The following is a 57,671-nucleotide window of genomic DNA, read 5'->3' on the forward strand; positions in this document are numbered from 1 at the left end:
TCGCGCGCTCCAGGGACGCTCAACGTCCCTGCTTCCACACACACCCACCCGCCGGGAGGCGGTAGCAAAGGTCCCTTGCTCTCTCTTGGGGTGGGGCGCGCAGGGCGACCCTCCTTTAGTCGTTCACGTATATGAACTTCAATCATGTCCTTGACGCACGTTCGTAAAGAGGCTTAACGTCTAGCCCGTCGCCGCCACGACCGAGCTTCGATCCCTCGACGAGGAGGACCACGGATGCGTGTTCGTGAGCGGGTTCTGGCCATTGCGACCGGTGTCGCCCTGCTGTCGACGCTGGCGGCGTACCCCGCACAGGCCGCGACGGTCCGCGTAGGGACTTCGGAGCAGCTCACGGCGGCGCTCGCTTCGGTCACTCCAGGCACCGTCATCGAACTCGCGGCCGACACGACCTTCACGGGCAACTTCAAGGCGGCGAAGAGCGGCACGTCCGGCAGCCGCATCACGCTGAAGGGTCCGCGAAGCGCGGTCATCAAAGCCTCGGCCGGGCGCACGCTCGAACTGACCGGCAGCTACTGGAACCTGACCGGCTTCACCCTCACCGGTGGCCAGAAGGGCCTGATGGCGACGGGCGTCAAGAACACCGTCGTCGACGGCATCAAGGTCACCGGTGTCGGCCATGAGGGCATCCACTTCCAGTACACGAGCACCGACAACGTCGTGAAGAACTCAGAGGTGACCGACACCGGCCGCGAGTACGCGGGCTACGGCGAAGGCATCTACTTCGGTTCCGCGAAGGGCAACTGGCCCGGCGGCACGCCCGACCGGAGCGACCGGAACAAGGCGCTGAACAACAAAATCGGCCCGAACGTGCGAGCCGAGTCGATCGACATTAAGGAAGGCACCACCGGCGGCGAACTGCGCGGCAACGTCTTCGACGGGACCGGGCAGAGCGGCGAGCACTTCGCCGACAGCTGGGTGGACATGAAGGGCAACAACTACGTGGTCGCGGACAACCGAGGCAGCAAGGTCTTCGTGCACGACGCGACCTACGGCGGCTTCGAGGTCCATGTCCAGCTTGACGGCTGGGGCCGCGGCAACACCTTCTCCGGCAACACCGCGGACGTGCAGTCCTCCTACGCGTACGGCTTCTATCTCGTGAAGGCGGCGACCGGGAACAAGGTCTGCGCGAGCAACAAGGTGACCGGTGCCGGGAAGGGATTCGCGAACGTGGCCGCCACGGCGGGCTGCTGACGCGACCGAAGACCGGGGGCCCGCTCAGCCCGGCGGCGGGGGCGGGCCCCCACCCTTCGGACACTCGCCGATTCGGGCAGAGTGTCCTTATGGACGACCTGTACCCGCCGATCCACGTGCGCGCCGAGGGCATGCTCGACGTCGGCGACGGGCACCGGATCTACTGCCAGGAAGCCGGGAACCCGGACGGCAAACCCGTGGTCGTCCTGCACGGAGGCCCTGGTAGCGGCATCTCCTCCATGGCGCGGCGGCATTTCGATCCCGAGGCCTACCGGATCATCCTGTTCGACCAGCGCGGCGCCGGCCGCAGCACTCCGCACATCGGCACGCCGGACGTCGACCTGTCGGTCAACACCCTCTGGCACCTCGTCTCGGACATGGAAAAACTGCGCGAACGGCTGAATCTCGACCAGTGGCAGCTCTTCGGCGGCTCGTGGGGCGTGACCCTCGCCCTCGCCTACGCCGAAACCCACCCGAGCCGCGTCAGCGAGATCATCCTGCGCGGCGTCTTCACCGTCCGCCGCAGCGAACTCGACTGGATCTACAACGGCGGCGCCGCGAACCTCTTCCCCCGGGAGTGGGAAGCGTTCCTCGCCCCGATCCCCGAAGACCGCCGCGACGACCCGCTGTCTGCGTACCGCGAGCTCGTCTATCACCCCGATCGGGCGATCCGGGAGCGCGCCGCCATCGCGTGGAGCACCTGGGAAGGCGCGATCGTCTGCCTGCGCCCGGACCCGGCCTTCCGCAACCAGTACGCCTCCCCGGACTTCGCGGTCACCTTCGCGCGGCTCGCGCTGCACTACTTCTGCCATGGAGCGTGGCTGAAGGAAGGACAGTTGATCCGGGAGGCCGGGAAGCTCACCGGGATCCCTGGCGTGATCGTGCAGGGGCGTTACGACGCGGTGTGTCCTCCAGTGACGGCTTACGAGCTACACCGGGCTTGGCCGGACTCGAAGCTGGAACTGGTGGAGGCGGCGGGGCACGCGGTGACGGATCCGGGAATGCTGGCGGCACTTCGGGAAGCGACGGATTCTTTCCGGTCGACGTGATCAAGTCTCTTGAGCCGGAATCGCCCGCGCCGCATAATCGAGGACTTCGCCCCTCTCCTGAGGCCCTGGGGACTCGAACCCTCCTTCGAGGCATCGCGGATCTCGTCTTCCAGACACCCCTGATCGCTCTGACAAACCAAGTTGCCCTCTCTAATACCCACTGGCGCCACTGCCAGCAATCTTCCGCCAGCTTCTTATCCGAGGAAGGTTGCCGACGCGCGAGCGTCTATCGCAGCAGCAGCGGAATCGCGCTCGAGGAACTACAAAGGCCGCGTGCTCATACGCATCACTAGCCCCGACCGCCTTGAGCACATCCCCTTGCCTAAACCAGCTTCAAGATCCTTCAACGCTTCTGCCACCCGGCATCACTACCACGAATACTCAAACAAACAACGTTGCTCCAAACCGGGTTGCCAACCGACAGGCGCAGGTACTGTCGACGACGCCAGAAACCCCTCCCAGACATGTCAGCGGCCTTCACTGGCCAAGCGGACACCCACCGACATTCGAAGCGGAATCGTAGCCATCAAGGCGTGATATCTCAGCAACCGTTCGCCGGGCTCGACAGGCGCCGTCAGGCTATGCCGGGGGGAATATTCGACGAAAAGAGGTAGGTTTTATCCCAATCATTGGCAATGAGTGCGCGCATGGCAGCTTCGAATCCGTTCGCAACTCTCTGAGTGCCGGCATCGCCGGCGATCAGTATCTCTCCATCTTCAGCAAGAAGTATTCGATCTTCCGTTTCGCTTGCCAATCCTACCGGCAGGACCGTCTTCCCAATGCGCCGGATGTCATTCCTGACATTCCGACGCGACACCGACAGCGCACAATCGACCACCGTGGTAAGTCCAGTTGTGGCAATTCCCGAGTCATTCCGATAACTCCATTCGACAGTAAGTTCAGAGTAATTTTCAAGGAACTCCCGCAGCCACGGTGTCACACCGTAGTCTTCTTCTCTATATCGAACGCAGGCAGCATCGACGTCGACCGATCCCACCTCGACGGAGATCGCATTCCTCAACGCATCTTGCAGGCCAGCCGCACGAGGCCTTCCACTTATCTCGGTCATCCCGTCAAAACCTTTCCCACCGCCTGCGGCACCCAGACCTGGCAGTTCGGGCACATCTTGAACTTCTTGCCCTTCTGATTCAAAGTCACAATATCAAGGTTCCTCAACTCTGCTCCATCGCCGAGCGCATTGCTACACATACGCGCCTCCGCACATACCCCCGCTGGGCGGCCTCCCGGGTGCTGCGACACCGACGGCAGCCATGCCTCGACTCCTGGAGAAAGCCCCTCGCTGGATCCACTGTGCCCCTTATAGATGCGCCCCGTTTCACGATCACGCCCGATAGCGAATGCTCCCGGCAGATCCTGCCCCTCGGTCAACCCGGCTTCGACCTCTGCGATGTACTCCCTGCCTATAGCCATCAACTGGCTCTTGAGCGCCGTGTCGCACAAGTCGTCGTTATGAGTGAGGACCGGTGTCTGACCTGCGACAACGAAGTATGTGTGGTCGGTGTCGACGGTCAGGTTGTAGACTCGCCGCACCTCCGACCACGACCGCGTCCCCGTGACGGTGGCATCCCGATGGTCACCGGTCTCCAGCCGATGACCGGCCTTCAAATCAACGGCGTGAGACCATCGCTTCTCCGACTCCACCCAGAACGGATGCTCATCCGTCGCCACCACAGACCCACGACCGGCCTCACCCGCGACACCGACCTCCACCAACGTCCGCTTACTCGCATACGAACGGGCATCGGTCACCACCCGAACCGCGGAACGCCCCGTCGTCGGATCCTTCGCCAGGACCTTGTCCCCGACCTTCACGTCCTTGATCGGCTTACGGGAACCGTCACCCATCACGACCAGGGTGTTCGGATCAAAGCTGTTCTTCGACACACAGCTCGTATCCGGACCGCTCGACGACTCGTCGTGATGCTTACCCCGCCCCTTGTTCCGCCCGGCCAGACCACCCAGAGCGGACAGAAGATCGTCAGGAGAAGCCCCCGACTGAGCGACCTCGGACACCGCCGTCACGGTCTCCGCGACGTTCTGGACGACGTTCCCGTCCCCTACCACCTGCTTCTTGAAGAAGTCGAAGACCCGGCCGGCATCCTGCACATCCGCCTTGAACGCCTGCACCACCCGAGCAGGCATCAACGGAGACGACGACACCAAATCCGTCCCCTTGAACACCGGCTTCAACGCCGCCTTCAACGTCGGAATCGGATTCCGCTTCGCCGTCCGCTCCGCGGCACCCCGCGCGGCAGCCGCAGCCGCCTTCTTCTTCGCCAGGATCGCCGCGGCCCGCCGAGCCGCGGCAGCGGCGGCCGCGGCAGCCGCCTTGCGAGCGGCCGCTACCGCGGAAGCCTTCCGAGCGGCGGCCGACGCGGCGTCATCGACGCCCCGGCGAGCGGCACCGGCGACATCATCGCCATAGCGACGGCCGAGACCGATCGCGTCGTCGGCGTGGCGGCCCGCTCGCCGGCCGTTGCCGATGAAGTCGCCCGCCTTTCGAGCCCACTTCGCCGCGGTCGCGGCGTTGCCACCGAACGGGATCGCGCCCGCCGCCGACCAGGCGGCGTTCTCCCAGTCACCCTCGGCCGCGTAGATCGCGGCGTTCGCGAGGTCGGCGATCTCGCCGATACCGGGGATCATGCCCGCCACGTCCAGGGCGGTGTGCACGATGGTGCCCGCCTTGTCCCACAGGTCACTGAACCAGCCGTGGCCATCCGGGTCGAAGTAGTTCAGCGGCGAACCCAGCACATACGAGTACCGGTTGGAACTGATCGACGGCGAGAACGGAAGATCGATGCTGTCGCGCGAAGCGAAGGTGCCGGAACCCGGCTGGTACCACCGCGCCCCCATGTTGACGTTCCCGTTGTCGGGATCCGTCCAGTCGCCCTGGAAACCGACCGTCCGCGAAGCACCGGTCGACGCGATCCGCTTGCCGTACGGGTCATACGCCGTAGAGTCGACGACGCCACCCGACGCGGGCGCCAGCGCGCCGACGACGTCACCGTGCCGGTCGGAAAGCGTGAGCCGGGAATCGGCTCCCTGCGAGAGCGACACCAATGAGCCGTCAGGACTGCGGCCGAAGCGCGAAACACCATCGCTAACCGTGTCTCGTTCCATACCCGCGTACGAGAACTTCTGTCCGCCTCGGGTGGCGAGCCGGTCGAAGTCGTCGTAGGTGTATTCGGTCGTACCGAACTTGACCAGCCTGTCGAAGGCGTCGAAGGAGTACTTCTCCTCCATGCCAGACGACGTGCGTGAGCTCAGCGAACCGCGCGGCGAGTAGGCGTACGTGTAGTCGCCGTCGGCGAGGACCCGGTTCCGCTCATCGTAGGTCGCGTTCTTGTCACCCGCCTTGACCCGGTTGCCCGAGTCGTCCCAGCCGTACTCGGTCGACTTACCCGACGGGTCCGTCCAGGAGAGCATGCGCCCCTGGAAGTCGTACGAGTAGCTGTTCTGACCGGAGCCGGCCAGCCCCGCGGTCGTCTTTGTCTTGACCCGGTCGTTCGGGTCGTAGGTGTAGGCGATCGACGACAGGACGGTGCCGTTCGCTTCCTTCAGGACATCGGACTTCGGCCGTGCGAGGTTGTCGTAGTCGTAAGTGCGGACGCGACCGGCGCCGTAGTCGACCGTCTTGACCTTGCCGGCTTCGTTGTAGCCGTAGGTCAGCTTGCCGCCGGTCGCGCCGTCGGTCACGGAGTCCAGACGGCCCTTGAGGTAGCCGTAACCGGTAGTACCGGCGGCATCCTTCCGGGTGATGACGCGCCCGGCGTTGTCGTACTCGAAGGACGACGCACCGGAAGTGCCGGTCGCGGTCAGCAGACCACCGCGGTCGTTGTAGGTGTACGCGTCGCTTCCCGCCACCCGCACACGACCGTCTGCGTCGTAGGTCCGCGTCTTGCCGGTGGTCTGCGTCTCGGCGCCCGAGCCGGTCTCCGTGAGCATCCGGTTCAGCGCGTCGAAGGTCCGGTCGCGGTTCACGTTTCCGGGCGCGGTCAGCCGGGTCGCGTTGCCCGTGGCGTCATAGGACTGCGTCCAGGTCCGATCCGCCGCCGCGGGGTGTGCCGCGGTGGACGGCTCGACCACCGACTCCGGCAGGTTCAGGCTGTTGTAGGTGAAGACGGTCTTGTTCGATCGGCCGTCGGTGAACCTGGTGCGGTTTCCGGCCGCGTCGTAGCCGAACGACGTCGTGATCGTCTTCCCGTCCGCGACGGGCTCGATCTGGCTCGACAGCCGGTTCGCCGCGTCGTAGCTGAACGTGGTGACCCGCTTCTCCCAGTCCTCCGACGTCCGCATGTTGCCAGCGGGGTCGTAGGTGAACTTGCGCTCCCGCAACACCGGCTGCGAGCCGGTCCACTGGCCGTCGACGTCGAACTCGGAGATCACGCGGCCGGCCAGGTCGTAGTTGAGCCGTTTCGTGACGCCCGCGCCGTCGCTCGCCCGGACCAGCCTGCCCTGCCGGTCATAGCCCCGCTTGGTGGTGACCCCGGCCGGGTCGACCGCGGTGATCAGCTGGTTCAGCTTGTCGTAGGTGTTCAGGCTCTTCTCGCCCGCCGGATTCTCGACCGCCACCACGTTGCCCGCGTCGTCGTGCCGGTACTTCGTGGTGTACGCGGCAGGCGTCGGGAATCGCTCCACCGCGGTCGACGTGGCCTTGCGGCCCAGTTCGTCATAGGTCGCTTCGACCCGGGCGCCCGTCGGCGAAGTCGCGGACAGGGGCAGGCCGGTCATCGTGTACGAGTACTTCCAGACCCCGGCGGCCGTGCCACCGTCCTGTGGGTCGTGCCGTTCCAGCAGCCTGCCGAGCTGGTCGTACCGCAGGTCGGTGGCGTGCTGCCGGGCGTCGATCTGCTTGATCACACGCCCCACGGCGTCGTAGCGGATCTCCTTGGTCGGCGTGATCGGCGCCGTGGCACCGGGCGGTGTGTACGACGGCAGGCTCGCCTTCACCAGCTGCCCTAGCTTGTCGTACTCCGCCGTGGTGACGCGGCCGAGCGGGTCCTTCGTATGCGTGACCGAACCGAAGGTGTCGTAGCCGGTGACCATGGTCGCTTGCGCGTCCACCGGCGCGCCGCCGTTCGACTCCGTACGGACTCGCGGACCGGTGGCCCGGATGGGCCTGGCCAGCTGGTCGTACGCCATCGTCGTCGTGTACTGGGACGACGACTGGTTCCCACGAGGATCGGTGACGGACACCGGCATGCCGCGTTCGTCGTAGTCCCAGGTGGTGGTCAATCGTTCCAGACCATTGTGGACGGTCTGCTTGATTCGCTGGCCGGAGGCGTTGTATTCGAATTCGGTGATCTCCGCGGTGTTCACCTGTCCGCCGCCGGTGTTCGAGGGACTACCGGACTTCTCGGTGCGGATCACATTGCCGCTGCGGTCGTAGGTGAACCTCGTGCTGCGATCGAGTCCGCCAGGGTCTTCGATCGACTGTGTGAGCCTGTTGACCGTGTCGTAGTCGTAGGTCGTGGTCCGGTTTCCGGCCGTGGTCTGCTTGGTCAGGTTCCCGGCGCCGTCGTAGCTGTTGTTCTCCAGCACGAGGTCTCGAACGTATCCGGTGACCGGATCCTTATAGCCCTCCGCGACGACCTGAGCGACCAGATCGTTGGCGTAGTAATTGTTCCGTGTCGTACGGCCCATCGCGTCGACGTGCAGGATCTGCCGTCCGGACTCGTCGTACCGGAAGGACTCGAGCACCGTCGGCTTCGAGTTCGCCGGGTCGGTGTCCCCTTCCCCGTCACCGGGCCGGCCGTCCCCGTCGGCCGGGTCGACCACGCCACCGTGCCAGCCGTGCAGGCGCACCTCGGCGACTTCATTGCGAGCCGTGTAGGCATAGGACTTCTTCACGCCGCTCGCGTCGATTTCGAACATCCGGTTGCCGAAGACGTCGAAGCCGTACCGCGTCCCCTTGCCCCCGGGGTTGACGAGGTGCACGAGACGGCCACGATCGTCGTACTCCCGAGTGGTGACGCGGGCCGGGTCGCCGCCGGCGAGGTCTGAAACCTCCTCGCGCTCGATGTTCCCGTCCTTGTCATAGGACGTGACCGTCCGGGCACGATGCTTGACACCGGTGACGGCGTTCGTGGTCTCGGGCCCTGTCTCGGCCTTCACTCGCGAAAGCGCGTCGTATTCATAAGTGGTCGTGATGCCGTCGGGATACGCGTCCACGTAGATCGTGGAAGAGATCCGCCGTCCGGCGGCGTCGTAGACGAACCGTGTCCGCATTCCGGACGCTTGCTGGATCTCGCCCAGATCACCGGTGCTGTAGTACCGGAAGTTCGTGCTCTCACCCGTCGCGCTCACCGTCGACAGCAACAGGTCGGCCGGCACCGGGACACCCACGTTGTCGAGCGGTTGCTCGGTACCCGTGGTGTAGGTGTGCACGACCTCGCCGCCGTCGGGCATCTTCTGGTTGAGGAGGTCACCCTTGGCGTTGTAGAGGTACGTGGTCAGGTACCGGTTGTCCTCGGCGTTCGTGGACCTTCCGTCCCGGCTCCAGACGACCTTGTCGTTACGCGGATCGAGCGGGTTGTCCTGGCTGAAGTGGTAGCCGAAGTATTCGGTCTGGCAGCGGCCGGGCAGCAGGCACGTCCGCTTGCTGATGACGTTGCCCCGCTGGTCGAATCCGAGCGTGACCTCGTTGAGGTTCTCGGAGACGATGGTGTTCTGGTTGCCGTCGTCGTCGTAGTCGTAGGTTCGGATGCCGTAGCCGACTTCCCCCGCGGGCTGCCCGGCCTGGTCTTCCGGACGGACACCGAGCCCCAGCGGAGTGACCGTCCGCAGAATGCGGCCCCGGACCGGGTCGTAGTCGAAGGTGTGGTTGCGGTTCCCCGGATCGGTGAACTGAACCGTGCGGATCAGATTGTTCTCTTCACCGGTGATCACCGGGACGCCGAGCCGCCAGTTCCCGCCGTTGCGGTCGGTGTAGCTCTTCACCCGCTCGCTGACCGTGTCGTATTCGACCTCGGCGGCGATCTTGCCGCTGGGCAGGGTGATCTTGCTGAGCCCCTCGGACGGCTGGGCAGCCTGGAACTGCTCGCGGACCGCGTTGTCTCCCAAGGGTTTGGTGTAGACGGCCACCTCGTCGATCGCTCCGGCGAAGTACCCGTGGTCGTTGCCGGGCTTGGCGGGCCAGTTACCGGAGACGAAGCCGGCGCCCACGTACGTCTTGGTCTGGTTACCGTGATCGATCACGCCCTGCTTGGTCGCGACCTGGACACCGTCGAGGTAGAGCCGTTGTGTCGCCAGCGATCCGGAAAGCACCACGTGGTGCCACTTGTTGTCGTTGACCACACCGGAAGTGCTCATCGGCGCGGTCGTGCCGTCCGAGAACTGCCCGTAGAGCTTTCCGTTCGTCCCGACGTACAACGCCGGGGTGTAGGCGTTCTGCAGCGAACCCGAGATCTCGTTCTGCTGGTAGCCCAGCAGGACACCGGCACCACTGGTCTTGAACCACAGCCCGACCGAGAGATCCCTGCTCTTCTTGATCGCCCCGTCCGGGAGTTGCAGTACCGAGGTCGACCCGTTGAAGGTCGCCGCGGTGTCGGCCGAACCCGGCACCGCTCCCGCCGTCCCGAGCACGACGTTCTTGTACTTGCCGTTGTCCTTGCCCCGGTTGAGCGCCACCTGGCTGACGGCGGTGTCGCCGTTCTGATCACCCAGTCGCCAGTAGCCGTCCGGTGCCGTGTCGTTGACGACCGTGCGGAACCTGGACTGATCGGCGTAGTCGTACCGGGTGACGTTCGCCAGGGGGTCTTCGACCTCTCGCAACCGGTTGCCCTCGTAGACGTACTTCCAGTTCCGGATCTGGCCGTTGACCTCGGTCGCGAACACCTCGGCGACCTTGCGGTCCTGGATCCGGAAGACGAGTTGCCGCCCGCTGGCCAGGTCGAGGGCACGGGTGAGAGCGTCACCCTCCCAGTAGATCCTGACCCCGCGCCCGACGCCGTCGGCGTAACCGGTCAGCTTGCCCTCGGAGTCGAAGCGATACGTGGTCGCCGACTTGTCGGTCAGCGACCAGCCGCCGTCCGGCTCGGCTTTGAAGCCGGCGAACCGGCCCTGCGGCGGCGCGTAGGTGCCGTCCGGGTTCAGCCCGAACCGCAACTGCTGGCCGTCGGGATAGGTGACCAGGGCGTTCCCCACGTAGTCCCGGACCACGCGCATGTCGTACTTCGTCGCCCATCCCGTGCCGAACCAGTGGTCGCGGCGGGGATCCAGGGTGTTGTAGGTCCGGATGACACTCAGGCCGGGGCCGGCCGTCGGCATCTGGACATCGACCGCACTGGAGTGATAGTTGCCGACCATCGGGTCGAAGTCACGATCGGTCCCGCTGTGCGGGGTCATGGCCATATGCGACGTGATCGCCGGCTGCGGGACCGCGCTCAAGATGGCGCTGAACGGCAGCGCCTCGCTCTCGCTGGTGCCGTCGAACGCGAACGAGCGCCAGAGATAGATCTTGTTCCAGAACAACTTCTTGTCCGGAACCGTCCAGGTCGGACTCGTCTGGTGCGCCGAGCTGAAGCAGTTGACCGGGTTGTCGTCCGCGCCCTTTTCGCAAACCTCGAACCGGTACTTCAGAGTGCTGCCCGCGGGCGGGTCGACGTCGATACCGCTCGCCCACAACTGCGGGGTCAGCGTCTGGACGGAGGCGCCGTTGAGCGGGTACTGCTGCTTGATGAACGGCGGCACGTCGTACACGTCGAGACCGATCCGAGCGGGCGCGACCTGGTGATCGGTGAAGTAGTCACCGGGCTTGCGGAGCATGCTGAAGTCGAGGAGATAGCTGCCCACCCCGATCGGCTTGATCTCCGCGTCGAGTGTGACGGAAGCGCCGCGCGCCACGTCACCGGGAAGCTCGGCCGCGATCTGGGATCCGAGCGGGTTACCACTCCGGTCGTAGACGCGGTAACCCAGCGCGAAGTCGTTGCGCGACCAGGCCTGCGCACCGCGGTTCGTCACGGTGATCTTGACCTTGCCCGAGGCCGCGCGGGTGACCGGCGGTTCCGGTGTGGCTCGGTCGATGCGGTAGTCGGCGTTGTAAGGCGAGTGCGTCACGTAGAGGCGCGGGGGGTTGGCCGTGCCGAAGCCGGTGAAGCGCTTCCACGCCGCCGGGTCCGTCGGCGCCTGAAGGGAGAGACCGTGGTTCGGAGCACCGCCCGCCCACTGCTGGACGAGCTCCCGGCCGCCGACGCCCAGATCGATCAGTTCGTGGGCGGTCGGGCAGTTCGACCTGGTCGCCAAGGGGGCCATGTACCCGTGCGAGAAGACCCCGCCACCCAGCGCACCGCCGATCGGGGGCGTTCCGGAGGAACCCCAGTCCGCGGTGACCGGGTGCACGCTCATCGGACGGGGTGTACAGGAGCCGGACCAGAAGTTGGTCAGCTGCAGCTGGGCACCGAAGATCCTGTTGTCCTTCAGATCTCCGCCGATGCCGCCGAAGCGCAGGTAGCTCGAAGCGGTCTTGCCGCCGCTGCGGCCGATGCGCAACTCGCTGGCGTTGATGTGCCGAGTGCCGTTCTCCACCATGAGGTTGCCGGTGCTGACCGACTCCTTGACCACGGTGGGATCGACCCGCACGGGGTAGACCCTGGCCGGGTCCCGCAGCCACGCGGAGTCGAGTTCCACCCGGAGGATCTGCTTGCCATCACGGCTTCCGAGCCGGTAGGTGACGCCATAGGAGGTCGCGGGGTCACCGCTTTCCTGACGGCTGGAGTCGAGCATGTAACCCGCCGGGACACGCAGGACGACCGCACCCGCCTGGTCGACGAAGACCACCTGGCCATCGGCGATCCTCGCCTCGAGTCCCTTCAGATCCAGCGCGAACTCCCAGGCATGGGGAGCGTCGGGGTTCTTGAGGACGAACCACTCCTTGGCCGCGCCCGCGGTGAATTCGACCCGCATGTCGGCGTTCGGCAGAACGTCGGCGTACCCGACGGCGTTGCCTTCCGCGCGGCCGGCTGTCGCCCGCGCACCCAGCAGGGTGAAGGCGGCCTCGTGCCCGGCGCCGTCGCTCACCCGCATCGAGCCGCTCGTCTGTCCCATGTGGACCTGGAGCTCGTCGCCCGCCTTGCGCCATCCGCCTGCCTGGTCGGGGACAGCGCGGGTGTCGACAGGGCCGAACCCGCCCTCCGGCAGCGGGAAGTTCAGCGGATCCTGGCCGTAGACGGTGGTCTGCGTACCGTCGGGGTTGTCGTAAACACTGCTGTGCGTCGTGCGCTGCTGCGGCAGTTCCTTGCTGGCCTGCGCGTCGAAACCACGTACCTGGGCGGCGGGCGGCGGCACGACTTCGGCGCTGCTGCGCTTGTCTGAGGCGGGTTCCGGAAAGGAGATCGGCGGGTACTTCGACTGAAGCGAAGCGGCCGTCGCCCGATTGACCGCGGGCGTGGCGGCGTTGTCGGGGGTCGGCCGGTCCGCGACGCCTTCGGCGGATCCCGACTCCTGCTTCGGGGCGTCCGCCACAGCCGCCGCACCCGCCTCGTCCGACGACGGAAACCGCTGCGAAGCCGCCGGCCCCAATGTCGCGACGAGTGCGACGATCAGCAGCAACGCGAGCGTCACCCGGAGTCTTGCGCGCAGGACAGGTCCACGACGGATCCGCTTCATGACTTCCCCCCTTGGGATGCCCACCCAGGACAGCCCTCGGCTCCTTCAGAGCAGGTCGGCGAGTTGATATTGCTGGGCGGCGAGACGTCCGGCAAGGTCTTTTACCGATTTTGGGCCGAATGGCCGTGGCCGAATGAACACTTGTGGATGGCCGAACGATCATCGATCATGTGTTCGATGAGTTAATTTGCGCGTTAGCCGAAGATGAGCTAGATCACAAATCTTCGCGAGGGAAGCTCGAATCACACTTTCGGCCGAATGACGGCACTCTGACCAGCCGCTAGCGTCCGGCGTGCTCATAGCCAGAAACGAGGGCGCTGGGGGCGGAAGGTCGCGTCGCGTTACAGAATGGGCAACTCTGTCGCGTCGTCGCGATTTTTTGTGCGTTCGTGAGCACTTTCCGCGCATGGCACTCTCCGTATTCGGAGAAGGAAGGTCCAATGCGGACTCGAAGATCCCTGGTCGTCTCCGCGGCCGCCACGGTGCTGCTCGGCACCGTGGTCACCACGGCACCCCCGGCACAAGCCGCACCGGCACTCCCCACGGGGTTCGCCCTGATCGACACACCCACCGGCCAGCAGGCCGGAGACCTCACCGACGCCACCTACCTTCCGGACGGAAGTGCGCTGACCACCGGCCGCCTGGGGTCGGTACAACTGGTACCGCGAGGCGGCCAGCCGGTACGGATCGCCTCCCTTCCGGTGCACACCACCGGTTCGCTCGGCCTCACGGGCATCGCGGTGGCACCGGACTTCACCACCAGTCGAACGGTCTATACCACTCGGGCACTCACGACCGGTACGTCCACTCAGGTGTTCCGCCTCAGCAAATGGCGGGCGGAGGGGGTGGGCGCACCGACGGGACTCGCGGACGAGATCCCCGTCCTGGAGTTCCCGGTCAACGCCGACAGCAAGGGAATCCAGGACGTCGTCGTGGATCCCGGCGGCGACGTCCTCTGGGTCGCTGTCGGGGACAACGCGACCGTTCAGGCTCCGGCCGGTGCGACCAAGGACAACGTGGACAAGTTCGCCCTGCGAGCACTGGACCCGGCTCAGCCAACGGGCAAGGTGCTCCGCGTGGGCACGGACGGCAAAGGGCGGGTGGACAACCCGTTCTACGACCCGGGAGCTCCGACGTCCTGGCGTAGCCGCAACTACACGAGCGGACTGCGCGATCCTCGAATCGCGGTGGATCCGCGAGGCGGCGTCGTCGTCACCGACATCGGCTGGGCGGCCCGCAGCGAAGCGAACCTCGCCTTCCCCGGTCAGAACTTGAAATGGCCGTGCTGGGAAGGGACCACGCGTGCGCCTGGCTATCGCGACCTCCCGGAATGCGCCAACGTCGCGAACTCCGCACCAGTCAGTGAGGCGACACAGGGAGCGACGGATACCCTCGTCGGCGGAGTTCCCTACACTGGGACTTCGTATCCTGAGGTTTACCGGGGACTTCATTTCGTAGCCAACAAGAGCGGGCACACGCTTTCGACTTTCGCGTTCGACGCCGGGGGCAAGGTCACCCAGGCGATCAACGCGATCGCCTCCGACATCGGCGATCCGGTCTCTGTGCTGACGGCACCGAACGGCGACATCGTGCTGGCCGACTCCGCGTCTTCCAAACTGCGCAGGTTGAGCTACAAGCCTGCGAACAAGGCTCCCGTCGCGGCGTTCACCGGAACCGTGACTCCGGACACGAAGAAGATCTCACTCGACGCGGGAGGGTCGAGCGACCCGGACCTGGACACCCTCGACTACAAATGGACCTTCGGGGACGGCACCACCGGTAGCGGACAGGTCGTGGAACACACGTACTCGACCGGTGACACGGTGACGGTCGGTCTCACGGTGAGCGACGCGCACGGTGCGGTGACGAACACCAGCCAGACCTTCGTTCCCGGTGAAGCCACCCCTGTGCTCTCGCTCGCGGCTCCTGCCCCGAACACCGTCTTTTCCGGCGGCGAAACAGTCTCCGTGGGTGTTTCCTCGGCCGAGGACCCCACCGATGGACCGCTTGCCGTGAAGTGGCGGGCCGAGCGGATGCGCTGTCCCCAGAGCAACACCTGCGAATACACCACACTGCGTACCGGCACGGGCCCCACCTTCTCGTTCGCTTTCCCGAACGAGACCGATACCCGTGTCGTGGTCATCGGGACGGCGGAGAACGGCCGGGGCGTCATCACGAGTCAGCGGTATACCGTCAACCCCCGGACGGCTCGGTTGGCCGTCGCCGGCAACCGTCCGGCGCAGGTCAAGATCGGGGTGAACGAGAGCGCCAACCGGCTGGTGACCGTGAACTCCCCCGTCCAGATCTCCGCTCCTTCCAAATCCCTGGACGCGGCGAACTTCGTCAAGTGGCCGGACAACCAGAGCACCGAGCCGGTCCGTCAGATCCAGATGCCCGTCGCGGGACTCACCCTCCGTGCGGAGTACCAGACCCCCATCCAGAAGCGCTATGCGGACGAAGCTCCCCTCCGGACGCTCGTAGGCACTCCGGTGGGACTGGAGCTCATAGAAGGTGATGGGCACTGGCAGCTTTACACCACAGGCCGTCTGTATTGGACAGAGCAGTACGGCGTCAAAACCGTCTCCGGAGAGATCCTGACGAAATACGTCACGCTCGGGGCACACGCGTTCCTCGGTTCTCCGTCCACGGACGAACTGGTGGCACGGGCGAACAACGGCCGCTACAACGATTTCACCGGCGGTCCGACCACCGGCGTCGGCTCCATCTACTGGACCTCGAGCATCGGGGCCATGGCGATCCACGGCGAGATCCGGGCGAAGTGGCAGGCGACCAACGGCGAGGCCGGGCCGCTCGGCTTCCCGACCACCGACCAGCTGACCACACCGGACGGCATCGGCCGCGTCAATCACTTCAACAACAACAACGCCTCGATCTACTGGACCGCGGCGACCGGCGCGCATTACGTGATGGGCCGGATCTGGCAGAAGTGGCGTTCACTGGGATGGGAAAGGTTCTTTGGTTACCCGACGACCGACGAAGTGGCCACGCCGGACAACGTCGGTCGATACACCCACTTCAGCGGCAACGGCTCGATCTACTGGTCACCGTCGACGGACGCCTTCGAAGTGCACGGATCGATCCGTGACCGTTTCGCGGCGACCGGCTGGCAAACCGGTGTCGGCTACCCCATCACCGACGAGACGTGGACGCCCGGGAGCACCGGGAAGTACAACCACTTCCGCCAGGGTGGCTTCGAGCATTCGATCTACTGGCGTTCGGGAACGAACGTCGCCTGGGAGGTCAAGGGAATGATCCGGCTGCGTTGGCGGGATCTCGGCTGGGAGACGTCGTATCTCGGCTTCCCGATCAGCGGTGAATACAAGACGCCGACCGGTTACCGCAGCGACTTCCAGTACGGCTACATCACTTACAACAGTACGACGGGTGCGCTCGAAGACCGCCGGTACTGAGTGAAACGCCGGTGCGGCCCGCGAGGGTCGCACCGGCGTTTTGCTGCCTACAGCCGTCCGCCCGACGTCGTGTCGCCAGAAAGCCGTTGCGCCAGATAGACCGGCACGGTCGAAGCCAGGATCAGCACCGCCGCCACGACATTGACGATCGGTGCCTGGTTCGGCCGGAACAGGTTGTTCAGGATCCAGATCGGCAAGGTCTCCAGCCCGGTCCCGAGGGTGAACGTCGTGACGATGATTTCGTCGAACGACAAGGCGAAGGCGAGCAGTCCGCCGGCCAGCAGGGCCGAACGCAGCATCGGGAAGGTCACCAGCCGGAACGTCGTGAGCCCGTCGGCGCCGAGGTCCATCGACGCCTCTTCGAGGTTGCCGCCCATCCGCCGCAGGCGGGCGACGACGTTGTTGAACACCACCACGATGCAGAATGTCGCGTGCGCGACGATCGCGGTGAACAGGCCGAGATCGATGCCGAGGATGGTGCGGAATGCGTTGTTCAGCGCGATACCGGTGACGATGCCGGGCAGCGCGATCGGCAGGATGATCAGCAGCGACACCTGGTTGCGGCCGAAGAAGCGGTACTTCTGCAGCGCGAAGGCCGCCATAGTGCCGAGTACCAAGGCGATCGCGGTCGCGGCGAGTCCTGCTTGGACACTCGTGCCGAGCGCGTTCAGCGCGCCTTCGTTCTCCGCGGCCCGGCCCCACCATTCGAGGGTGAAACTGGACGGCGGCCAGCCGAAGGTGGTGTCGGCGTTGAACGAATTGAGCAGGACCACCAGCAGCGGGAAGTAGATCACCGCGAGGCCGAGCACCAGCGCCGCGAGCAGCAGGTATTTGGTCGTCCAGGAAAGCCGCATCGCGCGCTCCTACAGGTTGTCCAGCGCGCCCGTGCGGCGCACGGCGGCGAGGTAGGCGAGCATGATCACCACGGGTACGGTCGCGACGGTCGCCGCGAACGGCAGGTTGTTGGCCGCGCCGATGTTGTCGTAGACGACGTTGCCGAGCATCTGCGACGTGCCGCCGACGATCTTCACCGCGATGTAGTCGCCCAGCGACAACGAGAACGTGAAGATCGAGCCGGCGACGACGGCCGGGAAGGTCACCGGCAGCACCACCGAGCGGAACGTCCTGAACGGCCGGGCGCCGAGGTCGCCCGAGGCGTCCACCAGCGAGTTCGGCAGCCGTTCCAGGCCCGCGTAAATCGGCAGGATCATGTACGGCAGCCAGAGATACGACAGGGTGATCACGGTCGCGAGAACGCCGTAACCGGGGGTGTCGAGGCCGAACGGGTTCAGCAGCCAGTGCAGGACCCCGTTGCCGGACAACATGGTCCGCCAGGCGTAGGCCTTCACCAGGTAGCTGGCCCACAGCGGCGTCATGACGGCGATGACCAGGAGGCGCCGTGCCCTCGGCGAGGCGAATTTGGCCATGTAGAACGCCATCGGGAAGGCGATGATCGCGGTGACCACCGTGACGAGTGCGGCGATCCCGACCGTCCGGAGGGTGATCGTGCGATACACCGCGTCGCTGAACAGGGTGACGAAGTTGTTCAGTGACCACTCGGTGACGACCTGGCCGGTGAAGACGTCGGTGCTCCAGAACGCGGTCACGAACAGCGCGGCCAGCGCGCCGAGGTAGGCGAGGCCGAGCCACAGCATCGGCGCGGAGAGCAGAATTCCCAGTCGCAGCCTGGGTTTGCGGTACAGGAAGGCGGAGGCTTTCCGCCTTGGCGAATCGAGGGTGGTCGTCATCTTTTTCCACCTAGGAATGGGACCGGGAGCGGCCGGCGTGGGGGCTCACCGGCCGCTCCCGGGGTTCGGGAGGTCAGCCCTTGATCTCGGTCCAGGCGCGGGTCCACTCGCCGTAGTCCTTGCACTTGACGTCGGTGCGGCCGTCGAGGCACTGCGCGATCGGCGTCGTCCAGTACTGGATCTTCGAGGCGTATGCGGCGTCACCGGCGTGGAAGGTCTCGCAGTGCGCCTTGTTCTTGGTTTCGGCGCACGCCTTGGGGTTCGAGGGCGATTCACCGAAGTACTCGGCCACCTGCGCGTTCGCCTTCGGGCTGACGATGTGGTTCAGCCACTTGTAGGAGCACGTCTTGTGCGGCGACTTCGCGCCCACCATCCAGGTGTCCGACCAGCCGGTCGCGCCCTCGGACGGCAGCACGGACTCGACCGGTGCGCCCTCGCTCTTGGTCAGGTTCACCGTCACCTGCCAGGCGGTGCCGACGACGGCGTCGCCGCTCTTGAGCGCCTGGCTCTCCTTCAGGTAGTCCGACCAGTACTCCGCCACCATCGGGCGCTGCTGCTTGAGCAGGTCGACGGCGGCCTGGAACTGCTTGTCGTCCAAGGCGTACGGGTTTTTGATGCCGAGTTCGGGTTTGTGCGTCTGCAGGTACAGCGCGGCGTCGGCGATGTAGATCGGCGAGTCGTAGGCGGTGATCTTGCCCTTGTACGGGCTGTTCGCGTCGAACATGACGGACCACGACGTCGGCGCCGGGGTCACCTTGTCGGTGCGCCAGGTGAGCAGGTTCGCGCCCCAGCCGTGCGGCACGCCGTAGGACACGTTGTTCACGCTGTTCCACGGGCGGTTCTTGAGGAAGTCGAAGACGTCTGCGTAGTTCGGCACTAGCGCGGTGTTCACCGGTTCGACGTCGCCGGACGCGATGAGCCGCAGCGAAGCGTCACCGGAGGCGGAGATGACGTCGTACTGTCCGGTCTTCATCAGACTCACGGCTTCGTCGGAGGTGCCGAACGCCTTGACGTTGACCTTGCAGCCGGTCTCCTTCTCGAAGCCGGTGACCCAGTCGACGGCCGGGTCGTTCGAACCGTTCTCGGCGTAGCCGGGCCAGGCCAGCACATTGACCTGCCCTTCCGGCTGGCCGAGTTGCGCGAGCGCGTCGAGCTTCGGCGGAGTGAAGCCCTGCCCGCCGGGCGCGGCGGCGGTCGAACTCGACCCGGACGTTCCGCAGGCGGCCACGAGCAGGCCGGCGCCGAGCAGGCCGGCGAGCGCGAGTTTCCTGTTCTTCATTGAACAAACCTTTCGGTGCTGGGGAGGGCTAACCGGCTTCGGGGACGCGGAAGCTGTGTTCATGACGCCAGCTCAGACGGACACGGCCGCCCTCGAAGTCCGCGGATTCGGCGGTGTTCTGCCGGACCACGGAGAGCTGGCCGCCGGCGTCAAGGGTCACCTCGTAGCGCACGGTCGCGCCGGCGTAGACGGTGTTGGTGACGGTGCCGGTGGCGCTGGTCTCGCCGACCTCCGCGGATTTCGAGAGATCGGCGTCGATGCGGATCTTTTCGGGGCGGATGCTGAACACACCGGGTTTGCCGATGATGTTCTCGGCGCCGCCGCCGCTGAGCAGGTTCGAGGTGCCGACGAAGCCGGCGACGAACGCCGACGCGGGCCGTTCGTAGACCTCGACCGGTGAGCCGACCTGTTCGATGCGGCCGGCGTTGAACACCGCGATGCGGTCGCTCATCGTCAACGCCTCGTCCTGGTCGTGGGTGACGAAGATGAACGTGATGCCGACGTCGCGCTGGATCTGCTTCAGCTCGGTCTGCATGGTGTGGCGCAGTTTCAGGTCGAGCGCGCCGAGCGGTTCGTCGAGCAGGAGCACCTTCGGCCGGTTGACCAGTGCCCTGGCGAGCGCGACGCGCTGACGCTGGCCGCCGGAGAGCTGGTCGGGTTTGCGCTCGCCGAACTCGCCGAGCCGGACGGTGTCGAGAGCCTCTTTCGCGCGCTGACGTCGCTCCGCGCGGGGGACGCGCTTCACCCGGAGGCCGTACTCGACGTTCTGCTGGACTGTCATGTGCGGGAAGAGCGCGTAGTCCTGGAAGACGGTGTTGACGTCACGGTCGAAGGGCGCGAGACGGCTGACGTCGCGGCCGTGCAGTTCGATCGTGCCCGCCGTCGGGAGCTCGAAGCCGGCGATCATGCGGAGGACCGTCGTCTTGCCCGAGCCGGAGGGGCCGAGCATCGAGAAGAACTCACCGGGCGGGATGTCGAGGTCGACGCCGTCGACCGCGTGGACCTGACCGAACTCCTTGCGCAACCCGCGCAGCCGGATGGCCGGAATCGCGCCTCCACCTGCGGAAGTGATAGCAAAGGTCCCTTGCTCCCCCTCGGCGGAAGTGGGCGCTTGATGAGGCATGGCGTGCCTTTCGGTGGTCGTCACAGCGCGCTCATCACGTGCTTGACGCGGGTGTAGTCCTCGAGGCCGTAGAGCGAGAGGTCCTTGCCGTAGCCGGACTTCTTGAAGCCGCCGTGCGGCATTTCGGCGACCAGCGGGATATGCGTGTTGATCCACACGCAGCCGAAGTCGAGCTTCCGGGCCAGCCGCATCGCCCGCTGGTGGTCGGTGGTCCACACCGACGACGCGAGCGCGTACTCGACGCCGTTGGACGCGGCGAGTGCCTCGGCTTCGGTCTCGAAGCGCTGCACGGTGATGACCGGGCCAAAGATCTCCGTCTGGCTGATTTCGTCGTCCTGGCGAACGCCGGAAATCACTGTCGGCTCATAGAAGTAGCCCTCGTCGCCCTGTCGCTTACCTCCACAGTGGACCACCGCGTGCTCGGGCAGCCGATCGACGAACCCGGCGACCCGTTCGAGTTGCGCGGCGTTGTTAAGAGGGCCGTAGGTGACCGACGTGTCGTCGGGTTTGCCGGTGGTGGTCGCCCGCGCCTGCCGGGTGAGTGCGGCGACGAACGTGTCGTGGACTTCGCCGGCGACCAGGACCCGCGTCGCCGCCGTACAGTCCTGACCCGCGTTGAAGTACCCGGCGGAGGCGATACCTTCAGCGGCCGCTTCGATGTCAGCGTCGGCGAAGACCACTACGGGCGCTTTACCGCCGAGCTCGAGGTGTAAGCGCTTCACGTCCTTCGCGGCCGAAGCGGCGACCTCGATCCCAGCCCGCACGGAGCCCGTGATGGACACCATCGCGGGGATTTCGTGCTCGACGAGCGCGCGCCCGGTGTCGCGGTCGCCGCAGATCACGTTGAGCACGCCGGGCGGCAGGAATTCGGCGCAGATCTCGGCGAAGAGCAGGGTCGACGCGGGCGTCGTGTCGGCCGGTTTGAGCACGACGGTGTTCCCGGCGGCGAGCGCGGGGGCGATCTTCCAGACCGCCATGAGGAGCGGATAGTTCCACGGCGTAACCTGCGCGCACACGCCGATCGGCTCTCGGCGGACGAAAGAGGTATGCCCTTCCATGTATTCGCCCGCCGACCGTCCTTCGAGGACTCGCGCGGCCCCAGCGAAGAACCGCAACTGGTCGACGATCATCGGCAGTTCTTCGGCCGCGGTGAGCGCGATCGGCTTGCCGGTGTTCGCCGATTCGACGAGCACGATCTCTTCCGCGCGTGCTTCGACGGCGTCCGCGATCTTCAGCAGCGCGAGCTGGCGCTGCGCGGGTGTGGTCTCGCGCCAGGTTTCGAAAGCGGCGGCCGCGACCTTGAGCGCGCGGTCGACGTCTTCGGGGCCGGCGACGGCGGCGGTGCGATACGGGCGGCCGGTGACGGGATCGACGACGCCGGCGACCTGGCCCGACGCGGATCCGATGTACTCACCGCCGATGAAGTGCTTCAACTGCTGCACGAGAGCTCCTGGCTACTGGGCCTGGGGGCGTGAGGCGATAGCAAAGGTCCCTTGCTCCCTTGTGGGGCGGCGAGGGAGCTAAAACATATAAGTCCAGATGTTAAATGACAAGACGATGGGGCAAGATTGCTTCCATCGGGTAGCGGTACGGGTGAAGGGCCACCATGCGTAAGGGGATGTCGCACAGCGCGCGATCAGCGATGTTCGCGCCGCTCGACCAGATCGGCCGGGCGGAAGCGGTCACCGCGCGGCTGGTCGACGCCATCACGCTCGGGCTGCTGGCCGATTCGGAACAGCTGCCGAGCGAAGCCGAGCTGGCCGCCCAGTTCGGCGTCTCCACCGTGACGGTTCGCGAAGCGCTCGTGGCCTTGCGACAGCAGGGCCTTGTCGAGACGCGACGCGGCCGAGGCGGCGGAAGCTTCGTGAAGACGCCTGTCAACCCTTCGGCCGCTTCGTGGCGAGAGCGCCTTCGCACGGTCTCGCTGTCCGAGCTTCGCGACGTCGGCGATCACTACCTCGCCATCGCGGGCGCCGCAGCCAAACTCGCCGCCGAGCGGAGTTCGCCCGAAGACATCGAGCGGCTCGAACTGGCGACCGAAGACATCCGCACCGCCACCGGCGCGGAAGCGTCGCGCGCCGAGCGCCAGTTCCATCTCGAAGTCGCCGCGGCCGCCCAATCGCCACGGCTGACCAGGGAAGAAGTGCAGTTGCAGAGCGAACGCGGGGGATTGTTGTGGCTGCCGCTCGAGCCGCACGGCACCCGCGAGAACGCCTACGCCGAACACCGCGCGATCGCCGCCGCCATCGCGCAGGGAGACGGCGAGCTGGCCAGAAAGCTCACCGAGGAGCACATCCTCGAAGCGATAGACCGGCTGGCGGACGTGCATTTAGACCTTCTGGCCCCTTAAGCTGCGGCATCCGCGCATCCGAGGTGAGCATCGTGAACGACACACCGTCCGCCGGTTCCGAGGTCGTCGAACAGGTATCCACCCTGGTCGAGGACGTCTTCGGCAGACTGAAGCCGCTATTGGCAGGCGCCGAGGGGCTCCTGGCCGCCTCCACCGATGCCACCGCCGAAGACCTGGCCCGCCTCCGGCCGCAGGTCTTCGACGTCCTCGGCGGCCTGGTGGTCGGCGCCGGGTTCATCAGTGCGCCGAACGCGCTGGCCGATCAGGAATTCGGCTTCGAATGGTGGACCGAAACCGGTGACGCCGAGCCGGTGCAACTGGTCATCAGCCTCGATCCGGACAGCGAGAACTTCCTGGACTACACCCGGCAATCGTGGTTCACCGTCCCGCGTGACACCGGCCGCCGCCACATCAACGGCCCGTACGTCGACTACCTCTGCACCGACGAGTACACGCTGACCTTCACGGTTCCCGTCCAGCGTGACGGGTCGTTCGCGGGGGTCGTCGGCGCGGACATCTACGTGCGCGAGGTCGAGCGCCTGCTGCAGCTGAAACTGCGTGCGCTCGGCGGCCGTGCGGCGCTGGTCAACGCGCAGGGCCGGGTGATCGTCTCGAACAACGCGCGCCAGGCGACCGGATCGCTGGTCCGCGAGGTCGACGTCCCGGCGTGGTGGTCCGCCGGCTCGGAACCGGTCACGACGGAGACCGGCACCCACCTGCGGCGCTGCGGCGACTCGCCGATCGCCCTGGTCAGGTCCGAGCGCTGAAGGACGCCATACCCGCATCGGATGTGAGGAAAGCGCCCTTCACCGCGTCGCACGCGGGGAAAGCGTCCTTCACCCCGCGCTGACCTGTAACGCCAGCCAGAATTCGGCTCGCACCCCGGGAGAATCGAGATCACGGCCGGTCAGTTCGGCGACCTTGCGCATACGGTTGCGCAAGGTGTGCCGGTGGACGCCGAGCCGTGCGGACGCCAGATCCCAATGACCGTGGTGTTCGAGCCAGCAGGTCAGTGAGGCGACCAGTTCGCCGCGGCCAGTTTCGTCATGCTGCCGCAGCGGCGCCAGGAGGCTGTCCGCGAACGCTTGTGCCGCTTGGGGATCGACCATCTCCAGGAAGCCTCGCCCGGCGTGCTCCGCGAACCGGACCAACGACGAGCGCTCGGCCTTCGCCGCTTCCGCCGCCTGTTTCGCCTGCCGGAGCCCGGCCGGGAAGTCCACTGTGGACACCGGATCGGACAGCCCGGCGTACAGCCCGCCGATCCGGGAAGCCTGTCGGGCGACGGTCTCCACGTCGCCGAGCGCGACCACGAACGCCCCCGACTCGCCGAAGAACACCTTGTCTCCGGCCGCTTCGGCGTCGAGCGCGTCGACGAGCGAGCGGCGCGCACCCACGGAACCGGCGACGGCCAGCACGGACCACGGCGCTTCCGGAACACCGCCCCAGAGCGACTTCATCGTGCGCGTGGCGAGTTCGGTGTCCCCCGCGGCGAGCAGGTCGCACAGCCCTGACCTCAGTCGCCGCAAGGCGCCTACGTGTTCACGGTTCTGTTCCAAGGCAAGGGAAAGCAACGACACGGCGGTGTTGACGATGTGCTGCCCCGCGGCATCGAGCGGCTCGCGGGTGCCGACGGCGAGCACGCCCCGGGCACGGGTGTCGAGCGTCTGCAGGATGACCTCATACTCCGCCGCCACCGTCACCAGTGTGCCCGCTCGCAGCCGCGCCAAGTCTTCCCGGACAGCGTCGGCGAAAGGCCGCACGGATGCCGACGAGGCTTCGGTGACGGCACCTGAAGAGTCGAGCAGTAGCACCCAGCCGTCGACCAGCTTCGCCAGTTTGCGCACCACGCCACCGGGCCCGCCCTTGCCGACGGCCGTCCTGGTCAGTTCCTGCTGTCCCTTGCCGGTGCGCACGAGCGAGGCGTACTCGTCGGCGGCCACCGCGCGGGAGACCGCCCGCGTGATCGCGATGAACGGCGTCTTCCTCGGCACTTCGAGCACCGGCAGCCCGACCTCTTCCGCGGTGTCCACAAGGGACCGCGGAATGCTCTCGTGGCTGAGGCCGACTCCGAAACCGAGCCCCGCCACGCCGGCGTCGACGAGCCGCCGGATGTACCCGGGCGACGTGGTCTCATCGAGGGCGAGGCCGGTGGTCAGCAGCAGTTCGCCGCCTTCGAGGAAGGCCTGCGGATCGGTCAGTTCGGTGGGGTGGACCCACCCGATCGCCCGGTCGAGCCCCGACTCGGCCGCGCGCACCCGCAGCCCGAGCGGACGTTCGGCCACGAGGGCGGCGAGGGTCAGTGCCATGTTGTCCAACTCTACGCCTCGATATCGACAAGATGTCGAGCTGACGCGGACCGGGCGGGCTCCCATTCTGGAGGGCGCCCCCGTCCCTCGCGTCCGCAGGAGTCTGGCCGTGACCGTCACCACCGAAACCCAGCGCAGGCTGCGCACCGAGATCCCCGGCCCCGCCTCGCGCGCCCTGCAGGAGCGACGCGCCGCCGTCGTCGCCGCGGGCGTGAGTTCGGTGCTGCCCGTCTACGTCACCTCGGCCGAAGGCGGCCTGCTCACCGACGCCGACGGCAACGTCCTGATCGACTTCGGTTCCGGCATCGCGGTGACCAACGTCGGCCACGCCGCCCCCGCCGTCGTGGACCGCGTCCGTGAGCAGGTGGGCCGGTTCACGCACACGTGTTTCATGGTCACGCCGTACGAGGGGTACGTCGAGGTGTGCGAGGCACTCGACAAGCTGACGCCGGGCACCCACGAGAAGCGTTCGGTCCTGTTCAACTCCGGCGCCGAGGCCGTCGAGAACGCGGTGAAGATCGCCCGCGCCGCGACCGGGCGCCAGGCCGTCGTCGTCTTCGACCACGCCTACCACGGCCGTACCAACCTGACGATGGCGCTGACCGCGAAGTCCATCCCCTACAAGCACGGTTTCGGCCCGTTCGCGCCCGAGGTCTACCGGGTGCCGGGGTCGTACCCGTACCGCGACGGGCTGTCCGGTCCCGAAGCGGCGCGGATCGCCATCGACCGCATCGAGAAGCAGATCGGCGGCGACCAGGTCGCGGCCGTCGTGCTGGAGCCGGTGCAGGGTGAGGGCGGCTTCATCGAGCCCGCTCCCGGGTTCCTGCCCGCGCTTTCCCGTTGGTGCACCGAAAACGGCGTCGTGTTCGTCGCCGACGAAGTGCAGACCGGCTTCTGCCGCACCGGCGAGTGGTTCGCGTCCACGCACGAAGACGTCGTCCCCGACCTGATCGCCACCGCCAAGGGCATCGCGGGCGGGCTGCCGCTCGCCGCCGTCACCGGCCGCGCGGAACTGCTCGACGCCGTCCCGCCGGGCGGGCTCGGCGGAACCTACGGCGGTAACCCGATCGCGTGTGCCGCGGCGCTCGGCTCGATCGAGGTCATGCGCCAGGAGAACCTCGCGGCGTCGGCGAAGCGCATCGAGAACACGGTGCTACCGCGACTGCGGGCGCTGGCCGAGGAGACCGGCGTGATCGGCGACGTCCGCGGCCGCGGCGCGATGCTGGCCGCCGAGTTCGTGAAGCCCGGCACCACGGAACCCGACGCCGACCTGACCAAGCGCGTCGCGCAGGCCTGTCACCAGGCCGGTGTCGTCGTCCTCACCTGCGGTACCTACGGCAACGTAGTCCGCCTGCTGCCGCCGCTGTCCCTGTCCACCGAACTGCTCGACGAGGGCCTGTCGGTCCTGGAGCACGCTGTCCGCACGGAGGCTTCCAAGTGAGCACCTTTCCTTTCTGGGTAGCCGGAAAGCCGGTCACCAGCGGCGAGACCGTCGTCGTCCGCCACTCCTTCGACGGAAGCGAGGCGGGCTCGCACCACGTTCCGTCCACTTCCGACACCGAGACCGCGGTCCAGGCCGCGCACGACGCCCAGGAGGAGTTCGCGACGCTGCCCGCACACGTCCGGGCGGGTGCGTTGGACCACGTGTCCCGAGTTTTGGGTGAGCGGTCCGAAGAGCTGGCGCGGCTGATCACCGCCGAGTCCGGCAAGCCGCTGAAGTGGGCGCGCGGCGAGGTCGGGCGCGCGGCGTCGACGTTCCGCTGGGCCGCCGAGGAGGCGCGCCGGTTCTCCGGTGACCTGCAGCGGCTCGACACCGACCCGGGCGGCACCGGACGGCTGGCGCTGGTCCGCCGTGTGCCGAAGGGCCCGGTGCTCGGCATCACGCCGTTCAACTTCCCGCTGAACCTGGTGGCGCACAAGGTCGCGCCGGCGATCGCGGTCGGCGCGCCGATCGTGCTCAAGCCCGCGCCCGCGACACCGCTGACCGCGTTGCTGCTCGGCGAGATCCTCGCCGAGACCGATCTGCCCGCCGGAAGCTGGTCGATTCTTCCGGTGAGCAACGAGGAATCGGCCAAGCTGGTTTCGGACCCGCGGCTGCCGGTCGTGTCGTTCACCGGCTCCGTGCCGGTGGGCTGGGGCATCCGGGACAGCGTGCCGCGCAAGCACGTCGCGCTCGAACTCGGCGGCAACGCGGCGGTGCTCGTCTGTCCTGATTGGACGGATCTGGACTTCGCGGCGCAGCGGATCGCGACGTTCGCGATGTACCAGGCGGGCCAGTCGTGCATCTCGGTGCAGCGCGTGTACGCGCACGCCGACGTCTACGACGAGCTTCAGGCGAAGGTACTGGAGCAGGTGCGCGCGCTCGGGACCGGCAACCCCCGGACGGACGGCGTGGACGTCGGGCCGCTGATCAACACCGACGCCGCTTCCAGGGTGGAATCGTGGATCACTGCGGCTGTCGAGGCGGGCGGCGAACTGCTGACCGGCGGGAAGCGCGACGGCGCGACCGTCGAGCCGACGGTGCTCGCGAACGTGCCGGAGGACGCGTCGGTGATGGCCGACGAGGTCTTCGGGCCGGTCGTGTCGATCACGCGCGTGGACTCGGTGGAGGACGGGGTGCGCCGGATCAACGACTCGCGCTTCGGTTTGCAGGCGGGCGTGTTCACGCGCGATCTGCCGACGGCGTTCGACGTGTCCGCGAAGCTGCGTGTCGGCGGTGTGCTCGTCGGCGACGTGCCGAGCTTCCGCGCCGACCAGATGCCTTACGGCGGCGTGAAGGACTCCGGCGTCGGCCGCGAGGGCCCCGCGTCGGCGATGGCGGACTTCACCGAAGAACGCGTCACCGTCCTGACCGGCCTGACTCTCTGACCTGCCCGCATTTAGTCCTCTGGATGCGCTGCAACCGCATTCAGAGGACTAAATGCGTCAGGTGGGAGTGGGCCTCGACGAGCGAAGGGCCGTACCAGGTCAGGAAGCGCCCGGAGACCAGCACGTGCTTCGCGCCGGGGAACGCTTCGGGGCCGTCATCCGCAGTGAACTCGTACGGCTCGTCGGGCAGTACGAGCAGGTTCGCGTCTCCGGACGCGAAGCGCGCTTGGAGCTCGTCGAGTTTCGGACGCGGGTAGCGCTCTTCGTGGTCCGCGTAGACGTTGCCGATTCCGACGCGATGCAGGACGTCGCCGCCGAAGGTGTCCCTGCCGAGCACGATCCACGGCTTCCGCCAGACCGGCACGACCGCACGGAACCGCTCCGGCAAGGTCTCCCGCCAGATCTCTTCGGCCTCGACCAGCCAATCCGGCTCGGCGAGGTCGTAGGCCTGCGTCAGGATCCGCCGGATCGAGGCGAGCGCACCGGGCACGGTCGCCGACGCCTCCATCACCCAGACCGGAACCCCGTTGGCGCGTAAGCGTTCCACGTCTTCCGGCCGGTTTTCCTCGGAGTTGGCCAGCACCAGATCCGGCTCGAGTTCGAGCACCTTGTCCACGTTCGGGTACTTCGAGCCGCCCACCCTCGGGACGTCCAGATCGACCGGATGGGTGCAGTAGTCCGTGGCGCCCGCGAGCCTTCCCGGCGCGCTCACCTCGACGGCCTCGGTCAGCGACGGCACGAGCGACACCACCCGCGACGCCGGTTCGCGCAGCGGGACCACTTCGCCGAGATCGTCGATCATGCCCGCTCGAACGACAGTTTCCGCTTGTCGACGTCCACCGCAGTGAGCCGGACCCGGATCCGCTCGCCTTCGGGCGGCTTCTCGCCCGCGCACTTGCCCATCACCGGCGGATTCTCGATCAGGATCTCCGACTTGGAGTCGTCGGCCCGCAGCACGATCGCGTCGAACTCCTCGCCGATGTGCTCGGCCATCACCCAGGCCTCGACCTGGTCGATACAGGCACGTTCGACCTTCGCCGCCAGCGTGTCGGACGCGGTCATCTGCTCCGGCACCTCCGAAAGCGCCGCGCGGACCCACTCGGGTACCTCGCGGCCGGCGCTCACGGCGAGGCAGATCTCGGTGGCGAACCGGTCGACCAGCCGCCGGATCGGCGCGGTGACGTGGGCGTACGCGCCGCCGATCCCGGCGTGCGTGGTCAAGGCGGGCAGTTCGCCGTCGAACGCGGTGTACCCGGCGCCGCGCAGAAGCCTGGTGGTGTCGGCGAAAAGCGCCATGGACGCGGGTTGACCGGGGTCGAGCGCGGCCAGGAACTCCGACACGCTCTTGCCCTCGGGCCAGTCGATGTTCAGCGCCTGCGCGGACCGGCGCAGCCATTCGATCGCTTCGGCGTCGGGCTGGGGCAGCGTGCGCAGGACCCCGATCCCGGCGCCGATCATGATCTTGGCCGCGGCCATGCCGGTGAGCAGCGAGATCTCGGCGTTCCACGCGTCGACGTCGTTACGCGGCCGCTGGATCAGCGCCCACCCGCCGTCGGGGTCGCCGCCGATCTCCTGCTCCGGCAGCTGCAGCTCCACCGCTCCGCGCCGGATCGCGAGTTCGCGGCGCAGGCGGCCCAGCTCCGGCAGGGCGGCTACCGAGGGATGCGGGTCGCCCGCGTCGATCGCCGCCTGGACGATCTCGTAGTCGAACTGTTCGGTGGACCGGACGAGCGCCCGGCGGACGTTGGTCGCCGTCGGCTCCCCGCTCGCGTCGACGTCGATGGTCCACAGCACGGCGGGCCGGGTCTCCCCCGGCAGCAGGCTCGCGGCGCCCTCGGACAACACCGGCGGATGGAGCGGGACGTTCCCGTCGGGCAGGTAGAGCGTCTGCCCGCGACGGCGTGCCTCCTTGTCGAGCGCGCCTCCCGGCGGGATGAACGCGGCCAGGTCGGCGATCGCGTAGTGGACGCGGAACCCGCCGCCCTCGACGCGCTCGATCAGCACCGCCTGGTCGAGGTCCTTGGCGCCGGGCGGATCGATGGTGACGAAGGGCAAGCCGGTGGCGTCCTCGCGTTCCCCCGCAGACTCGAGCGGGTCGACGACCGCCGCCTCCGCCTCGGCGAGCACTTCGGGCCCGAACGACTCCGGCAGCGAGAACTCGGCTCGAAGGTGACCGAAGTCCCCTCCCGCCGCGTGTGTCCTGATCACGAGTGGAGGCACCACCCAACCCTATCCCGATCCGGCGCCGTTGATCGCCCGTTCGGGTGCGGGCCGGTCGGGTGTACGTTACGGACCGAAATGAAAACCGATACCCTTTTCAAAACGACAGGAAGGGCCGTGGCGTGAAGATCGCGTTCGTCGGGAAGGGCGGCAGCGGGAAGACCACGCTGGCGTCGCTGTTCACCGCGTACCTGGCCGGCGGCGGGAAACCGGTCCTGGCGATCGACGCGGACATCAACCAGCACCTCGCCGTCGCGCTCGGCGCGAGCGAGGAAGAGGCCATCGCGTGGCCGACGCTGGGCGACAACATGGGCCTGATCAAGGAGTACCTGCGCGGTGACAACCCGCGGATCGCCGACGCGGCCTCGATGATCAAGACGACGCCCCCGGGGCGCGGGTCGCGGCTGGTCCGGCCGTTCGAGGACAACCCGATCTTCCAGGCCTGCTTCCGCGAATTCGGCGGTGTGCGGCTCGGTGTCACCGGGCAGTTCGACGAGGACGATCTCGGTGTCGCCTGTTACCACTCGAAGGTCGGCGCGGCGGAACTGCTGCTGAACCACATGATCGACGACGCGGGCGAATACGTGGTCATGGACATGACCGCCGGCGCCGACGCGTTCGCGTCCGGGCTGTTCACGCGGTTCGACGTGACGTTCCTGGTGTGCGAGCCGACCGTACGCAGCGTCGGCGTGTACCGGCAGTACGCCGACTACGCGCGGGACTTCGGTGTGCGGCTGGTCGTCGTGGGCAACAAGGTCACCGAAGACGAGGACATCGAGTTCCTGCGCGAAGAGGTCGGCGACGCCCTGTTGGGCTGGATGGAGAACTCGCGGCACGTCCGCGCCGCCGAACGCGGCCGCGCCCGCCCGATCGGCGAACTCGAGGCGCACAACCTCACGACGCTGGGCTCGATGCTCGCGACCGTCGACGGCGAGCAGCGGGACTGGGCGCGTTACCAGCGACAGGGCGTCGAGTTCCACCTCCGCAACGCGCGGGCTTGGGGAAGCGGGCGGGCCGGGGAAGACCTCACCGCGCAGGTGGACCCGGAGTTCGTGCTCGGCCCGGCGTTGGCGCGGCAGGACGCCTGACCGGCTGCCGGGAGTCCGTGAAGGCCTCCTTCCCTACCCTCAAGNCAGATGCCTTCCCTACCCTCAAGGTAGGGAAGGAGGCCTTCACGGACCAGTGATCAGTCGCCGTTCCACTTGGCGTCTTCGGCGTCGGCCTGCCTGGTGCGTTCCTTGGCGATCTCCAGGGCGCGCCTCGCCGTCGCCTCGTCCGGGTACGGCCCGAGGAGGTCGATGCTCCGGCCTCGTTCCAGGTGCTCGACCTGGTTCGTCTTGGTGTTGAAGTACCAGCCCTGATCCGGGTTCGGGTCGCTCGACATGGGTCAAGCCTGACATCACCCGGACGTCCTGTCATCACTTGCGATAGCGGTAGGGGATCTCCGTGGGATCGCCGGTCGGGCCGAACTCGCCGCCCTCGGGCGGGTCGACCTTCGAGCTTTCCGGCACGTTCTCCGCGAGTTCGTCGAACCAGCCGCGGTGCATCGGGAGGCCGCGCGGCGGGGTCGCCGGTTCGGGCGACACGGGAATTCCCGGCGGCGGCGACACCGGCTGCGTCAACGGAGGAGCCGGGGGCATCGCGGACGACGGCGGCGTCACGGGCGGCTCCGACTCGGCCTGCGAGGGCGCGGCGGCGGCCGGGGCTTCCGGGATGGAAGGAGGCGCGCTCACCGGCGGAGGCGGCGGCGTGTGGTTCCCGGGCGGCGGCTGTGTCCACGTGGGCTGGGGCAGCGGCGGCTGGGACACCGGCGGTTGGGCCGACGGCGCCTGAGACGCGGGAGCCTGCGGGGCGGCGGCCTGAGACGCAGGTGGTTGGTGCGCGGCAGCCTGAGAAGCGGCAGCCGGCGGGGCCGATGCCTGAGGCGCAGGCGCCCCCTGATGGCCCGGCAGCGGCTGCCCCGAAGGTGTGACCGTGCGCCACACCGGCGCGGGCCCGATGTTCATCGGCGCCGGAGCGCGAGGCGGCTGCCCGGTCACGGGCGGCACGGCCTGCGACGGCGCCGGGGGCGCCTGACGCTGCGACGGCTTCGGAATCGGGTCGAGACACGAGACGAGCACCGTCGTGTTCGCCGGGTCTTCGATCTTCCGGCCGCTGCGCTCGCGGTAGATCATCTCGCCTTCGGTGTCCATCTCGACCAGGTAGCCGGCCTCCGCCAGCTGCTCCTCGTCGAGATCGACGAGCTTTTCGTAGCGCGACGGGACCACCCGGTAGATCGGCCAGGCGAGCCTGGCGTTCTCCTGGTGGAACTGGGCCAGCAGGGTGGCCATCTGCTGCTGCCAGGGCAGCGACATCCCCTCGGCCAGCGAACGCGGCAACACGACGTAACCGGGATCGACGCCGGGCCAGCCCTGGTTCAGCTGGTCGGCCAACGGCGTGCTCGACGCCGGCCGCGCCGCGTGCCGCGCGGGCTGGGCGGTGCCGAAAAGATCGCGGGGATCGACCTCAGGGCCGTTCCCCGCCGCGGGCTTGCCTCGCCTTCCGAATTTCCGTGCCACGTTCTTCATCCTCTGCCAGTGTGCGGCCGCGTGCCGGTGGACAGGCCGCCACTTCGGGTGAATCCGATGGTCCCGCGATCGCGATACCACGCTCTCACCATGCTAAACGCCAGGACGGACCGCCTGCGCGACCACTTCGGCCTCGTCGAAGGAGAAGTCGCGGATGTGCACCGGCACCCCGGTCTGCTGCGCTTCGACGATCTTGCCGTCACCCAGGTACATCATCACGTGGTGGATGGTCGCCGGGTTCGACGGCACGGTGGCGAGGAACAGCAGGTCACCCGGCTGCGCCTGCCGCACCGGCAGCATCGCGCCCGCCTTGTACTGGTCGCGGGAAACGCGCGGCAGGATGATCCCGGCCGATTCGTAGGCCCGCAGCATCAGCCCGGAACAGTCGTAGCTGTTCGGCCCCGTGGCGCCCCAGACGTACGGTTTCCCTTGCTCGGCGAGGGCGAACTTGATGGCCTGCGCGGCCGCCTGGCTCGGCGGCACCACGCTGCCGACGCTCGTGCCGCAGCCGACGACGTCGACGATCTGGCCCTCGTTCTGCACGAGGAGGGCCGCCATCGGCTCCCAGTTGTGGTACCGGTCGGGGAAGCCGGAGCGCTCGACCCGCTGGGCGGCGTCGCCGGGCCGCATGTTCTCCCAGTCCGGCACCGCGAGCAGGACGTCGTAGAACTTGTTGACCTGGTACGGCGGGTCGGTGACCTGCGCGACGGTGCCCCAGCCCATCGACGGCCGCATCTGGAAGATGCCGAGCGAGTCGCGGTCGCCGTAGGTCAGGTTCCGCAGCTTGGACTCGGTCATCCCGGCCTGGATCGCCACCTGCCACGCGCGCGGGGAGAGCGTCCGCTGCTTGCCGATCGAGATGATCAGCGCGACGATCCCCTTCTGTTCTTCGTCCAGCTTGTTGATGTCCGAAGAACCGCGATCGGTCTGTCCCGGCAGAGTCGGCCCGATCGACGCGTCGCAGGAGGTCTTGACGACCCCGCCCGACTGCGCCTCCACATGGTCGGTCACCACCTTGGTGACCGTGCTCGTGGTGACCACCGCGGCGAAGACCGCGGCGATCAGCACGCCGACGATGAGCCCGATCTTCATCGGGTCAGCCCGCTTGGGTGAACTTGGTGACCCGCCATCCCGGGTTCGTCTTGACGACGGTGACCCGGACCTTGGGGCCGTCTGTCAGGACGTCGACCTCCATCGATCCGGCGAGCGAGGAAACCACCTGTGGCTCCCCGGTCACCCTGGTCGCCTTGATGTTCGCGGGGTCCACCGTCGTCAGCTCCCCGGCGAGGTACTCCTCGGTGGTGTACGGCCGCAAGCCGCTCAGCCACTGCTCGGTCGTCGTACCGTCGGGATGGTTCGCCCATGCCGTCACCCAATTCTTGGCGACCCGGATACCGTCCTGGTCAGGTGGCGCGGAAGACGGTGGTGGCTGGGTGGTGAGCCTCGGCGGCAACGTCGACGTCACGGTCACCGGCGCCGCGACGCCGGGGCGTGAGGTGGCTGTCGCCGATGAACCCGGCCCGGCGGCCGTCTGTCCCGGTTTTCCGATGGCCTTGGGCAGCAGGATGCCCAAGGCGGTGAGCACGACCGCGAGGATCACCAGCGTGCCGACGAGGTGGCGGGGCGAGCGCAACGGCCAGCCCCACAGTCTGCGGTAGACCGCGGTGCGCCCGCGGTTGGTCCGGATCGGCATGGGTCACCGGCCCACTGCGTGGTCTGTGTCGCGGACTTCCTCACGGACTTCGAGCCCGCGCGACGGCCGGTACAGCACGAAGACCGGCTTCCCCGCGACGACTTCGGGGTCGACACGGCGAGGGCGCGGGGTGGACGGGCCTGCTTGCACCGGCACGGCACCCGAGTAGTCAGGAGTGGTGTAACCGCCGCCCGCGGAGTTCATCCGCGACGGCACCACGACCGGCTCGGGTTCGTCGCTCCAGCGCCGGTCGGCGACCGGCGAGGTGTCGACCCGGCGGCTCGGTACCTGGATCGGGCTCCGCCCGCCGGAGGTGAACATCGAGTCGCCGGGATTGCCCGCGGACGGGTTGTACTGGCCGAACACGGGAACTCCTCCGCCACCACCGGCGGGCAGCGCGGGCAGCCCGCCGCCACCGCCGACGGCACCCGGCCACGGCGCTCCGGACCAGGCCGCCGCGGGGCGGATCGCGCCGGAACCGTTGTCGAGCCGCTGGGAGCTGGCGAAGATCGTCGCCTCGGGCCGGAACCGCCCGCCGCCGACCGTCGCGCCCACGGGACCGCGGAGGTCTCCGTCGACGACGTCGTCGGTATCGCGGACGTTCTGCCAGAACGCGTCCTGCGGGGTCGGCTCGTTGTTCTTCTTGCGGAAACGGGAGAAAAGTCCGCCGCGCGGGGAAGGCATCGCGCCGCCGACCATGCCCACGGACATCTCGACCATCTGCCACAGCCGCCGCACGGGACGGCCGACCATGAACAGCAGGACGGTGATGATCGCGGCCAGCACCATCTTCGTCAGCAGGGACAGCGAATTCCCCGCGGTGAAGATCGCCTCCAGAAGGAGGGTGTGCACACCGGCCAGCACCGAGAGCACCATCAGGTTGAAGGCGACCGCGCCGACGACCTTCAGGATGCGCTGCATGATCTGGGGCTGGAGCAGCGCGATCAGGCCGATCAGCGGAGCCGTCAGCACGAAGATCCTGATCAGCACCTGGGCGAGCAGTACCGTGGCCTTGGCCAGCAGCTGGAACAACGAGTAGAAGATTCCCTGGCCCAGTGAAAGGAAACCGGCGCCGACGCGGCTGCCGTCCTCACCCGTGAAGTACCCGGTCGCCGGGCCGAGCTTGGTGGAGATGTCCTTGAACGCCGCCTTCTTGGAGTCGACCAGCGCTGCGTCGGCGTCCCCGCCCTGCTGGATCTGACCCCAGGTGAAGGCACGCGCGTCCAGGAGGGCCGGGCCGTACTGGATCGCCTGCGGCGAGTCCGGGCTGCCGAATTCGCCGCGGAGCCAGTTGTCGTAGACGACCCGGCAATGCAGCTCGGTCGGGACCCGGTCCCACGGCTGGCGCGCGGCCACGGCTTCCGGAGTCGCCTGGCACGGCTGAGCCGCGGGCGGCTGCGGCTGAGACGGCGGCGGCGTCTTGGCCTCGTCGATGAACCCGGCCTGGATATTGGTCGTGGTCTGCACGATCGCGTTGTCGATCGGATCGAGGAATCTCAGCAGCGCCAAGGAGGACGCGGCCAGCCAGACCGCGGCGAGCCCGTACAGCGCCCGTTTGCTGACCGCCGCGAGATCGCCGCGCCAGATGTTGCGGAACAACATGATCGACATGATCAGCGCGGCCAGGCCGAACAGCTGCGCGTAGATGTTGTTGTAGACCTTTTCGGCCCCGGCCTTCACGGCGTTGTACAGCGGGCTGAGCAGGCTGCCCTGCAACACGGTGTAGTGCAGCGAGTTCGTGGCACCGACGATGTTCTTTCCGATGTTGAACAGCTGGTTGCCCGCCCAGGTGTCGATCGTCGAGTTGGGCGAGGTGATGCCCGCGAGCGGGCCGCAGTCGGTTTCGAAGGTGTCCCAGACGTGTCCGGCGTACCCGTAGACGTTGTACGGGCTGCCGCCTTCACCACGAGCGGTGGCAGGCGGGTCGAGCGCGCCGACCATGCCCGCGCCCGGCCGTTCCGGGTTCGGCGCCTCACCGCACGCCGCGGCCGACGCCGCCGGAGCGGTCGCCACGGCCTGAAGGCCCAGGATCACCATGACGACGAACATCGTCGCGCGGCGGCTGGGTCTGGTCTTGCCCGGCCGCGGCCCCTCTTTCAGACGGCGGCGCAGCGCGTGCCAGCCGGCGGCGAACGCGAGCACGAACGCCAGGGTGATCACCGTGTTCATGCGGCATCCCTGCCGGTGCCACCCTTGCCGGCGCGCGCGTGCTCGCCTTGACCCCCGTTGCCGTTATGTCCATTTTGGACGGCGCCCTGGACCTCACCCGTCTCCGCGGCGAGCGGGTCCGGGGCGCCCAGCATCTGTTCGTCGGTGAGACCGACCTCGAGTTCGGCCGCGAGCTCGAGGTCCTCTTCCAGCTCGAAGTCGTCTTCCTCCGGCGGCGAAGCCACGAACGGCTTCTCCTCCGGGACCGCGAGCTCGTTGCCCGGCCTGGACGGTTTGGCGTCGGGTGAACCCGGCGTGGTGTCCATGACCCGGCGCAGATGCTCCAGGTGCGGCCCGGAGAAGTCGACGCGGATCCGCTCCACGCCGCCGGCGCCGTCACCGAAGATGAACTGCCGCGGCTCGACGTCGCGCTGGAGATCGCGTTGCGAACCGGGGCGGCGGCCCAGCGCCGCGACGACCTGTTCGTAGCCGACACCGACCGGGACCTTCAGCAGGCGCAGCGCGTCGGCCTGGGCGTCGTCGTCGTCCAGGCGGCCGACGAACACCGAATCGAGCAGCGCCACGAAACCCTGGATCTTCAGGAAGTCCGCGGGGATCTGCGAGGACAGCAGGACACGGACGTTCCACTTGCGCGAGTCACGCGCGAAGCGGTTCATCAGCACGCGACCGGTCGGGACCTCGGAGAGGAAGAACGCCTCGTCGATCCAGACGCCCTTGCGCAGTTCCTTCGGCTTCTCGTACACCGACCGCTGCGTCAGCCACGCGGCGAGGTTCAGCATCTCGACGCCGAGGGATTCCGCGTCCGTCCAGTACTCGCGCGGGACGCCGTCCTTGGGCAGGGTCAGCCCCGCCATGGTCAGCACGGTCATCCGGTCGTCGCGGGTCTCGGAGTACGGGTCCGCGTCGCTCTCCGGGATGAGCAGCGCCATCCGCTCGCGCATCTCGTCGAGGAAGTCCGCGACGACGACGGCGTGCTCGTGGTGCTCACTGGAGTCGCGCCGCAGCGCGTCGATGACCTGGCCCGGGTCGGCGTCGAACCGGCCGCCGACCGCGCGGACGGCACGCAGCAGCACGATCCGGGTCTGCGCCATCCGCGAGACCTCGTACGGCAGGACGCCGGTGAGGACGTCGAGTACGAGACGGCGGCGGGTCGCGCCAGCGAGGGCCTTCTCCCGCCGCCACGACCGCTCGGGATCGTCCTCGTCCATGAAATGCTCGAGCTGCGGCTCGGCGACCACCCGGTACGGGTTGAGGATGCCGGGCTGCGCGTTGAGCAGGTTGATCGGCCGGGCGTACGGGCGCAGCTCGGGCAGGTCGCAGAGCCGCGACAGCGGGCCCGAGGGGTCGAGGATCGTCCAGTGCGCGCCCGCGCGGAGCGTCTTGTAGACGATGCCGCCGCCGAGGAACGACTTACCGCCACCGAGGCCCGCGACCATCGCCGTCAGACCGGAACCGTCGCGGATCTCCTGCGCCATCCACGGGTCCCAGGCCACCGGGCGCCGGGTCGCGGTGACGGTCTCGCCGAGCAGGATGCCGCGGCGGTCGCCCACCTCGGCCGTCGCCGTCGGAACGGACGACGCCGCCCACACGACCGAACCGCGGCGCATGTACGCCGCCGAAGCCAGCGGCTCGCCGGGGATGAACTCCCGGGCCAGCGCGTACTGGGCTTCGGGATGCTCGACCGCGATCTTCGGCTTGTAGAGGTCGAGAAGCTGCTGGGCCAGGCGCAGCGCGTCCCGCTCCGTCGGCCCGGACACCGCGAGCCGCCACCACGACCGGACCCGGGTGGCCAGCGCGGTGAAGCCCGACGTCATCTCGTCGTCGATCTCCAGCACGCGGCCCGCCTGGCGCGCCAGCGACTGCGGCGGCTCCAGCTCGTGCTCGTCGGTGTAGTGCTTGACCTGCGAGCGCACCTTGTTCATCTGGCGCTGCAGCTCACCGGCGACCTCTTCCGGCCGCCGGACGTAGATCCGCGCGGACACCTCGACCGCCGCGGGCAGCCGGTCCGCGTGCTGGATCCACGGGTCGTCGACCTCGGGGATCTGGAGGCCGTGCATCTGGCCGACGGTGAGGACGGCGAGATGCCGCGAGACGCCGGCGTTCGACCCCGTGCGACCGCGGACGGTCACCGTCGGCGCGTACGGCTCGGCGTGGAAATCCGCCGCGTCGGTGAAGCTGGCGAGGTCCTCGGGCTCCCAGGCCGCGCCGGGGACCGCGGGCATGTTGCGCGGCGCGGGCAGGCCCAGCGAGCACGAACGGTGCATCAGCCAGGACATCTCCTCGGCGTGCACCGGACGGCCTTCGAGCCCGGCGGAGCCGATCACCTGGTCGAGGTGCTCGACCTCGGAGTCGAGCGCGGCCAGCTCGGCGTCGACGGCCTCCGGCAGGATCTTGCGCAGCACCGGGGCGGCGCTCTCGACCGCGCGGTCGATCATCCGCCTCGTCTGCACCTGGACGCCGAGGTACACCTCTTTTTCGGCCATCGAACGGCCCATCAGCTGCTGCTGCTCGCCGATGAGGTAGTCGTCGAAGGACAGCGCGCCCTGGACGTCCTGAGGACGGCCGACGGCGTTGTGCACGTGGGCCTCGGCCCACATGCGGATCGGGTACGGCCGGTTGGTCACGCGCAGGTGCAGCCAGCGGCCCTGGAGCTCCGCGTACTGACCGGCGATGGCCGCGATCAGGTCGCGGCGCTGCGAGTCCGACCGGAACGACCAGCGCTGTGGCGCGAGCCGGTACCAGGCGTACACCTCATAACCGGTGCGTAACAGGTGCCCGTCGATGCTTCGCGCCGCGATCGACGGGGTATACGAGGGTATGGCCGCCTCGCCGGGCAGCCGCCTCCCCTTGCCGGCCTTCTTGGGCTGCGCGGAGCGGACCTGCTGGGGCGGATGCCAAGCCCCTTGCTGCAGATCTCGATCACGTTTTCCTCGGCTTCCGCCGCGACCGAACAACGACTACCTCCCGGCCCGAGCCGCGGGGCGGCTCCGACGCGCTCGTGGTGTTCCCTGAGCTCCGGCGCCGCCGCCGTAGCCGTGGTGCTGGTACTGCCGTCTCCTGCGGTGCTTCGGTAGCGGGCGGTTCGCCCGTACCCGGACACGGGAGGCACTGGCCGCGCCCCCTGTGCCCGTGGTCCGTTCTCTGGGTGTGTTGAGCTCTTTCGCCGCCATCGCGGCCACGGCGCCCAGCGGACGCTCGTGGCTGATCTTGGCCGTGATCAATCTGGTGATCACAATTGTGGCGACGAAGGCCCAGGCGGTCGAGAAGAACCCGAAGCTCCAGCCCGCCCACCGTTCGACGGTGAGCACGAGCAGGAAGACCGGGATACCGACGAGCCACGCGACGTAGCGGGCTCTCCAGGGAAAAGTCGCTTTCGGCGGGCCGAGCCATACGGCATCGACCCGGTAAACCTCGTCATCGGTCCGGATACGCAACGCGAGCCCTCAGCCTGTGAAGAGGCCGGCGATCCACTGGCCCACGTTGACTCCGGCGCCACTCACCGCGAGGCCGATGATCGCCAGCGCGATCACGACACCGGCGAGTCGGCGCATGACACCCGCGTTGTCCCCCTTGCCGCCGCCCAGCCACAGCAGGAGGAGCGCGACGGCCAGCAGCACCAGGGGGATGATGTTGTCGATCAGCCAGGTGCGGACGTTGCCGGTGCCGAGCTCGCCGGCGGCCAGCGTGTCGAGGGTGGTCATGGTCATCATCGCATTACTCCCGGTGCGCGGAGAGGGGGTTCGCGCGGTTCTGGCTCGGTGGTGCTTCGAACATCATGGCGTCACGAGGCGTAGTGGTCAAAGCGCGCTCTGTAGATGTCGTTTTGTCTACAGTTCACAGAGCGAGGCACAGCACCATGACCATCCTCGGTCTCTATCATCGTTGCAAGGGTCGTCTGGATTAACCCCGGCCACCCGTATTTCGCAGTGTGCTGACGGCCTCACTCGCTTGCGAGGCAACTTGCTCACTGTGAGTACGGGTCGGCCGCGGAGATTTCGGCCTCGACCAGTGTGACATGACTCGTTCGGTGGCTTCTCCCGAGTCCGCCGGGTGAACACGCATTCGACAAAAACCATGTGTGCCGATGAAGCGAAAGTCACGCATCCGTTACCCAAAGCGAAAACGGAGCGGGCATTTTCACTACATAGCGTGATTATCGGCCCGTCGAGAACACATTCGCGGGAAAAGCGCCTGCTTCGACGGCCTGGCGGCTCAAAGGTCCGCACAGCTCGTGAAGCCGCTTCGTCTTCTCCTCGCCGAGATGCTCCCAAGGCCCTGTCGACGCCGCGTTCGTGGCGACTTCGAGCCGTTCGCGAAGATCGTTCCCGGCCTCGGTCAGGCCACCCTCGCCGTCGAGGATGCCCTGCTCGCGAAGCTTGACGGCGGCGTTGTCCCACTGCTCGTCGCTCCAGCCGCGGGACGCCTTGGCCGCGGCGGGCAGGAACCCCTTGCCGGTGGCGGTGTGCGTGACGAGGGCGGCGAGCCCGTCGAGCCCGTTGGCGACGAGCGCGGCGATGTGGCCGTCGCCGCGATGCTCGCGCAAGAGGGTGATGGCGTGCCAGAGGACGAGATGCGGTTCGCTCGGCCAGTCGAGACCCGCGTGCCCGGCGTACAGGGGACGGCCGTCGACCTGGCAGCCGCCGGTCGCCTCACGGGCGAGCTCGGCCGCCTCGGCAACCTCGTCGGAACCGAGCGTCTCCTTGCCGAGCAGCCGGGTCAGCGTCGCGTCGACGGCTTCGAACCGGGCCTCGATGATCTTTTCGGGCGTGGCCAGCGTCCACGCGCGCGGGATGTGGCGGGCGACGAGTTCGGGGTTGAAGTTGTAGAAGGTCGCCGCGACCACGCCGGGACCCACCGCGCCCATCGGCGCCGCGCGGCCCGCGAAGTACGTCATGCGCCCCGGCCGGAGGCCCGCGCCGGTGAGCGCGGCTTCCGTCTCGGGGGCGAAGTAGGTAAGGGAATGCAGTACATCGAACGTCCCGCGGAACCGTCCCGTGACGCGACTCGCTTCGCCCATGGGAGCACCCTACCGACAAGTAGTGACGGGCGCAGCGTCCGAAAGGGCGGCGGTGGGAGCAAGGGACCTTTGCTATCACTTTCGCAGGTCGGGAGCGGGTCGGGGTGCCCTCGCTGCCGCGTGGGCCCACTTTCTCACCGCAGCCCCGAGTCCGTGAAGGCCTCCTTCCCTACCCTCAAGGTAGGTAAGGAGGCCTTCACGGACCTACTGCTCATCTCGCAGGTACGTGACCAGTGCCGGTCGTGCGGTCCGGGCCGCAAGAGAAAAGAAGTACGGACGAGCCGGCGTGTAAGCCGGATCCTGTCTTCGCCCCGCCTTGCGGCCGGGCGAGTGGCGGCCATCCATCTAGGCCCGCCGTCGCCGACGGGCTCGAGCGGCCTACCCGCAGGCTCGGGCGGGCAGCCCTCGATCGCCTGCGCAGGAGCCTCGCGGCTCCCTCTTGGCCTTGCTCCGGGTGGGGTTTACCTAGCCGTCCTGGTCACCCAGGACGCTGGTGGTCTCTTACACCACCGTTTCACCCTTACCTCCGCCCGCGAAGCGAACGGAGGCGGTCTGTTTTCTGTGGCACTGTCCCGCGGGTCGCCCCGGGTTGCCGTTAACAACCACCCTGCCCTGTGGAGTCCGGACTTTCCTCGAACCGGTTTCCCGGCTCGCGGCCGCCCCGCCGACTCGTCCGTCGGAGAATCCTACTGCACGGGTCCGGGCAGGCAGTTAAGGTTGCGCCGCCCGTCGGGCTGGACGACGAACCACACGTGGTCGGTGCCCTGCCCGGTCCATTCGCCGGGCCGCGCGTTGGCGAATTTGTAGAGCGGCCAGCCCGCCAAGGTCACCTGTTCGGCGCCTTCGGGCCGCTTGATGGTGTCAACGAGAGCCGGGTCGATGCCGGTCACCGACGGCGTGCCGCTGGTCGTGACGGGCGTCCACACGATGGCGCAGTCCCCGAGGCACGCCGAGCGGGCCTTGTGCGGGTTGTCGCGTTCGTAGCGGAAGAGGACGGCGCCGGTCTCGTCGAGGACGGCCTGCCCCATCCTGGTCATGTAGACGGCGGTGAGCCGCGTCCCAGCCGGAGTCTCCTCCTGAGCGCTTGGCCGCGAGGTGCCGGGCGACGGCACCCTCGGGCTGGGGAGCGCTTCGGTGACCGGGGCCCGAGCCGTCTGCGACGCGGGTTCAGCCGCCTGCCACCACATCGCGGCGCCCACGACGAGCGCCGCGATGACGACGAGCATGGTCAACCGCGATCGGCGCATCAGGCGTCTCCGTTTCTCCCGGGTGGCTGACGGGGTTCTGCTCCGCGATCTGGTTGGTCCAGTAGAGGACGGCGGACGGGCTGTCGAGGCCGACGACACCGACGAGACGCCCCTTGCGGACGAAGCCGGTGACGGGCCGTTCGCCGCCGACGGGGGAAGCGAGCGCGACGGTGTCGGTGCCCAGCTTCGGGATGCCGCCCGCCTGGATCCGCATGCCGTGCTGTTCGGACCAGAACCGCGGCACCGGCGCGAACGGGCGAGAAGCCTGCGGGCCGGCGAGCAGGTTCTCCGCGGCCGCCCGGCCCATTTCGACGGCGTTGAGCCAGTGCTCGACCCGTCGCGGCGTCTCGTCGAAACGCAGGTTCGGCCATTGCGCGACGTCGCCGGCGGCGACGACGTTGCTCATCCCGAGCACGTGGCAGGTCGGCGAGCAGACGACGCCGTCGTCGAGCGGCAGCTTCGCCCCGCGCAGCCACGAGATCGACGGCACGGTCCCGACGGCGACGACCACACACGAGACGTCCAGGATCCAGCCGTCGGACGAGCGCAGCCGCAGGCCGTTCGCCGTGGTCTGCCAGCTGTCGATGGACGCGCCCAGCGCCAGCCGCACCCCTCGCGACCGGTGCAGCGCCGAGAGCTTCTGCCCGATGTGCTTGCCGACGACCTCGCCGAGCAGATGCGCCGACCGGCCGATGATGGTGACCTCCCGGCCGATCTCGCGCAGGCTCGCGGCGACCTCGCAGCCGATGAACCCGCTGCCCAGCACCGCGACGGGCCCGTGGTCGGCGGCGAGGTTGTCGCGCAGTTCCGCGGCGTCGGCCAGTGTCCTGACGACGACCACCCTCGGATGTCCGTGCGGCACACCGGAAAGCCGCCGCGGTTCGACGCCGCTGGCGATGACCAGCCCGTCGTAGGGCAGTTCCTCCGCCCCGGGCAGATGGACGACCTGACGGCCGGGCTGAAGATGGGTCGCCGGGGTGTTGAAGCGCCATTCGGCGTCGATCTCGTCGGGCCGGGTGAGCAGCGTTTCCGCCGGATGGGTGGCGCCGGTGAGCAGTTGCTTGGACAGCGCCGGCCGGTGGTACGGCAACGCCGGCTCGTTGCCGACGATCACCAGTTCGCCGTCGAATCGCAGTTCCCGCAACCGTTCCGCGCACCGCAACCCGGCCAGCCCGCCGCCGACCACGACGATCCGTTCGCTCATCGTCCAGCCCCCTGCAGACCGCTCAGTCGGATCGCGCGCATCGGGCATGCTCTGGCCGCGGCCTGGGCCAGCGGCACCTGTTTGACGCCGGGTTTACGGAGGTAGCGCAGCTGACCGTCGCCCTGTAGCTGGAAGACCTGCGGCGCTTCGGCCTGGCAGATGGCGTAGCGGTGGCATTTCTTGTCGTCGACGGAGATCCGGACCGGTTCGGCCCGGCCGGTTCCGCCTTCGAGCAGCCCCAGCCGGACCAGCGCCCGCGGCGGGAGCACCCGGAGCACGGTGAGCACGACGGCGGGGGTGAGCACGGTGATCCCGCCGAGCCAGACCGTCGCGAGGTTCCCGTTCGCGGCCGCGCCGAGCCAGGAGTGGATCGCCAGCAGGCCGACCGCGAAGTAGCCGGCCTGATGGAACCGCTGCCCGCGGCGATCGGTCACGCCACGGCGTATCGCGGCGGTGACCGAGACGGCGACGAACAGTTCCAGCCCGACGACACCTGCCGCGTGCCGCGCGAACCCGCCGCCGGCGAACGGGATCAGCAACGCGAGCAGGCCGAACGAGTCGTCTTCGAGGAACAGATAGGACAGTCCGTGGACCGCACCGGTGGCGAGACTGAACGTCGCGAACACGAGGTGACCACCGCGCAACGCCTCGTGACCGGTGGCGCGCCTGATCCAGCCGGTGGCGCTCAGCACGCCCCACACCAGCGTCAGGCACATCGTCACGTAGGCGAACCGGGCGGAAAGCGCGGCGATGTCCCGGACCCCGCTGTCGTGCGGCGACGGGGCCGGGATCACCGCCAGCAGTGAGGCCGTCATGCTCGCCTGCCCTGCGCGCCGAGAACCCGGAGGAGACCGAAGGTCGCTCCACCGGCGATCCCCACCATGAGCATGCCGAGCGCGATGTCACCGCCGTCGAGTTCGTTGCCGCCCGCCGGAACGACCATCAGCGAGGTGGTCTCGGCGATACCGGTGCTTTCGAGCAGGGTCATATGCCGCATGACGGTGTCGACGGCGGTCTGGGCGAACGACCGCATCGCGTCGTCGCGGGTGGCGGCCCGGACATGCGAGGCGAGACCGAAGATGCTCCCGTGCGCGGCGCGGGCGCGATTGACGTAGAGCCGGTCGAAGTCGGCACCGGCGGCGCCGGTGATCTCGTCGGCCCAGGAGCGCTGCTCTTCGGTGGGCTCGCCGGGCAGTTCGACACGGACCTTCGAAGCGAGTGCGCGAGCCTGCGCGTCGAGGCGGTCGTGGCCGTCGGCGAGTTTGCGGCCGACCTCGCGGACCCGCTGCGCACTCCCGCGCTGTTCGGCTTGACGGCTCACCGGGCCTTCCCACAAACCGGCTTGGCGTACTCGCACGAGGAGCTCCCGATCATGGGAGTCGATTTCCGCGAAGGCATTGGCCGGCGTTCCCACCCATATCACCATGCAGCCGATCACCACTCCAAGAAGCCGATAGATCATTTCACCCGTCCCCGTCCTCGAAGTGCCTCACTGGGAGTACGGCGAACCGGAGCGGCCGGTTCGATCTCCGTCGTCACGTCCAGTGTGATGTGCATCACGCGACACATTTAGAACCGTTTCCCATCGACATACGTACCCGGATGACTAATGGTAAATAGAGCACTACTGCACATGGCCCACGGCGATAGTCTGCGCTACGGTGTACCAACCTGAGAAATCCTCCACCGCTGGGGAGGTTGCGAACTTCATGGAAGCAGTGGGCAGAGAATGCGGGCTCGGCGGCGACCCTCGGTCGAGCGAGCTTTCCGACGAGCTGATTTCGTTACTGTACAAGGATTTCCGGGAAACCCTGTTCAGCCAGGTGATGTACCTGACCGGCCATGATCAACAATGGACGGAGGACGTCGTCCAGGAAACACTGATTCGCGCCTGGCAGCATTCCGACACGTTGAACCGTGAGCCGGGAATGCTGCGCGGCTGGCTGCTCACGGTCGCCAAGCGGATCGTGATCGACGGCTGGCGAAACCGGCGCGCGCGCCCGCAGGAGGTGGAGCTGGACAGTTCCGAAAACGCCGAAATAGCGGATCAGACCGAGCAGTCACTGTCCGCACTCGTCATTTCCGAAGCGCTACGCTATCTGGACAGCAAATATCAGGCTGTCATCTACGAGACGTATCTGACCGGGCATACGGTCCGGGAGGCTGCGGTGATATTGGGAATCCCGGAGGGAACTGTCAAATCACGGCTGTACGCGGCTATGAGGACATTGCGAAGGTCGTTAGGAGAGCTGGGTTCGCGATGAGGAAGCGAAAGGTGAAACACAGCGATGTGGCGGCGTACGTACTCGGTGTGCTCGACCAGGCCGAGGCTCACGCCTTCGAAACACATTTGAAGGGCTGCGTGCGCTGTGGCCGCCAGGTCGCGGAATTCGCTTCGGTGGAAGACGCGCTGGCGAAGGCCGACCTGCGCTACCTGTCCCCCGTCGCTTCACCGCGGTGCGGGCGGCTGTCGCTGATCGCGACCAACCTCGTCGTGGTCTTCCTGGCGTGCGTCGTCGCGGCCTTGATGTCGTCACAACGGTCGTCCCGCCGGCTTCGGCGGATCTCGTCGGATGCGGGCATCTCGACCCCTGCTCCCCTCGATGACCAGCGATTACTCCCGATACCGCTCACGTTCGAGTAGTCTGCCGCAACCCGACACGAAGGTCTCTACGGTGCATACCGAAGTAAATCCCGAGAGCCCCTTCGGCGGGCCTTCGGTACCGAAGCGCCGCGCCGCCGGGCTACTGGGCCGCGACAACGAACTCGACACGATCACCGGGCTGTTCCAGGCAGCCCTGACCGGCCGGGCCGTCAGCGCGGTGGTGGTCGGCGAGTTCGGCATGGGCAAGTCGTCGGTGCTCACCGCGGCCGGTGAGCTCGCGGAAGCGGCCGGGTTCACCGTCGCGATCGCCACGGCGTCCCGGCTGGAGACGCATCTGAGCGGCGGTGTCGGCCGCCAGCTGATCGAGGGGCTCACCCATGCGCCCGCCGTCCCCGGATCACCGCGACCGCGCAGGCCGCATGTGACCGAAATCCTGCCGGACCATCCTCCCCGGACCGAACACGAACAGACGGAGGCACTCGACGCCTTCTTCCACGCCGTCCGGCGCGCCGCCGAACAGGGGCCGGTCTTCCTCGGCATCGACAACATCCACCTCGCCGACCCGTGGTCGATGCGCTGTCTCGCCTACATCCGCCATCGTGTCGAGCACCTGCCGGTGCTGGTCGTGCTGACCTCGCTGATCGGCCATCTGCAGACCGGCGAGGTCGCGCTGCTGGAGATGTCCGGCTGCACTCCGGCGACGATCCTGTTGCGCGGGCTCGGCACCCGGCACGTCGCCGAGTTCCTTCGTGTCCCTCCCGGAAGGTTCGCCGAGGAATGCCGCGAGGTCACCGGCGGCAACCCGTTCCTGCTCGGCGCGCTGGGACGCCGCCTGGTCCCGGGGATGGACCCGAACACCGCGGGGTCGGCGATGATCGGCGAGGTGCTGCGGGTCCGCATGCACGAGTACACCGCCGCGCCGAAGATGCTCGAAGCCGTCGCGATCCTCGGCGAGGACGCGAACTTCGACCTGCTGGCCCGGCTCGCCGGGGTCGACGAGACCACCGCGCTGGAAGCCATCGACACGATGGTGCGCGTGCACCTGCTGACCAACAGCCATCGGCCGTCGCTGACCTACCGGTTCGTCCGCAACTCGGTGCTCGCCGACATGCCGCTCACCACCAGGGCGGTCACCCAGGCCAGAGCGGCACGGCTCCTGCACGACGCGGGCGCCGCGCCGGAGCGGGTCGGCGCGCATCTCCTGGAGGCGACCGCGATCAGGATCCCCTGGGCGGTCGACGTCCTGCGGCTGGCCGCGCGGCATTCCGTGGTCGAGGGCGACCCGGAGCTCTCCGTCCGGTTCCTGTCGCGAGCACTCGAAGAACGGCTCAGCGAACGCAAGCGGATGGCGATCCTGCTTCAGCTCGCGCACGCGGAATTCCACTGTGACCCGGATTCGGCGCCGGCCAGGGTGCGTGAGGCCATCGACCACATCGACGACCGCGAAACCGCGGCTTTCGTCGCGACGGCCATGATCCTTTCGCTGTGCTGCGGCCCGGACGCGCGGCTGGCGATCAACTCCGCCGGCCAGTTCGCCGCCCGGCTCGACGCGGGCGGGCCCGACGCCGTCTGGCCGCTGCTGTGCATGACCTATCTCGCCGAGGCGGGCAGCAGGCTCGGGCCGCCACCGGACTTCCGCGACTTCGAGCGGCAGTGGGCACCGCTGAACGATCCCGCCGCACAGCAGAGCCGGTCGGGGTTGCTCGCGCTCGACACGGTGCGAAGCGGGAAGTCCTCGGCGAACGCCGTCCGGCATTTCGGGGAGGCGTTGTCCGGCGAGCAGCCCGAACTGTTCGAACAGCCCTACTTCTTCACGCTCGCGACGGCCGCGCTCGCCGACGAGCCCGCGCTCACCGACAAGCTCTGCCAAGTGCTCGACACGAAACGCCTGCCTTGGGACTTCCATGTGCCGAAGGGGGCCCTGGCCACCCTCGCCCGCGGCATCGCCCTGCAAGCCGGCGGCGATCTGGTGCGGGCGAGCGTCCACTACGAATCGCTGGTGCGGCAGTTCGACGAACGCGGCGTCACCAGCCGGTGCCCGATCGCGGTGCTGTGCGCGGCGAGGCTGATCGAGGTCTCGGTCGACCTCGGCCGCCACGACGTCGCGAACGCGCTGCTGGACAAAATCGATTTCGGCGCCACACAAGCACTTTTCACGCACAATTACCTGCTCTACGCCCGCGGCAGGCTTCGCGCGGCCACCGGTGAACCGGAGCTCGGGTACGAAGACCTGCGTGGTTGCGGCCGCCGTCTCGAGCACCACGGCATGCGCTTCCCCGGCTTCGCTCCTTGGCGGGCGCACGCCGCCCGCACCGCGCTGGCGCTCGGCCGCACCGACGCGGCGGCCCGGCTCGCCGAAGAGGATCTCGAGGCCGCCGAACGCTGGGGAGCGCCGAGGATCCTCGGCGGCGCGCTGACCACGGCAGGCCTCGTCCGCGAGGACGAAGAGGGCGAACGCCTGCTCACCAAGGCCGTCGACGTTCTCGGCGGATCGACCGCGAAACTGGCGCTGGCCGAGGCGCTGACCGAGCTCGGCGTGTTCCAGGCCCGGCACGGGCAGGCCGAGAAGGCGATCGGCACGCTGCGGAGGGCCACGCAGTCGAGCAAGCACTGCGGGGCGCGGCCGCTCGCGAGACGGGCCGCCGAGGCGCTGCGGGACGCGCGCACGAGCCTCACGACGGCGAAGGACAACGAACACGGCCTCACCAAACAGGAGTACCGCGTCGCGCTGATGGCGTCACAAGGTCTCACCAACCGGGAGATCGCCGAAGCACTGCATCTGACCCGCCGCACCGTCGAACTCCATTTGTCCGGCGCCTACCGGAAACTGGGGATCACCGGCCGCACCGAATTGAGTTCCGCGCTCGGCCGGTCCCAGCGCGTGGACGCCGATTGACGGTTTCCGGGGGTGGCGGGTTCACTCCGCGGCATGCCGGGAATCGCATCCGAACCACTCAAATTCGCCTATTGGGTCCCCAATGTGAGCGGTGGTCTGGTCACCAGCGACATCGAACAGCGCACCGATTGGGGATACGAGTACAACCGGGAACTCGCCGTCCTCGCGGAGAACAGCGGGTTCGAGTACGCGCTGAGCCAGGTCCGCTACACGGCCAGCTACGGTGCCGCCTACCAGCACGAATCGACCGGGTTCAGCCTCGCGCTGCTGCTCGCGACGCAGCGGCTGAAGGTGATCGCGGCGGTCCATCCCGGACTATGGCATCCCGGGGTGCTCGCGAAGTTCATCGCCAGCGCGGACGTGATCTCCGGCGGTCGCGCGGCCGTCAACGTGGTCAGCGGGTGGTTCAAGGACGAATTCACGAATCTCGGCGAACCGTGGCTGGAACACGACGAACGGTATCGCCGTTCGGAAGAGTTCATTCGGGTGGTGAAGGAACTCTGGACCAGCGACCACGCCGAATTCGCCGGCGATTTCTACCGGATCCACGATTTCGACATCAAACCCAAACCGGCCGGGCGGCCGCATCCGGAAATCTTCCAGGGCGGCAACTCCACCGCGGCGCGGAAGCTCGCGGGCCGGGTCTCGGACTGGTACTTCAGCAACGGCAAGGACTTCGACGGGTTCAGCGAGCAGGTCGCGGAGGTCCGCGGCTACGCGGCCGAGAACGACCACGCCGTCCGCTTCGGGCTCAACGGTTTCGTGATCGCGCGAGAGACCGAGAGCGAGGCGAAGGCCGTGCTGCGCGAGATCGTCGAGAAGGCGAACACCGAGGCCGTCGAGGGCTTCCGCAACGCCGTCAAGCAGGCGGGAAGCTCCACTTCGGACAAGAAGGGGATGTGGGCCGACTCGGAGTTCAAGGATCTGGTGCAGTACAACGACGGTTTTCGCACCGGGTTGATCGGCACGCCGGAGCAGATCGCGGACCGGGCCATCGAGTACAAGAAGCGCGGGGCGAACCTGCTGCTGCTCGGCTTCCTGCACTACCTGGAGGACGTCGAGTACTTCGGGAAGCACGTGCTCCCGGTGATCCGGGAGAAGGAGGCGGACCTCGAACGCGTTTAGTCCTCTGGATGCGGTCGTTGCGCGGCGCGGACATGGCCCGGCAGCGCACCGAGGTCTTTCTCAAGCTGCTCGACGGCGNCGCTCTTCCGATCTGCAACTACCGCATCCAGAGGACTAAACGCGGGGGTTTTAGGGCAGGTAGACGGTCTGGCCGGGGTGCATGGTCGGGCCACAGTCCTTGAGCGGGCCGCCGAAGCGCGCCTTCTCGACGTCCGGCATGGTCTTCGCGGCGTACTCCTGGACGGCCTTCAGCTTCTCGGGGCTGGAGACGGCGTCCTTGCGCACGAAGTCCCCGTTCCGCGGCCCGCCGCCCGGGTACACGAAGATCGGCTCGTAGTCGCGGTCGATTCGGGGGTCGACGGTGATGCCGTTGCCCGCCGCCCACGGGCCCCACGAGTGGATGAAGGTCGGCTTGACCTTCTCGAACACGTAGTCGCGCAGGCCGGGCATGTCACCGTTCTTGACGAAGTCCGCGACGTCCGCCTCGACCAGCCCGGCCATGTCGACCAGGTGCAGACGGCTGGTCATCGACGAGCCGCCGAGGTCGGGCAGCAGCAGCGACGCCTGCTGGAGGCCGAGGATGTCGGCCATGGTGTTGAAGCCGCGGCCGAAGCGGTCGGCGATGAGGCACGCGGGCACCGTCGGGACCTCTTGGAACTTCTTCGACGCCGACGCGAAGCCCATCCCCGACGGGATCGCGGCCGCGACCAGCACGAGCACCACGACGGTCCGCAGCACCGCCCGCGAGCGGCGCAGCAGTTCACCGGCGGCCAGCGTTCCCGCCAGCACGGCGAGAATCCAGATCGGGGTCGCGAACCGGTGCTGGCCCATCCAGTCGGGGACCATCACGCCGTACGCGACGATGCCCAGCGCCAGCGGCACCAGCAGCGCGATCAGCGCACGCCGCCATTCCGCCCGGACCAGCGCGTAACCGATGGTCAGCGCCAGCAGGATCGTCCCGGCGACACCGGCGTAGCCGACCAGCTCGAACGGCTGCTTCAGCGCCGAAAGCCCGGGCAGGCCCTGCCCCTTCGCGATGGACGGGTTCGCCAGCAGCCTGCCGAACTCCGCGATCCGCCAGGCGAGGTAGGCCCCGAACGGGATCGCGAACGCGACGACCGACACCACGACCAGCTTGATGCTCTGGCCCAGGAGCGGCTTCCGCAGCTGGAACAGGACGACGAGCGGGTACGCACCGCCGTAGATCAGGCCTTCGGGGCGGGTCAGCGCGGCGAACGCGACCAGCACCCCGGACCAGACGGCGACCTTCGCGGTGAGCACGGTGTCCTTGCGCACGGCCACGAACAGCAGGACGGCGAGCCAGGCGACGGCCATCCCGAACAGGGAGTTCTCCAGACCGGAGATCGTCCAGATGACGAACGACGGGATCGCGGCCAGCGTCAGACCGACGACCAGCGTCGCCAGCCACGCGAAGCGCGCGAAGATCTGCTTCGCCGCGACGTGGCACGCGGCCAGAGTCCCGGCGGTGAACAGGAGCCCCAGCAGCTTCGGGAACAGGACGTAGTCCGGAACGCCGAACAGCATGCCGCTGTCGAAGACGCCGACGAGCTTGCCGAGGGCCAGCGCCACCAGCCACGTCGAGTTCGACCAGCCCTCGACCGACGGCTGCCCTTGCTGCAGCACCGGGCCGAGCCCGTCGGCGAAGCTGCGCGCGTAGGAGAAGGTGATGGCCGCGTCGTCGACGATCCAGTGGCCGTAGAGGGTGGCGTGCCAGGCCAGCGCCGCCACCCCGGCGAGCACCGCCAGGTACGGGGCGACGCGGGCGGCCAGGCCACGACGGGCCGGCGTCTCCGCCGGGTCGGGCACGTCTTTTTCGGAAGCTTCGCTGAGTGCGCTCGCCGTCATGTCCCCGTCTTTGCCTTTTCGCTCACGTGCCGTCGCCGAAACTGTAGCCAATACCCCATCGGCCGCCTGCGACACGTCATATCCAGGCGTGATCCGCGCCACACCTTCCCGATCAGGAAAGATGCGAGATGTCGTTCACCAACCGCACCGACGCGTTGCCGTCCGGGTAGAACTCGACGATCGAAAGCGACGCCAGGTCCAGATGCAGGCGGAACAGCAGCGACGGCCCGGCGTCCAGGCCCATCCGCAACAGCGCCTTGATCGGCGTGACATGGCTGACCAGCACGAGCGTCCGGCCGCCGTACTTCGCGATCAGTTCGTCGCGGGCCTTGCGGACCCGCCGGTGGACGCCGTCGAAGCTTTCGCCGCCCGGCGCCGCGATCGAGGTGTCGGAAAGCCAGCTGGTCTGGAATTCGGGGTCGCGGTCCATGGCCTCTTTGAAGGTGAGGCCTTCCCATTCGCCGAAATCGGTCTCGATCAGCCCCGGATGGGTCTCGGCCCGGCCGCCGAGCGCGTCCGCGATCGCCTGCGCGGTCTGCTGGGTGCGGATCAGCGGCGAGGCGATGATCGGCGCTGCCTCGCCGTCGACGACCAGGCCTTCCATCGCGCCGAGGCGTTTCGCGGCGGCGGCCGCCTGCTGCTTGCCGTGCTCGGTGAGCGGCACGTCGCCGCGGCCGGAGTACCGCTTCTCGACCGACATCGCCGTCTGGCCGTGCCGCACGAGGAGCAGCTTGGTCGGCGTCCCGGTCGCGCCGGTCCAGCCGACCGGACTGACCCTGTCCTGTTTCACGGTCTTCTTCGGCGCTTCCGGCTGCTTCCCGGTGTCCATCGCTTCGTTCGCGAGCCCGTCCGCGTAAGAGTTCTCCGCACGCGGGATCCACTCGTACCGCACGCGCGAGAACCGCGCCGCCAGCTCTTTGGCCTCGGCGTTCAGCGGCTGCATCGACGGGTGCTTGACCTTCCAGCGCCCGGACATCTGCTCCACCACGAGCTTCGAGTCCATCCGGACGTCCACTGTGGACGCTCCGAGCTCGGCGGCCGCGGCGAGCCCGGCGATCAGGCCGGAGTACTCGGCGACGTTGTTCGTCGCGATGCCGACGTAGGCCTTGCGCTCGGCGAGCACCTCGCCGGTGGCCGCGTCCTTGACGACCGCGCCGTATCCGGCGGGACCGGGGTTGCCCCGCGAACCGCCGTCGGCCTCGACGAGCACGTGGTCGGTCACAGGCCGGACTCCAGCGTGCGCACCAGGATGGCGCCGCAGTTCTCGCACTGGATGACGTTGTCCTCGGGGGCCGCCTTGATCTCGGCGATCTCGCGGCGGTCGATGTCGAGCTGGCAGGCGCCGCAGCGGCGGGCCCGCAGGAGTGCCGCGCCGATGCCCTTGTGCGCACGGACCCGCTCGTAGAGCTTCAGCAGGTCTTCCGGGAAACGCGGCAGGAGCTTGGCGCGGTCTTCGTCGCGGCGTGCCTTCGTGGTGTCGAGATCGGTGAACTGCTCGTCGCGGCGACGTGCGGCTTCGGCGACCTCGCCCTCGGCCTTCGCGACCTCGGCGCTGGTGCGCTGGGCGTCGAGTTCGAGCGCCTCGCGGCGCTCCATCAGTTCGAGCAGGTCGTCCTCGAGGGCGGCCTGGCGCCGGTTGAGGCTGTTCAGCTCGTGTTCGATGTCGGTCATCTGCTTCGCCGCGACGGAACCGGATTCGAGGAGCTTGCGGTCGCGGTCGCCGCGGGCGCGCACCGACTCGATCTCCTTCTCCTGGCGCGCGATCTCGCGGTCGAGGTCGGACGCCGCGGTCTGGACCGAGACCAGCGCGTCACGTCGTTCGCGCACCGTCTTCTCGCCCGCGTCGATCTCGGCGATCTCCGGCAGGGTGCGGCGGCGGTGGGCGGTACGCGAGAGTTCCGCGTCCACCTTCGCGAGTTCGAGCAGCTGGCGCTGGACGGCGGGGTCGGCCTTCACGGTGCTCCTTGGATTGTCAGTGCTCGGTTCGGGTGGCCCGTAGCGTCCACGGGTCGGTGCACCTCGTGGAGACGTGAACGTCGACGTTACCCGCAAACGCGGCACGGACGACGGCCGAGGCTTGCTCACACCACGGCCATTCGCTCGCCCAGTGCGTGACGCCGACCAGGGCGGGGACTTCGGTGATCTCGGCGAGATGCTCGCCGGCGGGATGATGCCGGAGATCGGCGGTGACGTACGCGTCGACACCGGCGGCGGTGGCCCGCTTGAGATAGCTGTCGCCGGAACCGCCCGAGACGGCGACCCGGCGGATCGGGCGGTCGGGATCGCCCGCGCCGTAGACGCCGGGCTCCGTGCGCGGCAAGGCGTTCGCGACGCGTTCGACGAAGACGGAGAACGGTTCGGGCTCGGGCAGCTCGCCGATGCGGCCGATCCCGGTGACGCCGTCCTCGCGCGGATCGAGCGGGCCGAGGACGATCAGGCCGATGGCGTCGGCGAGCGCGTCGGAGACGCCGGGCGACGCGGAATCGGCGTTGGTGTGCGCGCAGTAGAGGGCGACACCGGCACGGATGAGGCGATGCACGAGGCGGCCCTTGGTGCTGTCGGCCGGGACGCCGTGGACGCCGCGCAACAGCAGCGGGTGGTGGGCGACGATCAGCTGCGCGCCGCCGTCGATCGCCTCGTCGACGGTCTCGTCGACCGGGTCGACACAGAACAGGACCTTGTCCACGGACTCGGCCGGGTCACCGCAGACGAGTCCGACGGCGTCCCACGATTCGGCGAGTTCGGGCGGGTACGCCTGCTCCAAGGCGGCGATGACTTCGGCTAACGCGGGCACCCGGGGATTTTCGCATGTAGCGTTTCCGGGCATGCGACTTCGGGTGCTCTGTGCCGCTTCGCTGCTTCTCGTGGTGCTACCCGCGCCGGCATCGGCCTCTCCGGGACTCCGGCAACTGACCGACCTGGCCGCGCGGCGCGTGCAGATCGCCGACAAGGTCGCGGCCGCGAAATTCGGCACGCCGTCACCGATCGACGATCCGGTGCGCGAACAGCAGATCCTCGACTCGGTGGCCGCGAAGGCGCCCGGCCTCGGTCTCGACGCGGCCGGTGTGGTGCGGTTCTTCCGCGACCAGATCGAGGCGAACAAGCTCGTGCAGCGCGGCCTGTACGCGCGGTGGACCGAGCAGCCCGGCACGCGGCCGCCCGGACGGCCCGATCTAGGGACCGAGGTGCGGCCGGTGATCGACCGGCTGAACACGGGCCTGCTCTCCGAACTCGCGGAGACGCGGGACGCACGGGTGCGGCGGTCGTGCGACGCGCGGCTCGCGGTCGCGGTGCGGCTGACCGACACGCGGCGCGGGTTGGACCGGCTGCACTCGGTCGCGCTCGGGGAGTCCGTGCGGTCTGCCTGCTCGCGGCGCTGACCTGCGGAAAGAGAGCAAGGGACCTTTGCTACCGCCCCACCTCAGTCCAGCGCCTTCGCGTCCTTGCTGATCGCCCAGCGGCCGGCCGCGCGCACCACGCGGCCCGTCCACAGCATCGCCCGGTAGGCCTTCGTCGCCTGATCGGGCGCGTCGGGCCGGACGAACTCGTACGGCGCGACGGAAGCGCTCGACCGGAGGTGCAACGGCATCCTGGTCATCGCCTCTTTCGGCGATCTCGCCTGGACGAAGTGGTGCTCCGACAGGATCCGCCCGACCTCGTAGGGGTGCGGAAGCTTGACGGTGATGCGATACCAGCGGAGCCCGGTTGCCGGGGACTCGACGCTGGGTGTTGGTGCGCTCATACGCGACCTTCCTGCGTGTTTCTCTCCAGGAGGTCTACTCCCGCTTCGTCCCGGCTTTCCAGCTTCGCGCGCCCGGTAGCCGTTCGGAGCCGGTGAGCGGTCGATCTCCGGCGGCCATCACACTGATCAGGTGCTGCACATCGTCTTCGTCTGCTCCGGCAACATCTGCCGCTCCCCGATGGCCGAACTCGTCTTCCGCGCGAAGGCCGAGGAAGCTGGGCTCGATCACCTCGTCCAGGTCTCCAGCGCCGGAACCGGCGGCTGGCACGCGGGCGAGGCCGCCGACAAGCGGGCCCGCGCCAAGCTGGCCGAACACGGTTACCCGACCGGTCACGTCGCGGCCGAGGTCGACCGCGGGCATCTGGCCGCCGACCTGCTGCTCGCGGCGGACGAAGGCCACCTGTCGTTCCTCCGGCGCAAGGTTTCGGACCCGTCGAAGGTCCGGTTACTGCGTTCGTTCGATCCGTCCGCACCCGAAGGCGCCGAGGTCCCGGACCCGTACTACGGCGAGGACGACGGTTTCGAGGACGTCCTCGGCATGATCGAGCGGGCCGTTCCCGGCCTGCTCGACTGGGTGCGCGCACACGCCTGAGGCCGACCGCTTACCGTGGTGGGGTGCGGTTGAAGTTCCTGCTGAAGCCCGGATGGCTGGCGTTGACGTTGGTGGTGTTCACCTTCGCCATCACTTGCTTCACCCTGCTGGCGCCATGGCAGTTCTCCCGCAACACCGAGCGCGAGCACCAGAACGCAGCGCTGCGTGAGTCGTTCTCCGGGCAGCCGCGGTCGCTGGAGCAGCTGCTTCCCCACGGCGCCGCCCCTGATCAGCGCACCGAATGGCACCTGGTCGCGATGAAGGGAACGTACCTGCCCGAGGGCGAGGTCGTGGCCCGTCTGCGCTCCGTACAGGGCGAAGCGGCGTTCGAGGTCCTGACGCCGTTCCGGACCGTCGAGGGCACGGTCGTGCTGGTGGACCGCGGATACGTCCGGCTCGACGACAAGTCGCGCGCGCTCCCCTTCGCCCCGCCTCCCACAGGAACGGTCGACATCGTCACGCGGGCCCGTCACGACGAGAAGGACGGGAAGAACCGCGACGCCTTCGCCGACGAGTCCACCGGCGGGAAGCTGCAGAGCTACGTCGTCGATTCGCAGGTCGTCGCGCGGGCCGCGAAGCTGGACATCCGTCCGGGTTACTTCCAGCTCGACGTGAACCAGCCCGGTGTGCTGGGCGCGCTGCCGCTGCCGCAGACCGACGCCGGACCGTTCTTCTCCTACGCCCTGCAGTGGATCGCGTTCGGAGCGATGGCGTTGATGGGCTGGCTGTACTTCACCGT

43 protein-coding genes and 1 other RNA gene (1 of these 44 running past the window's edge) are annotated in these 57,671 nt (G+C 68.1%); 15 read left to right on the forward strand and 29 right to left on the reverse strand.

Features of this window, described 5'->3' with window-relative positions; genetic code table 11:
- The first annotated feature begins 234 nt into the window (after positions 1-234).
- Together LCL61_RS38775 and pip are read left to right on the forward strand one after the other, a co-directional pair.
- Positions 235-1,209: a hypothetical protein gene (locus tag LCL61_RS38775; protein WP_340684333.1), complete on the forward strand. Its 975-nt coding sequence runs from the start codon at positions 235-237 to the stop codon at positions 1,207-1,209.
- 89 nt (positions 1,210-1,298) lie between these two features.
- Positions 1,299-2,258, forward strand: coding sequence for a prolyl aminopeptidase (gene pip, locus LCL61_RS38780; protein ID WP_340684334.1), 960 nt, complete (start codon positions 1,299-1,301; stop codon positions 2,256-2,258).
- Positions 2,259-2,832: 574 nt separating this feature from the next.
- On the opposite strand, the gene LCL61_RS38785 is transcribed toward pip, so the two are convergent.
- Both LCL61_RS38785 and LCL61_RS38790 read right to left on the reverse strand, forming a co-directional pair.
- The gene (locus LCL61_RS38785) at positions 2,833-3,327 is read right to left on the reverse strand and encodes an SUKH-3 domain-containing protein (protein ID WP_340684335.1); all 495 of its coding nucleotides are present in this window, start codon (positions 3,325-3,327) and stop codon (positions 2,833-2,835) included.
- Entirely contained in the window at positions 3,324-12,884 is a 9,561-nt protein-coding gene (locus LCL61_RS38790; RefSeq protein WP_340684336.1) for an RHS repeat-associated core domain-containing protein, read from the reverse strand. Before LCL61_RS38790 ends, LCL61_RS38785 begins: the two co-directional genes overlap by 4 nt.
- Positions 12,885-13,324: 440 nt before the next feature.
- Between LCL61_RS38790 and LCL61_RS38795 the strand changes: the two genes are divergently transcribed.
- A complete protein-coding gene (locus LCL61_RS38795; protein WP_340684337.1) occupies positions 13,325-16,315 on the forward strand; it encodes a PQQ-dependent sugar dehydrogenase in 2,991 nt (996 codons plus the stop codon).
- Positions 16,316-16,362: 47 nt separating this feature from the next.
- On the opposite strand, the gene LCL61_RS38800 is transcribed toward LCL61_RS38795, so the two are convergent.
- The 5 genes from LCL61_RS38800 to LCL61_RS38820 form a co-directional block, all read right to left on the reverse strand.
- Positions 16,363-17,169 (reverse strand): ABC transporter permease, encoded by an 807-nt coding sequence (locus tag LCL61_RS38800; RefSeq protein WP_340684338.1) that lies wholly within the window; start codon positions 17,167-17,169, stop codon positions 16,363-16,365.
- A gap of 9 nt (positions 17,170-17,178) precedes the next feature.
- A complete protein-coding gene (locus tag LCL61_RS38805) occupies positions 17,179-18,063 on the reverse strand; it encodes an ABC transporter permease (RefSeq protein ID WP_340684339.1) in 885 nt (294 codons plus the stop codon).
- A gap of 73 nt (positions 18,064-18,136) precedes the next feature.
- Entirely contained in the window at positions 18,137-19,342 is a 1,206-nt protein-coding gene (locus LCL61_RS38810; protein ID WP_340684340.1) for an ABC transporter substrate-binding protein, read from the reverse strand.
- Between the two features lie 28 nt (positions 19,343-19,370).
- Complete coding sequence (locus tag LCL61_RS38815; RefSeq protein ID WP_425342083.1) at positions 19,371-20,465, reverse strand: ABC transporter ATP-binding protein; 1,095 nt, start codon at positions 20,463-20,465, stop codon at positions 19,371-19,373.
- 20 nt (positions 20,466-20,485) lie between these two features.
- Positions 20,486-21,907: a gamma-aminobutyraldehyde dehydrogenase gene (locus LCL61_RS38820; protein ID WP_340684342.1), complete on the reverse strand. Its 1,422-nt coding sequence runs from the start codon at positions 21,905-21,907 to the stop codon at positions 20,486-20,488.
- A gap of 164 nt (positions 21,908-22,071) precedes the next feature.
- On the opposite strand from LCL61_RS38820, the gene LCL61_RS38825 reads away from it, so the two are divergent.
- A complete protein-coding gene (locus LCL61_RS38825) occupies positions 22,072-22,815 on the forward strand; it encodes a FadR/GntR family transcriptional regulator (protein ID WP_340684343.1) in 744 nt (247 codons plus the stop codon).
- A 32-nt stretch (positions 22,816-22,847) separates the two neighbouring features.
- Positions 22,848-23,582 carry a hypothetical protein gene (locus tag LCL61_RS38830; protein ID WP_340684344.1) on the forward strand — a complete coding sequence of 245 codons (735 nt, stop codon included), beginning with the start codon at positions 22,848-22,850 and terminating at the stop codon, positions 23,580-23,582.
- A 69-nt stretch (positions 23,583-23,651) separates the two neighbouring features.
- On the opposite strand, the gene LCL61_RS38835 is transcribed toward LCL61_RS38830, so the two are convergent.
- Positions 23,652-25,121, reverse strand: a complete 1,470-nt coding sequence (locus LCL61_RS38835) for a PucR family transcriptional regulator (RefSeq protein WP_340684345.1) — start codon at positions 25,119-25,121, stop codon at positions 23,652-23,654.
- A gap of 109 nt (positions 25,122-25,230) precedes the next feature.
- On the opposite strand from LCL61_RS38835, the gene gabT reads away from it, so the two are divergent.
- Together gabT and LCL61_RS38845 are read left to right on the forward strand one after the other, a co-directional pair.
- On the forward strand, positions 25,231-26,562 hold the full coding sequence (gene gabT / locus LCL61_RS38840) for a 4-aminobutyrate--2-oxoglutarate transaminase (protein ID WP_340684346.1): 1,332 nt from the start codon (positions 25,231-25,233) through the stop codon (positions 26,560-26,562).
- The gene (locus LCL61_RS38845; RefSeq protein WP_340684347.1) at positions 26,559-27,989 is read left to right on the forward strand and encodes an aldehyde dehydrogenase family protein; all 1,431 of its coding nucleotides are present in this window, start codon (positions 26,559-26,561) and stop codon (positions 27,987-27,989) included. Before gabT ends, LCL61_RS38845 begins: the two co-directional genes overlap by 4 nt.
- A gap of 40 nt (positions 27,990-28,029) precedes the next feature.
- On the opposite strand, the gene LCL61_RS38850 is transcribed toward LCL61_RS38845, so the two are convergent.
- Both LCL61_RS38850 and LCL61_RS38855 read right to left on the reverse strand, forming a co-directional pair.
- A complete protein-coding gene (locus tag LCL61_RS38850) occupies positions 28,030-28,791 on the reverse strand; it encodes a helical backbone metal receptor (RefSeq protein ID WP_340684348.1) in 762 nt (253 codons plus the stop codon).
- A complete protein-coding gene (locus tag LCL61_RS38855; protein WP_340688787.1) occupies positions 28,788-30,197 on the reverse strand; it encodes an RNB domain-containing ribonuclease in 1,410 nt (469 codons plus the stop codon). Before LCL61_RS38855 ends, LCL61_RS38850 begins: the two co-directional genes overlap by 4 nt.
- 134 nt (positions 30,198-30,331) lie before the next feature.
- Between LCL61_RS38855 and LCL61_RS38860 the strand changes: the two genes are divergently transcribed.
- Positions 30,332-31,297, forward strand: a complete 966-nt coding sequence (locus LCL61_RS38860; RefSeq protein ID WP_340684349.1) for an AAA family ATPase — start codon at positions 30,332-30,334, stop codon at positions 31,295-31,297.
- 98 nt (positions 31,298-31,395) lie between these two features.
- On the opposite strand, the gene LCL61_RS38865 is transcribed toward LCL61_RS38860, so the two are convergent.
- From LCL61_RS38865 to LCL61_RS38930, 14 genes are all read right to left on the reverse strand, one after another.
- Positions 31,396-31,593 (reverse strand): hypothetical protein, encoded by a 198-nt coding sequence (locus LCL61_RS38865; RefSeq protein WP_016331585.1) that lies wholly within the window; start codon positions 31,591-31,593, stop codon positions 31,396-31,398.
- 34 nt (positions 31,594-31,627) lie between these two features.
- Positions 31,628-32,767 (reverse strand): hypothetical protein, encoded by a 1,140-nt coding sequence (locus tag LCL61_RS38870; protein ID WP_340684350.1) that lies wholly within the window; start codon positions 32,765-32,767, stop codon positions 31,628-31,630.
- A 102-nt stretch (positions 32,768-32,869) separates the two neighbouring features.
- The gene (locus LCL61_RS38875; protein WP_125680356.1) at positions 32,870-33,868 is read right to left on the reverse strand and encodes a C40 family peptidase; all 999 of its coding nucleotides are present in this window, start codon (positions 33,866-33,868) and stop codon (positions 32,870-32,872) included.
- A gap of 4 nt (positions 33,869-33,872) precedes the next feature.
- A complete protein-coding gene (locus tag LCL61_RS38880) occupies positions 33,873-34,469 on the reverse strand; it encodes a hypothetical protein (RefSeq protein ID WP_340684351.1) in 597 nt (198 codons plus the stop codon).
- Positions 34,470-34,472: 3 nt separating this feature from the next.
- Positions 34,473-36,638 carry a magnesium transporter gene (locus tag LCL61_RS38885; protein ID WP_340684352.1) on the reverse strand — a complete coding sequence of 722 codons (2,166 nt, stop codon included), beginning with the start codon at positions 36,636-36,638 and terminating at the stop codon, positions 34,473-34,475.
- A complete protein-coding gene (locus tag LCL61_RS38890) occupies positions 36,635-39,592 on the reverse strand; it encodes an ATP-binding protein (RefSeq protein WP_340684353.1) in 2,958 nt (985 codons plus the stop codon). The genes LCL61_RS38885 and LCL61_RS38890 overlap by 4 nt, the downstream gene beginning before the upstream one ends.
- A gap of 3 nt (positions 39,593-39,595) precedes the next feature.
- On the reverse strand, positions 39,596-40,072 hold the full coding sequence (locus LCL61_RS38895) for a hypothetical protein (RefSeq protein WP_076153445.1): 477 nt from the start codon (positions 40,070-40,072) through the stop codon (positions 39,596-39,598).
- A gap of 9 nt (positions 40,073-40,081) precedes the next feature.
- Positions 40,082-40,348: a hypothetical protein gene (locus tag LCL61_RS38900; protein WP_007035338.1), complete on the reverse strand. Its 267-nt coding sequence runs from the start codon at positions 40,346-40,348 to the stop codon at positions 40,082-40,084.
- A 443-nt stretch (positions 40,349-40,791) separates the two neighbouring features.
- The gene (locus LCL61_RS38905; protein WP_340684354.1) at positions 40,792-41,655 is read right to left on the reverse strand and encodes an SCO6745 family protein; all 864 of its coding nucleotides are present in this window, start codon (positions 41,653-41,655) and stop codon (positions 40,792-40,794) included.
- Positions 41,656-41,928: 273 nt separating this feature from the next.
- Positions 41,929-42,327, reverse strand: an RNA gene (rnpB, locus tag LCL61_RS38910) — RNase P RNA component class A.
- Between the two features lie 14 nt (positions 42,328-42,341).
- Entirely contained in the window at positions 42,342-42,902 is a 561-nt protein-coding gene (locus LCL61_RS38915) for a hypothetical protein (protein WP_340684355.1), read from the reverse strand.
- A complete protein-coding gene (locus tag LCL61_RS38920; protein WP_340684356.1) occupies positions 42,823-44,106 on the reverse strand; it encodes an NAD(P)/FAD-dependent oxidoreductase in 1,284 nt (427 codons plus the stop codon). The genes LCL61_RS38915 and LCL61_RS38920 overlap by 80 nt, the downstream gene beginning before the upstream one ends.
- Positions 44,103-44,921 (reverse strand): ferredoxin, encoded by an 819-nt coding sequence (locus tag LCL61_RS38925; RefSeq protein ID WP_340684357.1) that lies wholly within the window; start codon positions 44,919-44,921, stop codon positions 44,103-44,105. The genes LCL61_RS38920 and LCL61_RS38925 overlap by 4 nt, the downstream gene beginning before the upstream one ends.
- Positions 44,918-45,568, reverse strand: coding sequence for a DUF4142 domain-containing protein (locus tag LCL61_RS38930; protein ID WP_425341965.1), 651 nt, complete (start codon positions 45,566-45,568; stop codon positions 44,918-44,920). The genes LCL61_RS38925 and LCL61_RS38930 overlap by 4 nt, the downstream gene beginning before the upstream one ends.
- A 247-nt stretch (positions 45,569-45,815) precedes the next feature.
- Here LCL61_RS38930 and LCL61_RS38935 point away from each other — a divergent pair, with 247 nt between their 5' ends.
- The 4 genes from LCL61_RS38935 to sfnG are packed head-to-tail and all read left to right on the forward strand — an operon-like array spanning position 45,816 to position 50,732.
- Positions 45,816-46,370 carry a sigma-70 family RNA polymerase sigma factor gene (locus LCL61_RS38935; protein WP_340688788.1) on the forward strand — a complete coding sequence of 185 codons (555 nt, stop codon included), beginning with the start codon at positions 45,816-45,818 and terminating at the stop codon, positions 46,368-46,370.
- Positions 46,371-46,381: 11 nt separating this feature from the next.
- Entirely contained in the window at positions 46,382-46,750 is a 369-nt protein-coding gene (locus LCL61_RS38940; protein ID WP_340684359.1) for a zf-HC2 domain-containing protein, read from the forward strand.
- Positions 46,751-46,781: 31 nt separating this feature from the next.
- Positions 46,782-49,607, forward strand: a complete 2,826-nt coding sequence (locus LCL61_RS38945; protein ID WP_340684360.1) for an AAA family ATPase — start codon at positions 46,782-46,784, stop codon at positions 49,605-49,607.
- 33 nt (positions 49,608-49,640) lie between these two features.
- Positions 49,641-50,732, forward strand: coding sequence for a dimethylsulfone monooxygenase SfnG (gene sfnG, locus LCL61_RS38950; RefSeq protein WP_340684361.1), 1,092 nt, complete (start codon positions 49,641-49,643; stop codon positions 50,730-50,732).
- A 129-nt stretch (positions 50,733-50,861) separates the two neighbouring features.
- Here sfnG and LCL61_RS38955 read toward each other — a convergent pair whose 3' ends face one another.
- The 4 genes from LCL61_RS38955 to LCL61_RS38970 form a co-directional block, all read right to left on the reverse strand.
- On the reverse strand, positions 50,862-52,598 hold the full coding sequence (locus tag LCL61_RS38955) for a hypothetical protein (RefSeq protein ID WP_340684362.1): 1,737 nt from the start codon (positions 52,596-52,598) through the stop codon (positions 50,862-50,864).
- A 112-nt stretch (positions 52,599-52,710) separates the two neighbouring features.
- On the reverse strand, positions 52,711-53,820 hold the full coding sequence (locus LCL61_RS38960; RefSeq protein WP_340684363.1) for a bifunctional RNase H/acid phosphatase: 1,110 nt from the start codon (positions 53,818-53,820) through the stop codon (positions 52,711-52,713).
- Entirely contained in the window at positions 53,817-54,554 is a 738-nt protein-coding gene (locus LCL61_RS38965) for a zinc ribbon domain-containing protein (protein WP_340684364.1), read from the reverse strand. Before LCL61_RS38965 ends, LCL61_RS38960 begins: the two co-directional genes overlap by 4 nt.
- Before the next feature lie 16 nt (positions 54,555-54,570).
- Positions 54,571-55,392: a Nif3-like dinuclear metal center hexameric protein gene (locus LCL61_RS38970; protein ID WP_340684365.1), complete on the reverse strand. Its 822-nt coding sequence runs from the start codon at positions 55,390-55,392 to the stop codon at positions 54,571-54,573.
- Between the two features lie 31 nt (positions 55,393-55,423).
- Here LCL61_RS38970 and LCL61_RS38975 point away from each other — a divergent pair, with 31 nt between their 5' ends.
- A complete protein-coding gene (locus LCL61_RS38975; RefSeq protein WP_340684366.1) occupies positions 55,424-55,978 on the forward strand; it encodes a chorismate mutase in 555 nt (184 codons plus the stop codon).
- A 41-nt stretch (positions 55,979-56,019) separates the two neighbouring features.
- Here the strand turns inward: LCL61_RS38975 and LCL61_RS38980 are convergent, their stop codons facing one another.
- Positions 56,020-56,340 carry a hypothetical protein gene (locus LCL61_RS38980; RefSeq protein WP_340684367.1) on the reverse strand — a complete coding sequence of 107 codons (321 nt, stop codon included), beginning with the start codon at positions 56,338-56,340 and terminating at the stop codon, positions 56,020-56,022.
- Between the two features lie 130 nt (positions 56,341-56,470).
- On the opposite strand from LCL61_RS38980, the gene LCL61_RS38985 reads away from it, so the two are divergent.
- Positions 56,471-56,932, forward strand: coding sequence for a low molecular weight protein-tyrosine-phosphatase (locus LCL61_RS38985; protein WP_340684368.1), 462 nt, complete (start codon positions 56,471-56,473; stop codon positions 56,930-56,932).
- Between the two features lie 23 nt (positions 56,933-56,955).
- Positions 56,956-57,671, forward strand: the 5' portion of a protein-coding gene (locus LCL61_RS38990) for an SURF1 family protein (protein WP_340684369.1). It continues 106 nt past the right edge of the window; only the first 716 of its 822 coding nucleotides appear in the window; its start codon is at positions 56,956-56,958; the stop codon falls past the right edge of the window.

It is taken from the genome of Amycolatopsis coloradensis (assembly GCF_037997115.1).
In the GTDB taxonomy this organism is placed as follows: Bacteria; Actinomycetota; Actinomycetes; order Mycobacteriales; family Pseudonocardiaceae; genus Amycolatopsis; species Amycolatopsis coloradensis_A.

Bases quoted from the DNA above. Each gene is read 5' to 3' on its own strand.
- LCL61_RS38930 (WP_425341965.1), bottom strand. From the start codon at position 45,568: ATGATCTATCGGCTTCTTGGAGTGGTGATCGGCTGCATGGTGATATGG.
- LCL61_RS38880 (WP_340684351.1), bottom strand. From the start codon at position 34,469: ATGCCGATCCGGACCAACCGCGGGCGCACCGCGGTCTACCGCAGACTG.
- LCL61_RS38810 (WP_340684340.1), bottom strand. From the start codon at position 19,342: ATGAAGAACAGGAAACTCGCGCTCGCCGGCCTGCTCGGCGCCGGCCTG.
- LCL61_RS38785 (WP_340684335.1), bottom strand. From the start codon at position 3,327: ATGACCGAGATAAGTGGAAGGCCTCGTGCGGCTGGCCTGCAAGATGCG.
- LCL61_RS38825 (WP_340684343.1), top strand. From the start codon at position 22,072: ATGCGTAAGGGGATGTCGCACAGCGCGCGATCAGCGATGTTCGCGCCG.
- LCL61_RS38815 (WP_425342083.1), bottom strand. From the start codon at position 20,465: ATGCCTCATCAAGCGCCCACTTCCGCCGAGGGGGAGCAAGGGACCTTT.
- LCL61_RS38900 (WP_007035338.1), bottom strand. From the start codon at position 40,348: ATGATGACCATGACCACCCTCGACACGCTGGCCGCCGGCGAGCTCGGC.
- LCL61_RS38875 (WP_125680356.1), bottom strand. From the start codon at position 33,868: ATGAAGATCGGGCTCATCGTCGGCGTGCTGATCGCCGCGGTCTTCGCC.
- pip (WP_340684334.1), top strand. From the start codon at position 1,299: ATGGACGACCTGTACCCGCCGATCCACGTGCGCGCCGAGGGCATGCTC.
- LCL61_RS38885 (WP_340684352.1), bottom strand. From the start codon at position 36,638: ATGAACACGGTGATCACCCTGGCGTTCGTGCTCGCGTTCGCCGCCGGC.
- LCL61_RS38975 (WP_340684366.1), top strand. From the start codon at position 55,424: ATGCGACTTCGGGTGCTCTGTGCCGCTTCGCTGCTTCTCGTGGTGCTA.
- LCL61_RS38915 (WP_340684355.1), bottom strand. From the start codon at position 42,902: ATGCGCCGATCGCGGTTGACCATGCTCGTCGTCATCGCGGCGCTCGTC.
- sfnG (WP_340684361.1), top strand. From the start codon at position 49,641: ATGCCGGGAATCGCATCCGAACCACTCAAATTCGCCTATTGGGTCCCC.
- LCL61_RS38980 (WP_340684367.1), bottom strand. From the start codon at position 56,340: ATGAGCGCACCAACACCCAGCGTCGAGTCCCCGGCAACCGGGCTCCGC.
- LCL61_RS38795 (WP_340684337.1), top strand. From the start codon at position 13,325: ATGCGGACTCGAAGATCCCTGGTCGTCTCCGCGGCCGCCACGGTGCTG.
- LCL61_RS38790 (WP_340684336.1), bottom strand. From the start codon at position 12,884: ATGAAGCGGATCCGTCGTGGACCTGTCCTGCGCGCAAGACTCCGGGTG.
- LCL61_RS38805 (WP_340684339.1), bottom strand. From the start codon at position 18,063: ATGACGACCACCCTCGATTCGCCAAGGCGGAAAGCCTCCGCCTTCCTG.
- LCL61_RS38955 (WP_340684362.1), bottom strand. From the start codon at position 52,598: ATGACGGCGAGCGCACTCAGCGAAGCTTCCGAAAAAGACGTGCCCGAC.
- LCL61_RS38865 (WP_016331585.1), bottom strand. From the start codon at position 31,593: ATGTCGAGCGACCCGAACCCGGATCAGGGCTGGTACTTCAACACCAAG.
- LCL61_RS38775 (WP_340684333.1), top strand. From the start codon at position 235: ATGCGTGTTCGTGAGCGGGTTCTGGCCATTGCGACCGGTGTCGCCCTG.
- LCL61_RS38925 (WP_340684357.1), bottom strand. From the start codon at position 44,921: ATGACGGCCTCACTGCTGGCGGTGATCCCGGCCCCGTCGCCGCACGAC.
- LCL61_RS38835 (WP_340684345.1), bottom strand. From the start codon at position 25,121: ATGGCACTGACCCTCGCCGCCCTCGTGGCCGAACGTCCGCTCGGGCTG.
- LCL61_RS38935 (WP_340688788.1), top strand. From the start codon at position 45,816: ATGGAAGCAGTGGGCAGAGAATGCGGGCTCGGCGGCGACCCTCGGTCG.
- LCL61_RS38905 (WP_340684354.1), bottom strand. From the start codon at position 41,655: ATGGGCGAAGCGAGTCGCGTCACGGGACGGTTCCGCGGGACGTTCGAT.
- LCL61_RS38800 (WP_340684338.1), bottom strand. From the start codon at position 17,169: ATGCGGCTTTCCTGGACGACCAAATACCTGCTGCTCGCGGCGCTGGTG.
- LCL61_RS38850 (WP_340684348.1), bottom strand. From the start codon at position 28,791: ATGATCGACGATCTCGGCGAAGTGGTCCCGCTGCGCGAACCGGCGTCG.
- LCL61_RS38920 (WP_340684356.1), bottom strand. From the start codon at position 44,106: ATGAGCGAACGGATCGTCGTGGTCGGCGGCGGGCTGGCCGGGTTGCGG.